Source organism: Vibrio zhugei (assembly GCF_003716875.1).
In the GTDB taxonomy this organism is placed as follows: domain Bacteria; phylum Pseudomonadota; class Gammaproteobacteria; order Enterobacterales; family Vibrionaceae; genus Vibrio; species Vibrio zhugei.
Genome location: NZ_CP033078.1, coordinates 2,249,188 through 2,306,858, shown reverse-complemented (window position 1 = coordinate 2,306,858; position 57,671 = coordinate 2,249,188). Strand labels below are relative to the sequence as shown.

Sequence of the window (57,671 nt, the reverse complement as noted above, 5' to 3'; positions counted from 1 at the left end):
TTTGAACTATTTAGAAAAGCTACTGGATGGGGAAATCGTAGAGTGGATTGCACTTGGCGACGTGACGTTAATCAAAACAGGGCAAGCAGTAAGCAAACAAGCCATATCAACTAATCCAGGCCAATATCCTGTGATAAATAGTGGCAAGGAGCCTTTAGGATTTATCGATAAATGGAATACTGACAATGACCCTATTGGAATAACTACCCGAGGGGCCGGTGTTGGTTCAATTACATGGCAAGAAGGAAAGTATTTTAGAGGGAATCTAAATTATTCTGTAACTATCAAAGATAGTGCGAACCTTGAAGTAAGATATCTTTATCACCTCTTACATCAAATGCAGTCTGCTATTCAATCGCTGTGTACATTTGATGGCATACCTGCGCTTAATGCTGGTAGTTTAAAAGGGCTGGAAATACCCATCCCATGCCCAGATAACCCAGAAAAATCGCTGGCAATACAAGCTGAAATTGTACGCATTCTGGACGCATTTACCGCCATGACCGCCGAGCTGACCGCCGAGCTGACCGCCGAGCTTAACCTACGCAAAAAACAATACAACTACTACCGCGACCAGTTGTTAAGTTTTGAAGAGGGTGACGTTGAGTGGAAGACGTTAGGTGAGCTTGCAGAAAATCTGGACTCAAAGCGTAAACCTATAACCAGTGGTCTGAGAGAAGCTGGCGATATTCCATATTACGGCGCATCTGGTGTTGTGGATTATGTCAAGGATTACATATTTGACGGTGATTACTTATTAGTCTCTGAGGATGGCGCAAATTTATTAGCTCGTAATACGCCTATAGCATTTAGTATTAGTGGTAAAACATGGGTAAATAATCATGCTCACGTGCTTAAATTTGAAACTTACGCTGAGAGAAAGTACGTTGAATACTATCTGAATAGTATCGACTTAACTCCTTACATTTCTGGAGCCGCCCAACCTAAGTTGAATAAGAAGAACTTGGAAAGTATAAATATTCCAAATCCAGCTCCTAAAGAAAAAGAACGCATTGTGGCTATCTTAGATAAATTTGATTCTTTGACCTGTTCAATTAAAGAAGGTCTGCCCCGCGAAATCGAGCTACGCCAAAAGCAATACGAGTATTATCGTGACCTATTGTTGAGCTTCCCTGCCTGTCCGGCAGGCGGGCCTAAATCAGATGAGGTAGCTTAATGGCCTATCAACCACCGTTTACGATTACGACCGAGATTCTTAACTTGGTGGCGCAAATCAGCCAGCAGGTGGGTGAATTAAACGCCAGTCAGCTCAATGCCTCGCCGCAACTGCGCAAGCAAAACCGCATAAAAACCATTACCGGCACGTTGGCTATTGAAGGCAATACGTTAACCGAAGAACAGATCACAGCCATTGTTGAGGGGAAGCCCGTGTTAGGCAGCGTGCGCGAGTTAGCCGAGGTAAAAGGTGCCATTGCCGCTTATGACGCACTGCCCACCTTTATAGCTAGCGAGATTTCCGATTTACTCACGGCCCACGGTTTAATGCTGTCAGATATTCTTGTAAATGCGGGTGAGTTTCGTAGTAAAGGCGTGGGTATCCATAAGGGTGGTGTGGTGCACCATGTTGCGCCGCCAGCTCATCAGGTTTCTGGTTTAATGGCTGATTTAATTCAATGGCTCAAGCAAACAAACGATCACCCATTGATTGCCAGTTGTGTATTTCATTACGAATTCGAGTTTATTCACCCCTTTGCCGATGGTAACGGTCGTATGGGGCGGTTATGGCAAACGCTGATTTTGTCCAAGTGGCATCCGTTATTTTTATCTTTACCGCTTGAAAGTGTGATTAAAGACCATCAGCAAGCCTATTATCACGCCCTTGAGCAGGCCGATAACCAAGCAGACAGTACGCCGTTTATTCATTTTATGTTGTCGGTTATTCAGCAAACGCTGGCGCAAAACGCCTCTGTAAATGCCCTTCTAAAGGAAGGTAAAAACGCCCCTGTAAATACCCTTATCAATGTAACGGGCCTTAAAACACCGGAGGCTATTTTAGCATTGCTCAGTAATACGCCCGAGCTGACCCGGCAACAACTCGCCGATACCTTGAATAAAGACGTGAGAACCATTGGCCGTGCCATTAGCAAGCTGCAAAAAGAAGGTAAATTAACCCGAGTAGGCTCAGATAAAACCGGCCACTGGCAAGTTACTTCATAATGCGATGCTGTGGCTATTTCCATTTTGGAAAACACCACTGCTAACCAAAAGAAAAGGATGTAAACGAATGACGACGTATAAAGCGGTGGCAGAATCGAACAACTTTATTGTGTTAGATAAATACACTAAAGACTGGCAAGTTAATGAAAGTTTTCAAAGCGAAGCCGATTTAGAACGTGAGCTGATCCAAGACTTAGCAAATCAGGGTTATGAGTATTTACCTGCGCTAACAACACCTGACGCCATGCTGGCGAATGTACGCAAGCAGCTACAAGCCCTTAATAAGGTCGAGTTTACCGATGCCGAGTGGGCTCGCTTTTGCGAGCAATACTTAAACACCCCAAGCGACAATATTCTCGACAAAACCCGCAAGGTGCACAGCGACTATATCTTCGATTTTGTCTTTGATGATGGCCATATAGAAAACATCTACCTGTTCGACAAGAAAACCATTGCTCGTAACAAAGTGCAGGTGATTAAGCAGTTTGAGCAAACTGGAAGCCATGCCAACCGTTACGATGTGACGATTTTGGTCAATGGTTTGCCTTTGGTGCAAATTGAACTGAAAAAGCGTGGTGTGGCGATCCGTGAGGCGTTTAATCAAATACATCGCTACAGCAAAGAAAGCTTTAATAGCGAGAACTCGTTGTACAAGTTCTTGCAGCTATTTGTGATCTCTAATGGCACCGACACGCGCTATTTTGCCAATACCACTAAGCGCGACAAAAACAGCTTCGACTTTACGATGAATTGGGCAAAATCTGACAATACGCTGATTAAGGATTTAAAAGACTTTACCGCCACTTTTTTCCAGAAAGAGACCTTGCTTGAAGTGATCTTGCGTTACTCGGTGTTTGACGTCAGCAATACCTTGCTAGTGATGCGCCCCTACCAGATTGCGGCCACTGAGCGCATTTTATGGAAAATAAAGAGCGCGTTTAATGCTAAGAACTGGAGCAACACCGAGAGCGGTGGGTACATTTGGCACACCACAGGTTCAGGAAAAACACTCACCAGCTTTAAGGCGGCACGTTTGGCCACCGATTTAGACTGTATCGATAAAGTCTTTTTTGTGGTGGACCGCAAAGACCTCGACTATCAGACCATGAAAGAGTATCAGCGCTTCTCACCTGATAGTGTGAACGGTTCAGACAGTACCGCAGGGCTTAAGAGTAATCTGGATAAAGACGATAACAAGATTGTTGTTACCACTATCCAAAAGCTCAACAACTTAATCAAAAGCGAAAGCGATTTAGCTATATACAACAAGCAAGTTGTCTTTATTTTTGATGAGTGTCATCGAAGCCAGTTCGGTGAAGCGCAGAAAAACCTGAAGAAGAAATTCAAAAAGTACTACCAGTTTGGCTTTACCGGTACGCCAATTTTCCCTGAAAATGCCTTGGGTGCTGAAACCACGGGCAGCGTGTTTGGCCAGCAGTTGCACACTTATGTGATCACTGATGCCATTCGTGATGAAAAAGTACTCAAGTTCAAAGTGGACTATAACGATGTTCGTCCGCAATTTAAGAGCATTGAGACTGAGCAGGATGATAAGAAGCTTAGTGCGGCGGAGAACAAGAAAGCATTCTTACATCCAATGCGCATTCGTGAAATCTCGCAGTATATTCTGAACCATTTTAACCAGAAAACGCATCGAGCCTATTCTGGTGCCAAAGGGTTTAACGCCATGTTTGCGGTCAGTAGTGTTGATGCAGCGAAAGCCTACTATGAAACCTTTAAAACATTGCAGGCCGAGGCCGAAAATGGACCTACAAGTAAACCTCTGCGAATTGCGACTATCTTCTCATTTGCAGCCAATGAAGAGCAGGACGCCATTGGTGATATTTTAGATGAGAGTTTTGAAGTCAGTGCCATGAACAGCAGCGCGAAAGAGTTTTTGAGCGCCGCGATTAACGATTACAACGCCATGTTTAAATCTAACTATGGCGTGGATAGTAATGGCTTTCAGAACTACTACCGTGACCTTGCCCAGCGCGTGAAGAATCAAGAAATAGATCTGCTCATAGTGGTCGGTATGTTTTTAACGGGTTTTGATGCGCCTACGCTCAATACCTTGTTTGTTGACAAGAATTTGCGCTATCACGGCTTGATGCAGGCGTTTTCTCGCACTAATCGCATTTATGATGCAACGAAGACCTTTGGCAATATTGTTACCTTCCGGGACTTAGAGCAGGCAACCATCGATGCCATCACTTTGTTTGGTGACAAAAACACCAAAAACGTGGTGTTAGAGAAGAGCTACAAAGAATATATGGAAGGCTTTAACGATATTGCTACTGGCCAAGCTCGTCGAGGTTTTGTTGATATCGTAAAAGAGCTGCAAGAACGTTTTCCAAACCCAGAAAATATTGAAAAAGAACAAGATAAAAAAGAATTTGCCAAGCTGTTTGGTGAATACCTAAAAGCAGAAAATATTTTACAAAACTACGATGAGTTTGCTGGATTAAAAGCACTGCAAAGCTTAGATACCAGTGATGAACAAGCTGTTGAAGAGTTCAAGTCAAAGTACTATCTGGATGATGCTGACATCGAGGCAATGCAAACCATCGATATGCCAAGCGAGCGTGCTATTCAAGATTATCGTTCTACCTACAACGATACCCGCGACTGGTTGCGACGCGATAAAGAAGGTCAGGACAAAGATAAGTCAACGGTAGATTGGGACGACGTGGTCTTTGAAATTGATTTGCTTAAATCTCAGGAAATAAACCTCGATTATATTCTTGAGCTTATTTTTGATCACAATAAGAAGAACAAGAGCAAAGAAGGCTTGATTGAAGAAGTTCGTCGTATGATTCGCGGCAGCCTTGGCAATAGAGCGAAAGAAAGCTTGGTGGTTGATTTTATTAACCAGACAAACCTAGATGAGATCAATGACAAAGCCAGCATTATCGACGCTTTCTTCAAATTCGCCCAGGCGGAGCAGAAGCGCGAAGCCGATGCCATTATAGCCTCTGAAAAGCTCAATATCGATGCTGCCAAACGCTATATTGCGTCATCACTCAAACGTGAGTACGCCTCTGAAAATGGCACTGCACTTAATGAGGCGCTGCCCAAACTTAGCCCATTGAACCCACAGTACCGAACCCAGAAGCAAACGGTGTTTCAGAAAATTGCCGCTTTTGTTGAAAAATTCAAAGGTGTGGGTGGGCAGATATAAAAAATGACGATCTATTTAAGCGCCGCTCGCTTGCTCGATGATATAGATTTTACAGAATCTATTCTTTTGGTGAGTAGCGTTTATTTAGGTTTAAGGGTGGTTTTATGACAGGAAATAATGAAGGTTTGTCGCTAGCTAGGCTACTAATGGTCTTGAGCAGTATGTCCCCACTATTCATTCTTTGGGCAATTAAGGGGTGGGGAATAAAAGGTATTTCGGAAGTATATTTTCTTTCTTTCTGCCTTTTTTTTATTACGGTGCCAAATTTATTCTTGTGGTTCCGCGTAAGATTAGTCAAAAAAAGAAAAGATCGGCGAGAAGTGACCGCAGGCGATTGTGAGGATCACAGAGATCATCTACTTGTTTACCTTTTTGCTATGTTACTTCCTTTCTATAGTGTCAATATCGATAGTATTAGAGACTTAGCGGGTCATGTGGCGGCAATAACGTTCATTGTGTTTCTGTTTTGGCATCTGAATATGCATTATATGAACATTTTTTGGGCCATGAAGGGGTTCAGGGTATATACGTTGAAACCTGATGCAGCAAATAACTCTATTAGTGGCAGAATTCCTGTCGTATTAATCACAAAGCGCTCTCATATTGTCAAAGGAGAGAAAATTTCAGCTTACAGGCTTAGCCAAACGGTATTTTTAGAGGATGAATAATGCCTATTAACTTTGATTTTGAAAATGTAAATATAACTGAGTTTGGTCTTGGTCTGGATAGTCCCAATCGAGGTTTTGTGTTTGTTCCTGTTGATGAAGTCGTACAGAAGTCATTAGTTGAAATGGTTAGTTTTACAAAGACACAGATGCAGGATAAGGCGAGCAGTATGGCTACGTATCAGCCATCAGAAAAATATTCTTCTATTGAATATCTTACCTTTTCAATCAATGACCCATTGGTACAAGAGCTTAAAACTCTTCATGAGTCCGAAAATGTACCAGAAGATTGCAGTGCTTTTGACAATATCAATCAATGTTTCGCGTACTTTGTAAAGCTCACTGATAACAACCAACAGAGAATAACAGCTGTACGTCGTTCAACTCAGTTTAAAACTTTAATAAAGAAAAGGCATAGGCTGGTTCAGTATGTTGATAATACTTTAAAGTCGTTAGAGGAAACTGTTTTCAAATTGGATAATGACTTCGATTTTATTATTCAGAATGATTTAATTCATATTCTCCGCCCTAGTGGCCTAGAGTTTACAGCTCAACTTCAGAAGGCAATTATGGATGCAGTTCCAGCCAACATTGCGAGTATTGCGAGTGAAATTGATTTCGTTAACTTTGATAGTATATCTCAGTACGCTCAAAACCACTCGAGAGCTGCAAGATATATTGCTTCCATTAAATCTCAATCAGAAGCAATAAAAATTAGTCAAGATAAGCTAGAACGTTACTGCGAAAAAACTAATGTTGTCACAAATATAGTTGATGGGAAGATTAATTTAGACAGCTCGCAGATTATGGGATTTTTGGAAGTCCTAGACAGGCGTCGATACGAAATAGATCTAAAAGACGATGGAGAGTCGGAAGTTTATAGAGCGCCGAGCAGAAGCCGAGTAACTAGTTAGTTTACAAAGTCTGCGGCATTTGTAATCAATTAGCAATGCTATTCAAAATATCTGTGTGTCAATAGATCTGGATTTCTTTTATCTAATTCACCGCCGGTGATTTTATGAACCTTCACACTATCGTGTCGGAGGTTCACTATGTTCAAAAACCTATTTTTTCAAACCAAAGCACTACCAGAACTGTCATCTCAACTCGATGCAGAAATCCCACGCTACCCGCCATTCCTGAAGGGGTTGCCAGCTGCGTCCCCCGAGGATTTGCAGTCCACACAAGACGAGCTAATTGCCAAACTGCGCCAGGTACTTGGCTTTAACCAGCGTGATTTTCAACGTCTGATTCAGCCCTGCATTGACCATCTGGCTGCTTATGTTCATTTGTTGCCAGCTTCTGAGCATCATCATCACAGTGGTGCTGGTGGTTTATTACGTCATTCGTTGGAAGTTGCTTTCTGGGCGGCACAAGCAGCTGAAGGGATCATCTTTGTTGCCAGTGGCACACCGGTTGAGAAAAAAGAGCTGGAACCAAGGTGGCGTGTTGCGGCGGCTCTTGGCGGTTTGTTCCATGATATTGGTAAGCCTGTTTCAGACTTGTCCATTACAGACGAAGATGGACGCTATCAGTGGAACCCTTTTTTAGAAACCTTATCTCAGTGGACCGCTAATAATAGCATTGAACGCTATTTCATTCGCTGGCGCGACGGACGGTGCAAGCGGCACGAGCAATTCTCAATTCTGGTGTTAAACCGGGTGATGACACCTGAGTTGCTCGCCTGGTTAACCCAACCGGGCCCTGAAATTTTGCAAGCCATGCTGGAGGCAATTGGCAATACCGATCCAGAGCATGTCCTGTCTAAACTGGTCATTGAAGCCGACCAAACCAGTGTACAGCGAGACCTCAAATCTCAACGAATTTCCGTTGACGACAATGCCCTTGGTGTTCCAGTTGAACGCTATCTACTTGATGCCATGAGGCGATTGCTTGCCAGTTCCCAGTGGTTAGTCAATCAGCGAGACGCCAGAGTCTGGGTACGAAAATCGAATCAATCAACCAATCTTTACCTGGTTTGGAAAAGCGCGGCTAAGGACATCATTGAGCTGTTGGCCAAAGACAAGATACCTGGCATCCCAAGAGATCCTGATACCCTTGCGGACATCCTCATTGAGCGAGGATTGGCCACTAAATCCGTCTCAAATGAGCGATATGAAAGCCTTGCCCCTGAAGTGCTGATCAAAGACGACAAGCCAATCTGGTTACCCATGCTTCATATATCTGAGGCCGATTTATTGTTCAGCTCGAATGTACAGAAGTGGCCCCTAATTTTCGGACATGACTTTAAGTGATTGATCTGTTTGTATAGTACCTAAAAATACTGGAACAGATTATGACTAGAAAACGTAGAAACCACTCACCCGAATTTAAAGCTAAGGTGGCGCTTGATGCTGCTAGAGGTGATAAAACTGTCGCTGAGTTAGCTCAGAAATACAACCTGCACGCGAACCAAATCTCTACATGGAAAAAAGAACTGCTCGAAAATGCAGCCATGATTTTTGCCTCTGAAAACCAGTCAGGCAAGGACAGCTCTGAAGAAGTGGACAAACTGCACGCCAAGATTGGTCAATTGACCATGGAAAATGATTTTTTGGCCAAAGTGCTCGGTCGTTAGACCGAGCCCAGCGAAAGAGCTCGCTGGTTAAATCCACCCTATTGTCAATAAAGCGCCAGTGTGAGCTTCTCTGTATTGCTCGCTCTACTGCTTACTATCAACCCATAGGGCTCTCTGCTGAAGAGATTGAACTACGCCGCATGATTGACGAAATTCACCTTCAGTATCCGTTCATGGGGAGCAGACGCATTCGAAATGAGTTGGCTAAAAAAGGCCATAACGTTAATCGTAAACGTGTCGTTCGGCTCATGCGAGACATGGGTGTTGGGGCTATTTACCCCAAGCCTAGAACGACCCTGGCGAACAAAGCACACAAGGTTTATCCCTACCTTTTGCGTGATATCGAAGTCACTTACCCGAACCAAGCTTGGGCGATTGACATCACGTATATCCCGATGGCTAAGGGATTCCTGTATCTAGTCGCTATTATCGACTGGTATAGCCGAAAGGTGCTGTCTTGGCGGCTATCCAACACGATGGACACGAGCTTTTGTATCGAAGCCCTTGAAGACGCGCTTAAACATTATGGGCCGCCAGATATCTTCAACTCAGATCAAGGAAGTCAGTTTACCAGCACCGAATTCACACAGAAGCTAATCGAGCATGGAGTCAGGATAAGTATGGATGGGAAAGGACGCTGGGTCGACAATGTTTTCATCGAGCGATTATGGAGAAGCCTGAAATATGAGGAGGTTTACTTAAAAGCTTACATCACGCCCCGAGAAGCAGAGCTTGAAATCGGCGACTACATGGTGTTTTATAATGAGGAGCGGAACCATCAGGGACTCAATGACCTCACCCCTGATGAAGCCTACTTTAGTAGGCAGAGATACGCTGCATGAGCTGGATCAACCACTTAAGAAGTTAGCTTATGTGTCCAACCATTGGGGTCCACTTCTAGCTGCAATAGTGAGCAGAGCTAAAAACTTTGTTTTATTTCACAATGGATAATTAACCGAGGATTGCCCCGTGTTGTTCGAAATCCTTATTTCGTTGGTATTTGCAGCAGTAATTCTTTATCTATTTCATACCTTTAATACATGGGGAACTGACCGACAGTTCTACGAGAATTTGAAATCTCAATCATACAAGTTTTTGAGTGAAGAGGCGTTAGCCCAAGCTCTGCGTGAAGCGGACAAGGTAGAATTGGGTAAGAGTTTTCGGGATTACATAGTCGGTATACTTGAGCATACCGGTGAGGAAAAAATAAGAGTTGGTCATCTACTTTGGATTTTTGATCAATTAGAGGCAGGGATTGTGTTTGCTGATTGTGGCGTGATTCCGAAATTTACCGTGCATGATAACGTTTCATTTAAATGAAGTGTGCCATCAGGCTAGCGACTTATGTCAGACGCATTAGACGGACCTCTCTACACAATATTATTTCACACTCACTTTTCGACATATTCAAGCGTTTCCAGTATGATTAATCTCTGAATTTGTTATTTTTTTTAACCTTAACATCAAAATTATAGACAGGATTTATTAGCACATGGAATGGAAGGAACAACCTAAAGCATTCAAAATTTATTTGTATTCGATGCTAGCTATTGTTTTCTTGTTAGGTACGAGTATCGTTGTACTTGTTTTTGAACAATTACGTTATCAGAGTGCTGTTGATACGAGAGAGAAGTCTATTAAGTTGGCTGCGGAGCTTCGCCAGTCATCTAACGATTTAGCAAGGTTAGTAAGAACTTATATCATTACTGGTAACCCTCTTTATAAACATCAGTTTCAGGCTGCCGTTGAAATACGTGACGGGTTGAGAACGCGACCGAAGAATTATTCTCTTTCTTATTGGAATGTTAATGGAGCAGCCCCCGATATTTCAGAGTCGAAGCATGACGCCAGCGGTGACGGAATTTCGATTATTGAACTAATGCAAAGAGCTGGCTTTACTGAAATTGAATTACAAAATTTAAAGCTTTCTAAGGAAAAGTCAGACTTATTAGTGGCGGTAGAAAATAAAGCAATTGACCTTTTTGAAGAAAACGTACCGACAGATCCTAAAAAACGCGAAAAAGCTTTAGAAATGCTAGCAGATGATTTCTTTATCTCAACAAAGGCAGAAATCATGCGACCGATTATTGAAACTGAACAGATGGTTTTTGACAGGACACAATCCACTGTAAATATAGCAAAAAATAGGCTGATGCTAGTTATAGGAAGTCTATGTTTACTTTCGATACTTCTGGTTATTTTTATTTTTAAAATTGGCGTGCAGCTTCGTAAGATAATCGGCTGTTCTATTCCTGAATTAGAAGGCCATTTGCATGAGTTAGGGAAAGGGAATTTTTTAACGCCAATTATAGTTAAAGGAAATTCACGGGAAAGTGTTATCAGTTCGATAGCAAGAACTCAAAGGAAACTTGCAGAACTAAACCTTGCGCATTTCAAAGCCATAGTTGAATCTTCTGACGATGCGATTATCAGTAAGAATAGTCATGGAATTATTGCAAGTTGGAATAGAGGGGCTGAAAAGATTTTTGGCTACTCAGAGGAGGAGATAATCGGTCAATCAATGACATTGATAATTCCAAGTGAGAGGTCACACGAAGAGGCTGAAATTCTAAATAAAATTTCAAGTGGACAGAAAGTAGATCATTTTGTCACGCAACGCAAACACAAAAATGGTCAACTAATAGATATATCAGTGAGTATTTCGCCGATATATAATTCTGAGGGGCAGGTAATAGGTGCTTCCAAGATAGCGAGAGATATTAGTGCCGCTGTAGCGGCAGAGGCAGAAATTAAGCGCCTTGCATTCTACGATTCGTTAACAGGTCTTGCTAATAGAAGATTGTTGCAAGAACGATTAGGGCAACTACTACTATCAGCTAAAAGAGATAAATTTCCTATTGCATTGATGTATATAGATCTCGACGATTTCAAGTTACTAAATGATACTCAAGGTCATGAGGCAGGAGATCATTTACTTAAAGCCGTATCAAATCGATTAATAGAATCTGTTCGTGATAGCGATACGGTTTGCCGGTTTGGAGGTGACGAGTTTTTAATTATGCTCTCTGGACGCAACCAAATTTTCTCTTCTGATGCTTGGGTTAAAAAAATAGGCAAAAAAATAAGAGAACGACTAAGTTATCCTTACGATCTAGGGGCCGAACCTTATATTTGTACTTCAAGTATTGGAGCCTACATTCATAAAGGCGAAAAACTTAGTTCAGATGAGATTATTAATAAAGCTGACCAGGCTATGTATATCGCAAAAAAGAAAAAGAACGCTTTCTATTTAGTCTCTGGTAATTATGCGGATGGTTAGGGGCTTTGTTGCGTAAAAGAATAATCCACTTCACCAGTCATTCCTCAAGAGAGGATAAGCCCACTAAAACCTTATGACTTGGTAGATAGATGAAGTGACCTAAGAATTTTATTCTAAATGTAGGTAACAATTCTGCGTGAAATCACTATTACGCAACAAAGCCATGGTTAGGTTAAAAATTTTTATTTAAACGCATTGTTTTTTAATTGTTAGCTTTTTGTTTTGATGTGAGCTGTCCATTTTTCATTCATCGTTAATAGCGCTATCTGATGAAGAAGTAAAACACCTTCCAACAAATCAGGAGCGCTCTGGTAACAAATCCAATAAATAAAGGATTTGTTGGTATAAAAATTAGGGTTTCAATGCTTCAACCATTGACACGAGTTCACTGATACTCACATTCACACTCTCGATAGCTTTTTCGACATGCTCGATAGATTCATGACCTTTTTTCGCGATCACATTTATCTCTTTTAAACCGGTGTCAATTTTATCAATGAGCCCCGCGTTCTCCTTTACGACCTCCGCAATGTCGGAGGTTGCGGAAGCCGATCTGGCGGCAAGCTTTCTTACTTCGTCTGCAACAACTGCGAACCCTCTGCCGGAATCTCCAGCTCTTGCAGCTTCAATCGCCGCATTAAGTGCCAATAAGTTTGTCTGATCTGCAATAGAACGTATGGTGGTTACTATTTCCTGAATATTCTTTGATTTCAGATTTAGCTCTTGTCCTACTTGTGCAGTATTTTCAACCTGTGATGCGATTTGAACACTGGTATTCACGCTGTTATCCAGCTCTCGCATTGCCGTTGTTGTTAACGCTGATGTCTTTTCGGATGTTTGCGCCGCGAGGTTCATTGTATTAATGGCATTATTGACGCGCTCAGAAATATCTGACGCAAATTTTATCACTTTATAGACTTTACCTTGCCCATCAAGAATGGGGTTGTAAGTTGCTTCAAGCCAGACGCTCCTGCCAGACAGACTTCTTCTTAGAAATCGACCTGTCTGATAGTTACCGTTGGCCAAGTTGCGCCAGAAGTTTGGGTTATCACGATAAAAGTTTTCATCACAGAAAATTTTGTGGTGTTTACCCTTTATCTGTTCCAGTTTGCAATCCATAGCATTAAGAAAATTCTGGTTAGCATTGGTGATTGTGCCATCCGGGGTGAATTCAATTACAGCCTGTGAGCGGTTAAGTGCCGTAAAAACAGCATTCTGCGACGCAGATTCGTTATACTGCGCGGTGACATCAAAAGCCAATTTAACAACACGATACACCTTACCTTGTTCATCCTTAATTGGCACATAACGTGCGCCGACAAAGATAGTTTCTCTATTCTTCTTCATATATTTAAAGGTATCTCGCTGCGGTTTGTCCTCAAGGAGATTTCGCCAGAAGGTTGTATACTCGGGCCTCGATGTATAGGCAGTCTCAAACAAAATGCGGTGATGCTGGCCCAGAAGTTCCTGTTTACTGTACCCCATAAAGTCAGCAAACTTCTGACTCACTTCAAGTATTTCGCCTGAATGATTAAAAATCACCATCGCGGTAGCGTTTAACATGGCATTAAAGAGGAGTTTTTCATTAGAAACTTTTAGTGGTTCTGTTAAAGTGGGTGTTTTCTTTAGAAAGTCGAACATAATCAGTATTCTCTTTTATAGCTCAAAAGTAATTTTTCAAACTGCTCAACAGAGAGAGGTTTATCAAAGTAGTAACCCTGCCCCCAATCACAACCCAAGTCAGCCAGTAGCGTCGCAATTTCTTGAGTTTCAATTCCCTCAGCAAGAGTTTTCAAGCCAAAAATCTTTGCTGTTGAAATAATGGTTTTAACAATGGCGAGGTTTTTTTCATCATCAAGTATTGACTTGATAAAGTGCATATCAATTTTCAGCACATCCGCATTGATGTTTTTTAGATAACTTAATGAAGAATGCCCCATACCAAAGTCATCAATGGCAATCGCAAAACCTTTACTTCGTATCATATTTAAAGTTGATATTGCTTTATCGGGATCACGCATAATCCCAGTTTCGGTAAGCTCAAGCTCAAAATCATTTGGCTCTAACCCCGCTTGCTCTATCAAAAATAAAAAACCATTAATTACAGACTCATCATCAAAGCTTTTCGCTGAAATATTAACCGCAAGTTTGAAGCGCAAATTTTCTTGCGAGAACACTTCTTTTTTCTGCCAACTGCGTTTCAGTTCAATAACACGTTCTAATACGAGATGCGTCAACTTATTGATTAACCCTCGCTCTTCAGCAATTGGAATAAAAGATCCTGGCGAAACTTCGCCAAGCTCTTCGTCTCTCCAGCGCACCAGAACCTCAGCACCGACTAACTTATGTGTTTTTAAACAAACTTGAGGTTGAATGACGATTCGCAGATTATCAGGATAGGAGAGTAAGGTTCTCTCAAGTTGCTTTGAGATAATTGATTTTTTCTGAATCCTTTCACCCACTTCAATATTAAAATAGCAACTGGGTAAACCGGACTCTTTGGCCATATTAAGTGCTATATTGGCACCTCGTGTTATTGCATCAAAGGTATCCGCATCCTGAGGATATAAAGCAATTCCAGCTCTTGCATTGATACTGACTTCACCCTCTAGGGTTTCGAGCGGCTCAGCGAGAGCTTGTTGTAACCTGTTGACCATTATTGATGCCGCATCAGGATTAGATAAAACGGCTGCAAGCGCAAAAACATCAGAATTTAAACGGGCTAAGGAGTCAAACTCTCGATCTATGTCATTGACGATAGGTAAAGTCTGGCAGTCCTCGTTATCAAAGATACAACGCACTAAAGTATCTGCACCGCGGATGTTTTTTGCTAATCTGGGGCCGACCGCTTGGATGACTGCATCACCCGCTTCGTATCCCATTGTTTCGTTAATATCTTCAAGATTAACCAGGTCGATATATACAATCGCGATGGTATATTGATATCTCTCTGCAATTTTAAGAAGGTATTTAACTCGGTCAGAGAATAAATTTTTATTAGCCAGTCCTGTTAGCTCATCAAAAAATGCCAATTGCTTGATGCGGTGCTCTTTGGCTTTAATGTCACTTAAATCGCGCCAAATTACCTGGATAGCGTTTTGTCCAAGGTAGATGACTGGAGTGAGCGTTACCTCTATCGGTATATGCTGACCTTTTTTCGTGATATGAAGCCATTCAAAACGCTGGTAACCCTCTGTTGAGGCTTTATTTAAAAGAACTTTGGCGAGCTCTTTGCTGTTGTTTTTACCTTGGTTCAGTGGTGAAAATTGAATAGGCGACAAACCAATCAGCGCTTTGCGGTCAGACAAGCCAAAAAGTTTTGCGGCTGCATCATTACAATCAGTAATCACAAAATCTGGGCTGATTATGCCCATCGCATCCTCTGATTTATGCAGCAAATTCACCAAGCGCTTTTCGTTTTCACTTTTGAGTCTTTCATAATCAAGCTGCGCTGAGATGTCACGAATTATATTGACGACGACTTTTTGGTTAAACGCGGTTTGTACAATCTGCATACTAATTTCTGCAGGATAGATGTTGCCATCCCCTTTGTGATGTTGGGTAACAAAATGCAGCAGCTCCACCTCACCCATTTTGAGTGGCTTCAAAAGCCGATCGAACGATTGTGCATCGTAGCTCGGCTTAAATTCGTAGGGCTTCATAATTTGTAGCATCGCCCAACTCCGCCCAAGTTGACGCTGTGCAGCAAGGTTGGCATATAAAATGTCCAACGTTTCGGCATCAAAAAATAGGACGGCATCAGCGATTTGATCCACAACGCTTTTAAAGCTGGTCAGTTCGTCCTTCCTCAAGCGCTCTTGAGTTATATCCAGTTCAACCGAAATATATCCCGAGTGCTCTCCAAGTTCATTAAACGTAGGGTTGCAACTGATGCGACTCCAAAAGGTCTCTCCACTCTTTCGATATTTAAGTAATTCAATTTCAATGGACTTTTTCTTTGCGACTGCTTTTTGTAACTTCAAAAGGTCAAAGCTGTTAGTCTGCGGCCCGGTTAATGTTGCCCACGGCGATTGACCCGCTAGCTCCTCCAAAGAATAACCAGAGATTCGTTCGAAGCCGGCATTACACCAAGTGATGTTGTAATCACAATCTAAGATCATTACCCCGTTCACAGTCTGTGTAGCAACTAATGCAAGGCGGGCGTTCTCTTCCAGTGTCAGAGCAAGTTTATTTTTAATCTCTCTTGCTTCAGATAGCGATCCCAAGGTTTCTAGGATGGGGTTCAGTTTCTCAACGTCAGATTGTTCATAGCCGTTGGCTGCGTTAGCCAGACCGACCATTCCAATCAACTTACCATTATGTTTAATAGGCAATCCAAGGAAGGAGGAGAGCTTGGGATGACCATGTGGTGTGCCACCAGCACGAGAATCATCCTGAGGATTGTTTGAGATAACAGCTTGGCCGGTTGTTAATACTTCACCCAGTAAATTGTGATGATTATGGAACTCTAAGCCATCCGCCTTACTTCTTTCATATAGCTCACGGGTTTGATGGTCCCAGCTGATATTTGTCAAGACGCGGACTTTCAGATATGGTCGTAGTTGCGAGTCTTCCAGCACCTCACCAATCAAACCGAACTGACTATCTGTCAGAGCGATGAGCTCATTAAGTAAAAGGCTAAGTGCACTGCCATACGACTCATTAAGTATAAAAGCGCGCTGAATCTTAGCGATGGCATTGCTGGTACGAATTTGAAAATCGTATTTGTCAGAAATCTGCTGCCTTGACTGCTCAAGTGTCTGGTGGCTAGCGTACATGTAGGCGTCAAAGGCTAGGGTGATATCCAGCAGCGCGACTTTGTAGAGCGCAGTTAACGTTGGCTCGATACGCTCCTTATCGCTATTCAATATCACACTGACGAATTTACAAACGAGATCTAAGTAAACACCGTAAGCGCCAATATACCATTGCGGCGTCAAACCAACCCTTTGGTGCGCAATGCCCACTCTAATACGATCTTGGGCGTAGTCGAATCCATAATCGCCGGCAGTTAATTTCCTAAAGTACAGTTTTTGTGTTTCTTGAAGTTTGCTCATCAGGTTAACGTCATGCAGCATCTTCGATGCATGGTCAAACTTTAAAAGATGCTGATAAAAAGCATGAATAAGCTCATTCTCATAGGCATAAAGTGGTTTATGAATGGCTTCGAGCAATTTAATTTCGGTAGTTGAAAGATTAATAAGAGCTTTACGCTCATCAAAAGAGACGGGGTTGATGTTTAATCGCTTTAGTACTTCTTCCACTCTCATAGCGCACCTGTCTTTACTTCGTTAACAACCAGTGATTGATTGCTTGTAATAATTCATCGGGATGAAACTTAGCGATAAATTGGTCTGCGCCGACTTTCTTAACCATTGACTCGTTGAACACACCGCTTAGTGATGAGTGCAAAACGACGTGAATATCTTTTAAAAGTGGTTCAGATTTAATCGCGGATGTCAGTGTGTAGCCATCCATTATTGGCATCTCAATATCAGAAATGACCAAAGGTATTCTCTCTGCAATTACTGCTTTATGTTTTGCCGCAAAGTCTTGTAAATATTGAAGTGCAGATTGGCCATCATTAACCAGTTTAGACGGGATATTTACACTGTCTAACACGCGTTTAATCTGATTTCTGGCCACTGCTGAATCATCCACAACCAATACTTCAATCTCAGAGGTGTTGAACCCTTTAAGCTGTTGCGCCGTTTCAGCTTCAATTTCATAGTCGTTGGGCATGATCTCCGAGAACACTTTTTCAACATCTATGACTTGAATGAGCTTGCCTTCAATCTCTGTCACTGCGGTTAGGTAATGACTTTGCCCTGCTCCTTGAGGTGGAGGTTGAATTTGACTCCAGTTCAGATTAACGATGCGATCAACTGCCGAAACCAGAAAGCCTTGGATATGGCGGTTGTATTCCGTCACAATCACAAAAGCCTGTTCGGGATAACGTATCGGCTTACCTGTCGTAGCTTCACTCAGGTCGATAACGATAACTGGATTGCCACGAAGCTGCGCAATGCCCTTTATAAAAGGGTGGGCTCCTGGCATTTCAATGAGCTCAGGTACACGAATTACTTCCCGAACCTTAAAGACGTTGATGCCAAAACGCTGATGACCATTAAGGCTAAAGAGGAGTATTTCAAAGCGATTTTGACCTGCCAGATTTGTCCTTTGGTCAATAGACTTCATTAACATATTCATTTAAAACGCACCACCAGCTCGTGTAGCTCTTCAGATATTTTCTTAAGGTGCTCTAGAGAGCTTGCTGTTTTATCAGCAGAATTGGCGCTTTCATCGGCCAATGTTGAAATACTTACAACCTGGCGATTGATATCTTCAGCCACATGAGCTTGCTCCTCTACAGCTGCTGCCATCTGTGTCGTCATATCGGATATATGCCCGACTGAGGCAACGATTCCTTGCAGCATATCTCCACTCTCAATGACTTTTGACAGCCCCTCGTCAGCGTCAGAAGCACCTGATTCAGCTACTTTAACGGCCTCGCTGGATTTTAGTGAGAGAGCTCTGACAATCTCGTATATTTCTTTCGTAGAATCTTGGGTACGTTTTGCAAGATTACGCACCTCTTCAGCAACCACGGCAAAACCTCGACCTTGCTCGCCGGCACGCGCTGCCTCGATAGCAGCATTTAGCGCAAGTAAGTTGGTCTGTTCAGCAATCTGTTCAATTATTTGAGCTGCTTGGGCAATTTTCGTCGTTTGTAGCTCTACATCAACAACGGATTTCGAAATGGTCTGGACAGTTGCTCTAAGTTTTTCAATAGAGGCGCTTGTTGTTTTGGAGAGTCCTCCACCGGTTTCGGCCAGATTAAATGCTTTATCAGCTTGTGAAGCGGTATTGGAAACATGATGCGATACCTCTGAAATAGTTGTCGTCATCTCATTCATCGCTGTAGCAACCTGAATCGTTTCAGATTGCTGGTGATCAATAACCTGCTTAGATTGTTTAACCAAGTCAAATGAGGAAAGTGTTTCGCGCGCTACTCTTTTCGCGGCATCATCAATGCGGTTGATAATAGTTGTCAGATGAGCTTGCTGGCTCAATACAGAGACTTCTAATGCGCCAGTAAATCCGGACTTATTGGTGTAGGTGAGAACTGCGAGTTCATGCGAGAAAGAACGGCTTAGTAATTTCTTTAAGTCAGACGCTCTGGCGTGGTCTTTCACATTGACCCAAATTGCATAGATCGCAATGACGGCTAACAACAAACTCCCTGATAACTCTTTGTAACCAAAAAAGAATGTCGCAAGCGCGATAGCGACAGACACCATTAAAAAAATGTTAGGCAGCGATATAGGTAACGGTTTAGGTAAATTACTTCCCGCACTCAAGCGGCGGTATAATCTGTCTGCTCTTTGTACATCTTCTGCTCTTGGGCTTGAACGAACAGATTCGTACCCAATAACTTGTCCATTAGCTGTCACGGGTGTTACATAAGCGTCTACCCAGTAAAAGTCACCATTCTTACAACGGTTCTTAACCAACCCCATCCATGCTTTACCCTCTTTTAGATGTGACCACATCACTTTGAAAGCCATCGCTGGCATATCGGGGTGTCGAACAATATTATGTGGCTGGCCAATTAACTCCGATCTGGAAAATCCGCTGACCTCAACGAAAGCGTCATTACAATCAACAATATTGCCGTTTTTATCCGTAACTGAAATCAGCTTCACAGACGATGGGAAAGTTTTTTCGTTAGATGTAACAGGGAGGTTTTTACGCATAGATAGCATCTGCGTGCATATTAGCTTACTAAAAAGAATGCGCATTTTACATCATGTAGGTGGATTAACCTAGATCTATTAGTAAATATTTATGTGCACCGAATTTGTGCAAACTGATTGCGCTATCCTTATTTACTGTGCTTGGTGGGGTGTATTTAAAAGTTTACATTACCGATTGAGCTTCTGATTTATCAACTTGGCATTTGCTACGAGTTCATTGATGTCAAATGTTGTATGACCTAACCCCATCAGTGGTATGAGCCCAACGACCATCGATGACAGCAAGATAATGTGATTGATTTTGTCTGTTTGAGTTTGAGCTACACCAGCATCATCAATTTGCTTAAATATTATCGTTCTGTAGTATTTAGCCAGTCTTTGCGCAATTTCTGGGGAGTTAATTGCCTGTTTCCAGATAAACACCATTGTGTTAGCAACCTCTCGCTGAGATGTCCATCGCATAAAATGCTCTAGTGCATCATCCGAAACCAAGGTGTTTTTAGCATCAAAGTTTTTGTAAAACGATTCAGGAAGCAGTATGGTGTGTCTTTCGAGAAGTCTATCAATAATTGGTAACCGTTCACCAGTAGGTACTTGATTTGCTCGCTATAGGTTGAACACGTTGGGATAGGGTTGGCGTGCGGTGACCGCTTGTACTATCTCAGAGAGTACTGCATACGTTGATAGTCCGCGTTTTTTACACGTCTCAACAAGCGAGTGGATGCGACCTCTAAATTTATCACCCGCATCGGATGTCGTTCCATAGCTGATTTTTCTCTGAATGACGCAACCACGTATGCGCCTCTCCGCTTCATTATTTGTCAGCGGTATTGAGGTATCGTTCAGGAACAACCATAAGCTTTGCCTATGCTGCTGCAATTTTTCGCATCGTCCTTTATATCTTTGGACTATCAGTGTACTGCCTTTTTCAAGCCAGTCATCGAGGGATTTTTGCAGTCGTTGCATTCGCCGAAGATATTGACCGTGCGTGATTTCCTTTCTTTCAAGACGATGACGAATACGGAAAATCATATTGGCAATCAGAGTTAAACGACGGCCGACGTAAGCGGTATATCCTCCGCCACTATAGTCCGCTATTTGTTGAAGGTTACGTGTGACATGCGACCAGCAGAGTTGATGTTTTTCTGGGTTTATCCAGTTGTAGCTTGGGCATTGGTCACTCACAACGAAGCCTGAGTAATGTTCACCAAGCACCGTTTTCGCAGAATGCATGGAACGAGAGAATAAGATTTTCTCATAAACAAGGTTTTCACTGGCCACAAGCCAGCACCATCGAAGCCCTTCTTCGTCATTACGAGGATGAGAGGTTTCATCAACATGTACCAGTGGTGCGGTTTGGATACTATCTCGAATGGCTTGGTGGAGTGGCGTTAACATCGAAGCGACTTTCGTTTGCGCTTCGCTAATGGCTCCAATAGAGAATGTGGTTCCAAATTGCTCTTTCAGAAGTGAGCGGGTTTTACGGATACTTAAATGGTACTGACCGGCTAATACCGCAATATAGCTGAGAAGATTCGGCCCCATGATCCCTTGAGAAACATGGTCAGGTTTCTTTGCTCTGAGCAGTTCATTGCAGTGCTGGCATTGTCCTGAATACAGTCGGTACTCAGTAATATCTATCGTTGGTTTAGGAATTTCATGGACCTGGTGACGATAAAAAGGCGTGTCATGAACCGTGACGTCAGTGTTACCGCAACATGGACAAGTTGAGTCAGGAAAGCAATCAACCACGACATCACTGTCTTTTAGTTCTGAGAGTTGTCGTTGATGCCCTGAGTGACCCGGTTTAGCTCCGCGCGAATGGCGACCACCAGAGCTTTGAGCTTTTTTCTTTCAGCTCGCTCTTTTGGCCCATCGGTTGAAGGAGGTTTTGAAGAGTTGGAGCAATTGGTCTTGAGTTTATCTTCATAAAAACGCAGTTGTTCCCACAGCTCTTGAATGAGTGCGTTAGCTTCTTTGATATCAGAAGCCACAGGTGGCGCTTCTGTGAATTTGGATTTTTTCATTTTCATGCAAACAGGATGACGCTTAGAAATGATCACTCAACAGTAAAATGTGGATCCAGTGCTGTTGATCACATTTGATATGTCAATGGGGGGCTGGTGAACGGTTACACCGAAAGGCTGCCTTACCTTGGTTTGGGTTTTCGATTGGGTTGTGCTTCAGAAAGCTTCGAATCAAAGTCCAACCAGATTCCTCGCAACGAATCAGGAACTGATCTTGTTCTAACTCATTTAACGCCTTGGCAACCTGTTGCTCATCCCAGTTCAAGTCAGAAGCAACGTAACCAATCGGCAGTCGAAAGCAGCCAAGCAAATTACAATGCGGGCATGTAAGCAAATACAGTCCTAGCAACTTCGCTGAGTCACTCCAGGACAAAACATTTTGCTTTAGCCAAAAGCGGGTATAGACCTTGCCATAATCACGCATGGAGGAACTCGCTTTTGTGTTTACGTAAAATGCTGACCATTATTTGCCCTTAATCCTACTGGTTACTGGCTTTCAGCTCGCTTGGGCATTCGGGATAGATGTCCGGTCTTAACTGGGATCGGGTTACCTGTCCTTGCGTAGCTTGTTCGATGGGTAAAACGAATTCAGCGGGAACACGCCCTGATTTATTCAACCAAAACCAGACGTTTTGCTGTTTTGAGTTGATGGCTCGTGCTAATGCTGATTGCCCGCCGACCAAGTCAATGGCACGGCGGAGATGTTTTTGTGTCGTGTTGAACACTTCCATACCGTCTCCTGTTACAATAATAACTGTTACAAGATTGAATGTTACAGTTTAAACTGTAGGTAAGTCAACAGTTAAAATTGTTGAAAGGCTACAGTTTTATTTGTAGAATGCGAGCTTATGAAAACTTTATCCGAACGACTAAACCATGCCTTGCAGCTTACTGGGGTGACTCAGTCTGAGTTGGCTCGTCGCATTGGTATCAAACAACAGTCGATCAGCCAGATTTGCTCTGGTAAATCGGCTAGGTCTCGTTACACCATGCAGATCGCGGAGGCGCTTCGCGTGAATGCTCATTGGCTCGCCACAGGTGATGGCGAGATAGGCTTGGGGGTCGGTAATGTAGAAGTTGGGCCTGACATTAAGGGAAGAATTCCTCTCATTAACTGGGTTCAGGCCGGTGATTGGACTGAAATAGCGGAGGGATTTGCCCATGAAGATGCTGAAGAGTGGCGTGAAGTCACTGGGAAAGCACATGAGGGTTGTTTCGCACTTCGCGTAAAAGGCGACAGTATGGAAAATCCAAGCGGGAAAAAATCCATACCTGAGGGGGCAGTGATCGTTGTTGATCCTGAGTTACCGTACTCTTCAGGTTCATTGGTTGTTGCGCGTTTGGATGATTCGAAAGAAGCAACCTTTAAGCAGTTGGTCATTGATGGTGAACAGAAGTACCTAAAACCTTTGAACCCGCAATACCCTGCAATACCGATCAACGGCAACTGCACCATCATCGGTGTAGTACGACAAGCTATCATCGATTTCTGGTAGCGAAGGAATTTGTGGTTTAGCCACAGTTGTTCATGAGCTGAAGAAGCAACGATTGCAAACAGCTACAACTGAGCATTGGCGCACGCTGAGAGTAAATGGTAACCGATTAGATAACCATTGATTGTTTATAAAGTCAAGATCAGCGAAAATAGCGGCCAATTACGATTAACACGACGGATTTGACAAGCGAAGAACTGAAAAGAGAGTACTTCCAAAAGTGTGTACAAATCCGTGTACAAACTAAAAGAATTTATACATGGCAAACCAAGATTTTCTTAATGAAATCAATAAGCGAAGGACCTTTGCTATCATCTCTCACCCGGATGCGGGTAAAACAACGATTACTGAAAAAGTGCTCTTATTCGGACACGCGATTCAAACGGCGGGGTCAGTGAAGGGGCGTGGCTCGAGTAACCATGCCAAATCCGACTGGATGGATATGGAAAAAGAACGTGGGATTTCGGTAACCACGTCAGTGATGCAATTTCCTTATCACAATTGTTTGGTTAACTTACTGGATACTCCGGGACACGAGGATTTTTCGGAAGATACTTATCGTACATTAACGGCAGTCGACTCGTGTTTGATGGTCATTGATGCCGCAAAGGGTGTCGAAGATCGAACTCGTAAACTGATGGAAGTCACTCGCTTACGTGATACGCCAATTATCACCTTCATGAACAAATTGGACCGTGACATTCGTGATCCCATGGAGCTGTTGGACGAAGTTGAAACAGAACTGGGCATGATGTGCGCGCCAGTCTCTTGGCCGATTGGTTGTGGTAAGGAGTTTAAAGGGGTTTATCACATTCATCGTGATGAGGCAATTTTATACTCGACCGGGCAAGGACATACCATTCAAGAAGAAAGAATCATTAAAGGCTTGGATAATCCAGAGCTGGATAATGCGGTGGGTGAAGAATTAGCGACACAGTTACGTGAAGAACTCGAATTAGTGATGGGTGCGTCGAATGAGTTTGATCGAGAGCTGTTTTTATCCGGTGAATTGACGCCCGTCTTCTTTGGTACTGCGTTAGGTAACTTTGGCGTTGATCATATGCTTGATGGACTGACCGAATGGGCGCCAGCGCCACAACCACGTGCGACGAATGAGCGTAAGGTGGAAGCTACCGAAGAAAAATTCAGCGGTTTTGTCTTTAAAATTCAAGCCAATATGGATCCAAAACATCGAGACCGTATCGCGTTTATGCGCATTGTGTCTGGTACCTATACGCAGGGGATGAAAATGACCCACGTGCGTACTGGAAAACAAGTGAGTATTTCTGACGCCGTGACCTTTATGGCGGGTGATCGTTCTCGCGCAGAAGAGGCGATTGCTGGCGATATTATCGGCTTACATAACCACGGTACTATTCAGATCGGTGATACTTTTACACAAGGTGAAAATCATAAGTTTGCTGGTATCCCGAACTTCGCGCCAGAATTGTTCCGCCGAATTCGCTTGCGCGATCCTTTGAAACAGAAACAATTGTTGAAAGGATTAGTGCAATTGTCCGAAGAAGGGGCGGTACAGGTATTTCGTCCTTTACAAAACAACGACTTGATCGTCGGTGCTGTCGGTGTGTTGCAGTTTGATGTGGTGGTTGCTCGTTTAAAATCTGAATACAATGTGGATGCGATGTATGAAGGCATTAATGTCGCAACTGCACGCTGGGTTGAGTGCGATGATGAGAAGAAATTCGATGAATTCCAACGGAAAAATCAAAGCAACTTAGCATTGGATGGCAGTAATAACCTAAGCTATATTGCGCCAACAATGGTTAACCTCAACTTAGCGAAAGAGCGTTTTCCGGAGGTTAACTTCCGCGCCACACGCGAACACTAATGGTTAATATAAATAAAAAAACCGCTGATTCTTCAGCGGTTTTTTTATTATTAAGCGATGGTCGTAGACTTATTTCTTTTTAGCCGGTTTCTTTTTCGGCTTAGATTTTGTCTTAGCTTTGGTTGTGTCTTTTTTCTTTTTCTTCTTAAACACCGCTTTTTTATGTGTTGGGCGCAGGTCTTTAATAAAGCGTTCTTTAATCTCTTCTTGGATATAGCGAGCAACTCGGTCAACCATTGGTTGATCATGCGCCTCGATTAAGGAAATGGCATTCCCTTTTTTGCCTGCTCGTGCTGTACGGCCAATACGGTGTAAGTAAATGTCTGCGGTACGCGGCATATCAAAGTTAATCACATGGCTGATATCTGGCACATCAATACCGCGAGCAGCAACATCGGTTGCCAGGAGTACGTTCACTTCACCACTGCTAAAGCGTGAGATGGCATTATTACGACGGTCTTGTGGCATTTCACCTTGGATCCAAGCACACGCGATCTCGGCTTTATCTAATTCTGCACGCAATTCGGCTAAGCGCTCACGTGTCTTGAGAAAGATAATCGAACGTTCCGCTTGGTGGGTGAGAATATGTTTAAGTAATGCCAACTTATGCGGCATGTTATCGGCACGATGGTACCACTGCGAGATCTTCTTACGCTCACGGCGAGAGGGATCGGCGTCGATGGTTGCCGGATCGGTTAAGAGATCTTCTGTGAACCCTTCAACACCTTTGCCTTCTAGCGTTGCAGAAAACAACAGGGTCTGTTTACGCCAGCGACATTCTGTTGATAAACGATCCACGGCAGGGGCAAAGCCCATATCCAGCATACGATCAGCTTCATCCAAAACGAGCCATTCGATCGCACGACAGTCAAAGCGTTCAGCTTTAATGTATTCTAGCAAACGCCCCGGTGTGGCCACGACAATGTCTTGTGTATGGGCGAGGAGATCCGCATGTTCTTGGTATTGCACGCCACCTGTGATGGTGAAAATTTTAAAGTCAGTATTTTTCGCGAGAGCTTTGGCTTGCTCTGTGATTTGGATGGCGAGTTCACGAGTGGGCGTTAAGATCAGCACTCGTGCTGGCCCAGGCTTACGGCGTGGAAAATCCTGTAAGTATTGCAGTGCAGGAATGACGAATGCCGCCGTTTTTCCTGTCCCTGTTGGCGCCGATGCTAAAACATCTTTACCATCCAAGGCTTGGGGGATTGCTTCAGCTTGAATTTGAGTTGGGCGAGAAAAGCCCATTTCTTCGATCGCTTCAACAATATTTGAGTCCAGTTCTAGGTCAGCAAAGGTTTTGATCACAGTGTCGTCTCCGCAGGGTATGGAATGCCCAGTAAAAATAAGTCGCACATTATAGGGGGATTCTGCCTCAGATCACATCTTAATTTCTACATCTTCAGATAAAAATCTCGAGTCAACGACGTAAATGCTTGAGTGTATTGGCCATTATGACGTATCACCAAGGTTTCGTGCGCGGTTGTGGTCGGCTGTAAAGTCAGTTCGATCAGGATTCTTGAGGCGGATTTTTTTTCTGTCGTTGCTACATAACAGCATCGTTGTATGAACCATCCATTCGCTTGTGCTTTTTGTATAAATTGCTCGCCTTCGGTGGTAGGGAGAATAAATGCCGCCGTACCACTTGGCATTAACAGTTGGCGACAGTGCGCCAGTAACCTGCCATGAGGAAGGCTGGTGGTATGACGAGCTTGAGCTCGCGATGTCTGCTGTGAGCTTTGCCCAGTCGTGAAGTAGGGGGGATTACAGATGATCCCTGAATAGTGATGAGTGGTTTGACAATCCAATACATTGCCATGGTGTGCTTTTAATCGTTCCGGCCAAGGGGAATGTGAAAAGTTAAGTGACGCTGCCTGATAAGCATTCCACGCAAGATCAATGGCGTCAATATGAGCGTGGCTATGTCGTTGCGCGCACATTACGGCCAATAAACCACTCCCTGTACCAATATCTAAAATCCGCGACTGAGGGGACGACAACCCCCAAGCTCCAAGCAAGACTCCATCGGTGCTGAGAGGCATACCTAAGTCGTGAGGGATTGCGAGTGTAAACTTTTTAAATCTAAAGATTTTTTCATTCATACAGGGTAAATGTTTATATTGGTTTTGGGTGATTTAAAAGAGATATTATCTAACTGAGCACGGTAGAGTAGATAATTATTTTTATTTATTTTGATTGTGACGCTGATTTACTTTGGTTTTTTATTCTGTTTTATTGGTTTTAATGCAGTGTTTAACACTGTCATACACCTAAATTCATGGAGTAATGTAGCGTTTATCGCTTAGGTATTGCTAATTGTGCATGAATTCTTCATTATTCGCGCCAGATTGGGGAAATGTATCGACCCAACGCTTCAAACACAATATCAAATCAATAAATAACTAAGGATTATCTGTGAATCAGCGTTTAAAATTAACAGATATTATTGCTATAGGCTTTATGCTTTTTGCGTTCTTCTTGGGCGCGGGTAATATTATTTTTCCACCGCAAGCAGGACAACTCGCCGGGCATCACCTGTTACCTGCCATGAGTGGGTTTCTGGCAACCGCCGTTGGTTTGCCATTAGCGGGTATTATTGCTGTTGCGATTTCTGGCGGCAGTTGGGGGCATCTTACTAAAGATCTGCCGATTCGCATATCGACGATCATTGCGAGCTTAATGTTTATCATCATTGGTCCAGCTTTTGCTGCTCCAAGAACCGGGCTGGTGGCTTATGAGATGGGAGTCAAGCCGTTGCTTGATAATCCAAGTAACACCACGTTAGCCATTTATTCCATGGTGTTTTTTGCGATAGCGATGTTCTTTGCATGGTCTCAAGGAAAGCTGATCGACATGATCGGTAAGCTGCTAACACCAGTGCTATTTGTTTGTTTGGCTATTTTAGCCGTGGCCGTGTTTATTGATCCTCAAGGGAATCTGATGGCTGCGCAAAGACAATATGCGGCCGCACCGTTTACCACTGGGTTCTTTGAAGGTTACAACACCATGGACACGTTTGCTTCTTTGATGTTTGGGATCTTAGTGGTCGAAGGGTTGCGCAGTAAAGGCATTACCGATAAAAAAGCCACGACTAAATATCTTATCAGTGCCGCATTCATTGCCGCTGGAGGGTTAGCGTTTGTCTACGTTTCTTTGTTTTATCTTGGCGCAACCAGTTCGACGATTGCTAGCGGAGCGGCCAATGGAGGCGATATTTTAAGCCTCTACACTCAAGCACTGTTTGGTGGTTATGGCCAGATTGTGTTGTCTATTATTGTGACGTTAGCGTGTTTAACTACCGCCATTGGTTTGTTATCCGCTGTCTCTGAATATTTCAGTGGCATCAGCCGTTTGTCTTATCACCAATGGGTCATGATTACTGGTGTGGTATGTGCTGTGGTTGCCAATGTCGGGTTGAATCAGTTAATTTCCATTTCTATTCCAGTGTTGTTCGCGCTCTATCCTGTAGCGATCGCGTTAGTGGCGTTGGCCTTTATTCGTCGTTATTTGCCAAACCCTGTTTTGGCTTATCGCTTGGTATTATTGGTTGCCTTCATTTTTGCCTTGTTTGATGCCGCAAAAGTATCAGGATTAGATGTCTCTTGGTTAAGCTTCCTCCCATTATTTAACAAAGGGTTAGGCTGGCTAACACCGTCTTGCATTGTGCTCATTGGGATGTTTTTCGTCTCTGAATCTCGTCCTAATCGTCAATTGGATTGAGTATCACGCGAGAAAAGCAAAAGGCAGTGAGCATTCACTGCCTTTTTTGCATCTACAGTCAGAGTAAACAAGCCATCCTGTTTCCATAGTTTGATGAGAACGAGCAATAATGAGTACGATAGCTTTCATAAGCAGGCGATCGGCGAATTACTATGATTTTTTCCTGTATTCTGTAACGGTTTTTCAGTAGAATTCCTCGGTTAAATTCTATTCATAAATACTAAGTTAATATGTTTGAAATCAATCCAATTAAATCCCGTCTTCAGGATGTGTCAGAGCGCACAAATATCCTGAGGGGGTACCTTTGACTATGATGCGAAGAAAGAGCGTCTAGAAGAGGTTAATGCAGAATTAGAGCAACCGGATGTTTGGAACGACCCTAAGCGAGCACAAGCGTTAGGTAAAGAGCGTTCCGCATTGGAAGCGATCGTTGATACGATTGTTCAACTCGATCAAGGGGTTGATGATATCGAAGGGTTATTAGAGCTGGCGGTGGAAGCCGAAGATCAAGAAACCTTTGATGAAATTGAGCCTGAGTTAGCCGATTTAGAAACCCAATTAGAAAAGTTAGAGTTTCGTCGAATGTTCTCTGGTGAACAGGATGAAGCGGATTGTTATATCGATCTGCAGTCTGGTTCCGGCGGTACAGAAGCGCAAGATTGGACGTCCATGTTGCTACGGATGTATTTACGTTGGGCCGAGGCAAAAGGTTTCAAAACGGAAGTGATCGAAGTCTCTGAAGGCGAAGTTGCCGGGTTAAAATCGGCCACCGTACGTGTGTCCGGTGAATATGCTTATGGTTGGCTACGCACTGAGACCGGTGTACACCGTCTGGTTCGTAAATCCCCATTTGATTCGGGCGGCCGTCGTCATACCTCGTTTGCCTCTGCATTTATTTATCCTGAGATTGATGACAATATTGAGATCGATATTAACCCAGCGGATTTACGTATTGATGTGTACCGTGCCTCTGGCGCTGGTGGTCAGCACGTCAACACAACCGAGTCAGCGGTGCGTATTACCCACTTGCCAACGAACCTTGTGGTACAGTGTCAAAATGATCGCTCTCAGCATAAGAACAAAGACCAAGCAATGAAACAGTTGCGTGCGAAGTTGTTCGAATACGAAATGCAAAAACAGAATGCTGAAAAGCAAGCGAATGAAGATGCGAAATCGGATATCGGCTGGGGTAGCCAAATCCGTTCTTACGTACTCGATGACTCACGTATTAAAGATTTACGCACAGGTATTGAAAACCGCAATACACAAGCGGTTCTCGATGGGGATTTAGATAAATTTATTGAAGCTAGCCTAAAATCTGGCCTTTAAACTTTTTACCGATAAAAAACAGGGTACATGCAAAATGACTGATGCTGTTCATAACGAAAAGAGCGAAGCTCAACTCGCGCAAGAAGAAAATAAACTGATTGCAGAACGTCGCAGCAAGCTGGAGCACATCCGTAAGGATTCTAAGGCGAACGGCCACCCAAATGACTTTCGTCGCGACAATTTAGCCGGTGATCTTCAAAATGAATTCGGTGAAAAGACCAAAGAAGAGCTAGAAGAGCTGAACCATGTGGTAGCCGTTGCGGGACGCGTCATGGCAAAACGTGGTCCCTTCATTGTATTACAAGAAACCACGGGTCGAATCCAAGCGTACGCATCTAAAGATGTACAAAAAGAGCTGAAAGAGAAATATCAAGGCTTGGATATTGGCGACATCATTGGGGTCAAAGGCGCGTTGCATAAATCTGGTCGTGGTGACCTCTACGTCAATATGGCGGACTATGAGTTGTTGACCAAAGCCCTGCGTCCACTACCAGAAAAATTCCATGGCCTGACCGATCAGGAAATGCGTTATCGTCAACGTTATGTGGATTTGATTGTGAATGAGGATTCACGCCAAGCGTTTATTATTCGTTCTAAGCTAGTCAGCGCGATCCGTCAGTTCATGTCATCTCGGGGATATCTAGAAGTGGAAACGCCGATGATGCATTCTATTCCTGGCGGTGCAACGGCACGTCCTTTTATTACTCACCATAATGCGCTAGATATTGAAATGTATTTGCGTGTGGCTCCTGAGTTATATTTAAAACGTTTGGTTGTCGGTGGCTTTGATCGTGTGTTCGAAATCAACCGCAACTTCCGTAACGAAGGGCTATCCGTTCGTCATAACCCAGAATTTACCATGATGGAGTTCTACCAAGCGTACGCTGATTATAAAGATCTGATGAACTTAACCGAAGAAATGTTAAGTCACGTCGCGCAAAGTGTGCTCGGTTCGACTTCCGTACAATATGGTGACGAAGTGGTTGAGTTCGGTGGCACATATGCACGTTTAAGCATGCTAGAGGCTATCAAGCAATACAACCCTGAACACGCTGATATTCAGGCGCTCGATACCGATGGAGTGCAAGATCGAGACACTATGGTGCGTATCGCCAAGTCTGTCGGTCTAGAGGTTGAGCCGTTTTGGACATGCGGTCAGTTATTAGAAGAGATCTTCGGTGAAACGGCTGAGCCTAATCTCATTCAACCGACCTTCATTACTGGCTACCCAGCTGACATTTCACCGTTAGCACGTCGTAGTGATGATAATCCGTTCTTTACTGATCGTTTTGAGTTTTTCATTGGTGGCCGAGAAGTGGCGAATGGTTTCTCGGAATTGAATGATGCGGAAGACCAAGATGCTCGCTTCAAAGCACAGGTCGCTGCAAAAGATGCCGGTGATGATGAGGCGATGTTCTATGATGCGGATTATATTACGGCACTAGAGCATGGCTTACCGCCAACAGCAGGACAAGGGATCGGTATTGATCGTTTAGCGATGTTATTTACTAATACACATACGATTCGTGATGTAATTTTATTCCCAGCAATGCGTCCACAGCAATAATTATATCTAGCTGATATATTGATAAAAAACCGCCGAATAGGCGGTTTTTTTATTTACCGTACTCAATTCTAATAATTTTATAACATACCGTTGGCTGAATATTTGACAATAGCTAAAAAGAAATTACCTACTAGTCTTAAAAATGAGACAGACTAAATATAAAAGTCTGGGTATTGTAGCGAGTCTCATATGATGCCAAAAGTAACGTAGCAATTTGAGGTTAGATAAGGAAACGGGTACATGGAAACACAATTTCGTATGGATTCAAAGTCCGGTTCATTGATTCTCGTTGGAGGAACCTATGAACCATGGCTATCAGTATTAGAGCAAGCTGGCTGGAACGGGCAACTGTGCTCTGATCTTCGTAAGGCGGATGTCTTATTTAGTGAGACAGGACCATGTATTGGTATTATCGATTTTAGTAACGATGAGTTTAGTCTTAATGGTATCGCTAATTTAGTGAGTAACCATAAACACGTTCGCTGGTTAGCTTTCATTCGTGAATCTCAATTAGCTTCCGATACTATTTGCCAATTCATTGTGAACTTTTGCATTGATTTTTTTACGGCTCCAATTCCTGATGCTCAACTATTAAGTACGATTGGTCACCAACTTGGCATGCTTAAGCTAGAGAAAAGAGTATGGCCTCATTTTGGTAAAAACAATGACCTTGGCTTAATTGGCGAGTCTGATGTTTTGAAGAAACTGCGTGAACAAGTAAAACGTATTGGACCAACCGATGTCACCATCTTGATATGTGGCGAATCAGGTGTGGGAAAAGAACGAGTGGCACGCGCCATTCATCAAACGTCTTCTCGCTCACAAAAGCCTTTTGTCTCAGTTAACTGTCGTGCCATGTCAGAAAAACGCTTAGAAAGTGCGTTATTTGGTATTGATAGTGAGTCTGATGAGAAAATACTGTCTTTACAAGCGGATGGCGGTACCTTGTTATTGAATGATATTGTGACTTTGCCTAAGCGCCAGCAATTGAATTTACTCAAATTTTTGCAAGAAGGCTGCATCGAGACACAGCAAGGTATGCGAGAGCTTGATATTCGTATTTTAGCGTCCAATTCTTCTGATATCGAAAAAGCACTTTTAGCCGGGGATTTCTCGGAAGAGCTCTATCATTACATCAATGTCTTGCGTATTAATGTCCCAAGCTTGAAAGAGCGTTCAAGTGATATTCCTACGCTCGCTCAGTATTTTCTGCAATTGTATTCGAAAGAATATAATGCCCGGGCGCGAAGCTTTTCTGAGGATGCGCTTAAAGCCTTGTCCAGTTATACATGGCCGGGAAATATTCGTGAATTAATGAATTTAGTTAAGCGCAGTGTTTTATTATCAGAGACTGTCATGCTTAATGAAGCGGATCTCGGTTTACCAAAACGTGTTGCGAAAAAACAAAGCTTGAAAAAAATTCGCGAAAATTCTGAACGCGAAGCTTTGCTTATGGTGTTAGATGCGAATGGTGGACAAGTCTCTCATGCTGCGAAAGAGTTAGGAATATCTCGAGCAACCATGTACCGTTTATTGAATAAGCATAAATTAATTTCCGATACGCACTATACATTATAACGACGAATAACAACGGTAGATCCTCCTGTTGTGAAGATAAATATGAGTAATGATCTATTTCATTGAGGAAATATAAGGATTTAATACAGAGTCTTTGTCTGTTTTATGTATTTATACAAAGATATTCTTGATTAAAATAAATAATGAGTTAATCTATGTATATCAGATAACATTCTGATATACATATCTAATTGGACTAATTTTTTGCTAGGAGGCACACAATGCTAATGAATATTGCAAACGCATCTGCTGTGTCGATGTCGGTTAACCCCGATGCCTGTTGCGCTGTTATGGATTTCCATTAAAGCCAGCGTAACTGCAAGCAAAACCCACTGAATTAGTCCGTAACCTCAAACAGGCTGCGGAAAGGCAGCGTGTATAGAGGATCTACTCTCACCTATTTATTGTTATATTGAATAACGATAACGAAATGTATATTGCTGCCTATTTTTCAGCATTACTGAATGATAGGAAATACTCATGTCTCAATCTTTATATTTAAAAGTCGCCGTACTCTTAATTCGTGCTGATCTGCGTTTAGAAGAACGTCGTTGGCAGAGTCAAATACGTAAACAAGCGTATCATCTGCCATTGATGAGTGTGTATATGCTACGAGATATTGGCTTTACTCCCTCTTCGCATATCGCAACGATGAATACGCTTGCTGATACAGTGAAAGTGCAGCGCCGTTTGTATCATATTCGCCGAATGTTATCGTCGCGAATAACGACGTAATATAATCGGGCCAGTGAGGCTCACTGGCCCGATAACCTGTTAAGGACAAGGATTGGAATAGAGGGTTGCGATGCCTTCTATTTTTTGTAGCAATTCATCGCTCAAGTTGACATCTAAACTATCGATATTGGTTTTGAGTTGTTCCAAAGACGTCGCTCCAATGATATTACTGCCGACAAAGGGCCTTTGGTTGACGAATGCTAATGCCATTTGCGCTGGATCCAAGCCGTAAGCCTGTGCCAGTTCTACATAGGCTTCGGTCGCTTGAATACCTTGTGGAGTAAAGTAACGTTTAAACCGTTCGTATAAAGAACATCGCGCGCCTTTAGGTTTGGCGCCATTCAGGTATTTACCACTTAAGATCCCAAACGCCATCGGCGAGTAGGCGAGCAGTTTGATGTCTTCTTGATGAGTAATTTCAGACAGGCCGATTTCAAATGAACGATTGAGCAAATTATACGGATTTTGAATAGAGACCATCTTCGGAAGATCATGCTTGTCCGCTAGGTGTAAATAGCTCATTAAGCCCCACGGCGTTTCATTCGATACACCAATTGAGCGAACCTTACCGGCTTTCACCAAGTCATTCATCGCTTCTAGTGTTTCGAGTAAACTGACCGTACTTTTTTCATCTGGATAGGGATAGCTAAGCGTACCGAAAGTATTGGTTACCCGTTGTGGCCAATGCAGTTGATAAAGGTCTATATAGTCGGTTTTTAACCGGCGCAGACTATCATCAATCGCTTGATGGATATTACGATGATCCAGTGCCATGTTATCGCGAATATGTGGAACATTACGCGGACCAGCCACTTTGGTCGCTAAAATGATTTTTTCACGCTTCCCTGAGCGTTCGATCCAGTTTCCAATGAAGGCCTCAGTGGCACCTTGTGTCTCTGGTTTCGGAGGGACAGGGTACATTTCTGCAGTATCAATGAAATTGATCCCTCTTTCGAGCGCGTAATCGAGCTGTTCAAAGGCATCAGCTTGGCTATTTTGTTCACCAAAAGTCATCGTGCCGAGGGCAATTTTACTGACCTCTAAATTGGAATTGGCTAACTTGGTATATTGCATATTACTTCCTTGTCAGTGCGAAAAAGCAAATGGAATGAAGCTGTCGCGCACATCTAATCTATCTTATTGAAGTCCTTAACGGTTTATAAGAACTTTATGAGCCTTTCTTGTACCACTATAAGCGAAGCGCAGTAGTGAAAGGAATACAAACATGATGTGAATTGGATCTTTGGCACACTTAGCGGGTCATCCGTTTAACCATCATTATTGTCAACCTGCGTAGTAGCGTTGCAATATTTGCGCGGTAAATTGAGTACGTAGATAAAAGCCCCGAGGCTGCGTCTTGATAGGCTTACCTTGCTGTCCATAAGCTTCAGTTAACACTTTCCCGTTTGCCGCTTTCGGCCTCAGTTGCATGACTTCGCCATGGCGCGCACTGATTTGTGAAAATTGGCCTAGGACAATGAACTCCATAAGTTCTTCCCAATCGGCTTTTAGTTGTGCTTCTTCATCCGGAGAAGGGCTCCAGAGCAGTGGTGAGCCAACTCGACGTTCAGCCAGTGGTATTTCTCGTTCGCCTTGTACAGGGACCCATAAAACGCGTGAGAGTTTATTTCTCACATGGCTGGTTTCCCAAGTAATACCATGCACACCGGTCAATGGGGCCACACACACAAAGGTGGTTTCTAGTGGTCGTCCTTGATGGCTGATCGGGATGCTCTTAAGCTCTATGCCTAATGATTCAAAATCTTGTTGTGGTTTACTGCCCGCCGTGGCTCCAAGGTGCCATTCTAATAGTTGGCCCACCCATCCTTTATCTTTACGAAGATCTGGCGGAACATTGATGCCTGCTTCTTGTGCGAGCTCGGAAAAGGTGCAGCCTGCAATGTTGCGCGCACGCTCTAATAGCTCTTGTTCAGTTTGCGGTTCTGATTTCATGTCTGACGATATCGTTGAACAATAGGGAACGTAGAATCGGATCCTACACCAAACGGTTGATCGCTGCAGAAGATCTTCATTCACAATTTATCCACAGGATGAAGGAGGTGAGAGTTTGTTGTGCAAATTGCTGGATGGATAAACAGGGGGTTAATCGTGATAAAAACAAGAGGTTGCAGGTATTCTATGCGAAGTTTGCTTGGGTTTTGTGGATAACCCCAGATTTGGTGGATCTTTAATCAGTTTTTAAAACGGTTTGATCTTTTTTTATTCACAAAAAAATATAAGCGCATTTTTGTTTTTAACTGCATGTTTTTGTTATAATTTAAAGCTTGATTAAAAATGATTCAAAAGGATCTTTTTTGTTCGCTTCGCTGTTTTTTTAAACGATGTTTTGGCTTCTTCACACACTTATTCACAGAAAACGTGAATAAATGTGCGCTACTTCGCAAATAAATGTTGATAAGTTATTTTTGATGATATTTTTGAAGAAATATCGTCTGTTGAGCATAAATATCGCCTGAATCACACTCGCGCATTTGCTCCGACTGGGGATATGTGGAAAAATCAGGTTAATTGAGAATATTTTAGAGGTTTGCCAGTGATAGATGGCGATGGTTATCGACTGAATGTCGGTATCGTAATATGTAACAACCATGGTCAAGTATTCTGGGCGAAACGATACGGACAGCACTCATGGCAGTTTCCTCAGGGGGGCATCGATGATGGTGAGACGCCCGAACAAGCCATGTACAGAGAACTTTATGAGGAAGTCGGTTTAACGAAAAAAGATGTGAAAGTCATCTCGACCAGTCGTCATTGGCTAAGATACAAGTTACCAAAGCGATTGGTTCGATGGGATTCACAACCTGTCTGTATCGGGCAGAAACAGAAATGGTTTTTACTGCGTCTTGAATGCGATGAAGCGAAAATCAATATGCAGCGCGGCATTTCACCAGAATTCGATGGTTGGCGTTGGGTCAGTTATTGGTACCCAGTCAGGCAAGTTGTTTCGTTTAAACGTGATGTTTATCGACGAACCATGAAGGAGTTTGCAGCAATCGCGATGCCGTTCAAGGAACGTCGTTCCAAAGCTCGGCGTAAACAACGAAGAGGGTAACAATTGATATGCTTGCTCAGCTAAGAGAGATAGTGGAACAAGTTTCAAAAGTGGATGATGTCTATGAGGCATTGTCTACTTTTGTAAAGCAAACGTGCTCAGCGATGGGAACGGATTGCTGTACTGTCTATCTAGCCAATGAGGAGCATCAGCGCCTAGAATTGATGGCGACTCAGGGCTTGCAGTTTAAAGGCGATAAAATTCATATCGGGTTTGATGAAGGCTTGGTCGGGTTTGTCAAACGAACTGCTGAGCCATTGAATCTGGCTAAAGCCTATGAGCATCCGCAGTTTAAATACTTTAAACAGCTTGGTGAGGAAGTTTATAACGCATTTCTTGCCACCCCCATCATCCACCGAAAGCAAGTGCTAGGGATCCTTGTGGTCCAGCAGAAAACGCCCCGTTTATTTAGTGAGATGGAAGTGTCGTTTTTAGTCACCTTAGCTGCTCAGTTGGCGGTGATTGTGACTCACGCTCAGACTCAAGGACAGTGGCTGTTATCCAAGCAGCGCACCGTCAACGGGATCCCGGCCTCATCCGGTGTGGCGATCGGTGAATTTTGGTTTGATAACACGCAGCCAAGACTGTCCGATGTGTATCCAGCCTCATCCATTAATATTGAGCGTGAACAGGAGTGGCTTTCCTTAGCGATAGAGAGAGCACTCGCTGATTTTCGAAAAATGCGTAAGAAGCTCGATAGCGAAATTCATAAAGATGCGTTAGCTATTTTCGACTTATTCACTCACTTATTAAATGATCCTATCCTCAGGAAAGACTTCAAAGATCATATCCAGCAAGGAGATCGTGCGGATTGGGCATTACGCCAAGTCATTGAAGCGTACTCAAATCGTTTTGCTCGCATGTCCGATGGCTACTTAAAAGAACGCGCGCAGGATGTTCGAGAACTCGGCCAGCGGTTATTGTATTTTCTCTATAACACAGAAAAACAGCAGCAGCATTTAGATAAGCCCATTATTTTAGTTGTGAGAGAGCTAAGTGCTTCGTTGCTCGCCACCTTACCCAAAGAGAAATTATTGGCGGTGGTCTCTTTGGAAGGGGCCGCCAATTCCCATGCCGCCATTTTATCACGCGCACTAGGCGTGCCAGCCATTGTTGGCGTGAAGATCAATCTTAACGATATCAATGGTCGTCGTGGCATTGTTGATGGCTACAGCGGCACACTGTTTATTTCTCCCAATCGCCAATTATTGCGCGAATATAAAACGTTAGCCAATGAAGAACGTGCCCTGACCAAGGTGGTGAATGATCGCATTTTGGAACCGGCGATCACACTGGATGGTCAGCGAATTGAATTGATGTTGAATTCTGGGTTGAGTGGCGAGAGTCATTTGGTCCCGAATCAAGCGGTGGATGGCATTGGGTTATATCGCACCGAAATCTCTTTTCTTATGCAGCATCGCTTTCCGTCTGAAGAAGAGCAGGTTGCGTTGTATCGCTCGGTGTTGACCGCTTATGATAACAAGCCCGTAGTTATGCGAACCTTGGATGTGGGGGGCGATAAACCGCTGCCATACCTTCCGATCGAAGAAGATAACCCCTTTCTTGGTTGGCGAGGTATCCGTTTTACTTTGGATCATCCGGATATTTTTCTGATTCAACTGCGCTCGATGTTGAAGGCGAGTGCACAGACGCAAAACTTATCGATTATGCTGCCGATGATCTCGAGTATTACGGAGCTCGATGATGCGTTATTTTTGTTAAAACAGGCGTACAACGATGTGCGAGTGAGTTTTCCGAGTATCACTTGGCCACGTGTTGGCATCATGTTGGAAGTCCCGTCTATGTTGTACCTGTTGCCTGATATCGCTGATAAGATTGATTTTGTGTCAGTGGGCACCAACGATTTAACCCAATATTTATTAGCCGTCGATAGGAACAATACACGGGTTGCCGATGTCTACGATTCCATGCATCCGGCGGTGATTCGAGCGCTTAATCATATCCAACTCTTTTGTCAGCAGTATCACATGCCTGTTTGTATTTGCGGTGAATTGGCTGGGGATCCCATGGGCGCGTTATTACTGACCGGATTAGGGTTTACTTCGCTAAGTATGAACCCATCAAACATTGCACGTGTGAAGTACCTGTTACGCAACTCCTCGTTTGCGGATCTAAAAAAACTGGCACAATCGAGTCTACTTCAATCATACGGTAATGATATTTATATTATGATGCGCACATATTTTGAAGATAACGGCTTTGCGGGATTCATTCGAGCCGGTAACAAATAGGATTGATTGTGAGTATTGAATTATTGCTCGTGCTGCTTCTTGTGGGAGTGTTTGTTGGGATTCTTGCGGGGCTTCTCGGTATTGGTGGCGGATTATTAGTGGTGCCCTCCTTAATGTTTATTCTGCCTTATGCGGGAATTTCAGAAAAAATTGTCATACAGCTAGCATTGGCTACCTCACTTGCGACTATTATCGTGACCTCGGCTTCATCGGCATTCAATCACTTTAAATTAGGGAATGTCGACTTTTACGCGGTGAAATGGCTGATGCCTGGAGTGGTGGTTGGCGGGTTTCTTGGTGCCACTCTTGCAGAGTGGATACCGAATCAGTATTTACCAAAAGTATTTGGTGTTATTGTCTTTTTTCTCGCCATTAAAATGTATTTGTCGATCCATTCTCAGGCAAAAAGAGCGATGCCTGGTGCTGTGATGACCACGTTGTGGGGCAGTGGTATTGGTATTGTATCGAGTTTGGCGGGAATCGGCGGGGGATCGCTGTCCGTTCCCTTTCTTAACCGGCATGGCGTAGAAATGCGTCAGGCGGTCGGATCGTCCTCCGTTTGTGGATTAGTGATTGCGCTATCGGGCATGATTGGGTTTATCTTGCACGGTTTTTCTGTGGCAGGATTGCCCAAATACAGCATCGGTTATGTATACTTACCCGCGTTATTCGCTATCGCCTCAACGTCAATGCTGACCACGCGCATCGGTGCAAAGTTAGCCGTTCGTTTATCGACATCGACACTAAAAAAAGTGTTTTCCATTTTTCTCATGCTTGTATCAACGAGCATGTTATTGCACTAACAAACTATAAAAACATAAGAGAAGCTCATTATGTCCCAAGGCTACTTTCATTTTCCTGATTTTGATCCCATCTTAGTGTCCATTGGACCTGTTGCCATTCGTTGGTACGGGTTGATGTACCTTATCGGCTTTCTCTTTGCGATGTGGTTAGCCAACCGCAGAGCGGATAAACCTGGCAGCGGCTGGAATCGCGATCAAGTGTCTGATTTGTTATTTGCCGGATTTCTTGGTGTTGTGATTGGTGGGCGTATTGGTTACGTCTTATTTTATAACTTAGATTTGTTCTTAGCGAACCCGCTGTACTTATTTGAAGTATGGACTGGTGGTATGTCGTTCCACGGTGGGTTACTTGGTGTCATTACCGCGATGTATTGGTATGGTCGTAAACACCATCGCTCTTTTTTCAGCATTGCCGATTTTGTCGCTCCCCTCGTCCCCTTTGGGTTAGGAGCGGGACGTCTTGGCAACTTCATCAATGGAGAATTGTGGGGCCGCGTTACCGATGTCCCATGGGCCATGATTTTCCCTGGCGGTGGGCCGCTTCCACGTCACCCGTCTCAGCTTTATGAGTTTTTACTAGAAGGAGTCGTCCTCCTGATTGTGCTGAATGTGTTTGTCCGTAAACCTCGTCCTTTGGGGTCGGTCTCTGGTCTCTTTCTTGTGCTCTATGGTATATTTCGCTCCTTTGTTGAGTTCTTCCGTCAACCGGATCCGCAGCTTGGATTATTTGATGGTGTGATCTCAATGGGTCAAATCTTATCAATTCCTATGATTATTATTGGTTTACTATTGATGATTTGGTCCTATAAACGAGGTGTCTACAAAGACAGTGTTCCCGAGAAGTCAGGTGAAATGTGAAACAGTATTTAGATCTTTGCCAGAGAATTGTTGACCAAGGTCAGTGGATTGAAAATGAACGCACTGGCAAACGTTGCCTTACGGTGATTAATGCGGATTTAACTTACGATGTCGGCATGAATCAGTTTCCGTTGGTCACTACGCGAAAAAGCTTTTGGAAGTCGGCCGTTGCTGAACTGCTTGGTTATATCCGTGGTTACGATAATGCGGCAGACTTTCGTAAGCTTGGTACCAAAACATGGGATGCCAACTCCAACCTCAATGATGCTTGGTTAAACAATCCCTATCGTAAAGGCGAAGATGACATGGGACGGGTCTATGGTGTGCAAGGTCGCGCTTGGGCCAAACCCGATGGCGGTCATGTCGATCAATTACGAAAAATTGTCGATGATTTAAGCCGTGGTGTTGATGACCGTGGTGAGATTCTCAACTTTTATAACCCCGGTGAATTTCATATGGGATGTTTACGTCCCTGTATGTACAGTCATCATTTTTCATTGTTGGGCGATACACTGTATCTCAATAGTACGCAACGCTCTTGTGACGTGCCGTTAGGCTTGAATTTCAATATGGTGCAAGTGTATGTCTTCCTCGCGGTAATGGCGCAAATCACAGGCCATAAACCGGGCAAGGCATTTCATAAGATTGTTAACGCTCATATCTATGAAGATCAGTTACCGATGATGCGGGATGTACAATTAAAGCGCGAACCATTAGGTATGCCTGAATTTCATATTAATCCCGAGATTAAATCGCTTGAAGACTTGGAAACCTGGGTCACTTTAGACGACTTTGATGTCACGGGGTATGAACATCATGAGCCGATACGGTATCCATTTTCTGTTTAAAAAAAAAAGCGCCATTTTGGCGCTTTTTTATTAGGTCAATGAATGCGATAGTTAAGCGTGCATGTATTATGGTGGATTCGTTTGCAGACTGTGCTCTGTATTTGAAGACAATAAAGCAGGGACTTATCGAATGTCACATCTCAATTATAACCATCTGTACTATTTTTGGATGGTGTGTAAACAAGGATCGATCACCAAAGCTGCGGAGGCACTTTGTTTAACCCCACAAACCGTCACCGGACAAATCAAATCGTTTGAAGAGCGTATGCAGGGTAAGTTGACCAAGCGTAATGGTCGCAGTGTTGAGCCGACAGAATTAGGTCAGTTGATCTACCAATACGCTGATCGCATGTTTGGTTTGAGTTACGAGATGATGGATATTGTCAATTATAGTCAGCAGGCGAATTTATTGTTCGATGTGGGGGTGGCCGATTCACTATCAAAACGATTAGTGAGTAAAATTTTAGGGACCACCTTACCCGACGATCAACGCATTCACTTACGTTGTTTTGAATCAACCCACGATATGCTATTAGAGCAGTTGTCCCAGCATAAGTTAGACATGATTTTATCGGACTGTCCGGTGGATTCAGGACAAAGTCCGGGCTTGTTTAGTAAGAAACTGGGGGAGTGTAGTATGAGTTTATTTTCGATCACTGAGGTGCACGCACAAACGCTCAGTCAAGTCGTTGAGAACTATAAGATGCTGATTCCGGGAAGTCGCACAGCAATGGGCAGAAAGGTGCATCAATGGTTTGAAAGCAAAGGCCTGCAACCGAATATTCTCGGAGAGTTTGACGATGCAGCCTTGATGAATGCTTTTGCCCGCTATCATCCCAACACCCTATTTTTGGCTCCAAATTTTTATTCTCATGAATGGGATAGCCATATTCCTTTGCACAAAATAGAGCAGATAGAGGAACTAAAAGAGGAATATTATGTCATATTTGCTGAGCGTATGATTCAACATCCTGCAGTAAAAAATGTGTGTCAGGCTAAATTTGAAAATTTATTTGATTAATATATTTATTCATATAAGTAAATATATTAATATCAATAGCCATTATGAATAATGGGATTGAACACTATTCAACGGTGGTATGAATGACGTTCTGGAGTGTGTATTTGCTTTGTTCCTGTATGAATAATATCAATCATGGTTATTGAGTTATGAACAAGCTTCTGAAGAGTGTCTTCAGGTATAACAGCCTAATGAACTGAGGGATTGGAACCGTTGTCCTAAGAGGCTTATTACGAATGAACCTACAAGAAATAGAAAAAAAGTCCGCCGAAGCCGTCATTTTACTCAAAGCAATGGCCAATGAACGTCGTTTACAGATTTTATGTTCATTGCATAAGCAAGAGCTCTCTGTCGGTCAGCTTTGTGACAAATTAGCCTTGAGTCAATCGGCTCTTTCCCAGCATTTAGCTTGGTTAAGACGAGATGGCTTAGTGGGCACTCGTAAAGAGGCTCAAACCGTCTACTACACACTAACGTGCCCCAAAGCGCACTCAGTGATGACGGTATTGCATAGCTTATACTGTGATGAGTAACGAGAAGGAATAGCGCATTAGAGTAATGCGCTATTTTTTTTTGACTGTGCTTTTCTGATAAGCAAAAAAAAACCGGCATACATGCCGGTTTTTATCGCTGTAGAATCAAATTTCTATTAAAGAGCTTTGATTGCTGCAGAGAAACGAGACTTATGACGAGCAGCTTTATTCTTGTGAATAAGGCCTTTAGTTGCCATACGGTCAAGGATAGGTGTTACTGCAGTGAATGCAGCAGTTGCAGCTTCTTTATCGCCTGCAGCGATAGCAGCAACAGTTTTTTTCATGTAAGTGCGCATCATTGAACGACGGCTAGCGTTGTGCTGACGACGTTTTTCAGATTGGATAGCGCGCTTCTTAGCAGATTTGCTATTTGCCAAGGGTCTAACTCCCAAAACTCTAGTTCGGTGACAATTTAAGGGACAAGAATATCCCTTATTTGCACTCAAATGTCAAATGATTTGTGCAAAAACCCATCTGAACCAAACAAGTTTGGATTCAAAAGAGCTTCGCGGTTAAGATGGCGTGGATTCTAACAGTATTTTTTTTCCAATGCTAATACTTATCTGTACATGAGCTGACATTCTGACGCTTCTTGGCTAGATAATACGATTTTAACGGACAATTTCGAGGTTGCTGTGAGTAGACGCTTGCTCAAGTCAGGCATGATAGTAAGTGCTATGACTCTGATTTCACGGGTTTTAGGGCTGGTTAGGGATGTGGTCGTTGCTAACCTTATGGGAGCAGGGGCGAGCGCAGACGTTTTTTTCTTTGCGAATAAAATCCCCAATTTTTTACGTCGTTTGTTTGCCGAAGGGGCATTTTCACAAGCCTTTGTACCGGTGTTAACGGAATATCACGCGAGTGATGATCTCAACAAAACCCGAGAATTGATCGCGAAAGCTTCGGGGACATTAGGGGTGATTGTCTCTGTTGTGACCTTATTGGGGGTCTTAGGCTCAAGTGTTGTTACCGCGATATTTGGGGCCGGTTGGTTCGTGGATTGGCTACATGGTGGACCTGGCGCTTATAAATTTGAATTGGCGAGTTTGGTGTTAAAAATCACCTTCCCTTATTTATGGTTTATTACGTTTGTCGCTTTATCTGGGGCAATACTGAATACCATGGGCAAGTTCGCCGTCTCGTCTTTCACTCCTGTTTTTCTCAATGTGATGATCATTGGCTCAGCGTTATTGGTTGCCCCGCATATGGCGCAGCCTGAGATCGGTCTGGCGCTCGGGGTGTTATCAGGGGGATTGGTTCAGTTTCTCTTTCAATTGCCATTTTTATTGAAAGCTGGGGTGCTAGTACGGCCGCAGTGGGGATGGAATGACCCAGGCGTCAAAAAAATCCGCACGTTAATGATTCCGGCTTTGTTTGGTGTGTCAGTCAGCCAAATTAATTTATTGTTTGATACGTTTATTGCCAGTTTCTTACAAACGGGATCAATCAGTTGGCTTTACTATTCCGATCGTTTGCTTGAGTTTCCTTTAGGATTATTTGGCATTGCTATCGCAACGGTTATCTTACCTGCGCTTTCGCGCAAACATGTTGACTCTGAACCCCTTGGTTTCTCTCAAACCATGGATTGGGGGGTGCGTATGGTGACCTTGCTGGGAGTCCCGGCAATGCTTGGGCTAATGGTGCTCGCCAGACCCATGATTATGGTGTTATTTATGCGAGGCTCTTTTGCACCAGAAGATGTGCATCAAGCCTCTTTATCCCTACTGGCGTATGCAGGGGGCTTGCTCAACTTTATGCTGATCAAAATATTGGCTCCCGGGTATTACTCCAGACAGGATACCAAAACGCCAGTGCGTTATGGGATCATTGCCATGTTAAGTAACATGGTATTAAACGCTATTTTTGCTTATTTTTATGGTTATATTGGCCTCGCCATCGCGACGGCAACGTCGGCCTTCATTAATATGGCTTTGTTATATCAAGGACTGCATAAGCAAGGGGTGTATAAAATCACACGTAAAACGATTGTTTTTATGGGGCGGTTATTCATCGCGGGGGGGGCCATGGTGGCAGCAATACTGTGGGCGTTAGACGATACGTCGGTATGGTTAACATGGTCTTTTACTCATCGTGTTGGTATGCTGCTGAGTCTTATTGCTGGTGGCGCATTGGTTTACATCGTGGCTAGCTTGGTATTAGGCGTACGCTTAAAAGATCTAAAAACGGCGACAGATTAATGCAATTTAAGGTATAATCGGCCAGTTTTATGCATAAGCAATCAGAAAGTGGGTGTTAAACATATTCCAATGGAATTCGTTCGCGGTATACACAATATTCAACCACATCATCATGGATGTGTTGTCACGATAGGCAATTTTGATGGTGTTCACTTAGGACACCAACAAGTGCTACGTCAGGTTTCTCAACAAGCGAAACAGTTGAATTTGGCGTCGGTGGCGATGATTTTTGAGCCTCAGCCTCTGGAGCTTTTTGCCAAAGAGCGTGCACCGGCTCGTTTAACACGCTTAAGAGATAAGTATACCCAGCTTGATAAATTGGGCATTGATCGCCTGCTATGCGTCAACTTTAATCATCATTTTGCTTCCTTATCGGCGGAGAGTTTTATCCGCGACTTGTTGGTTAAACGGCTCGGTGTTAAATTCCTTGTCGTGGGTGATGATTTTTGTTTTGGCCGCAATCGCACGGGGAATTTTGCGATGCTGCAAGCGGCAGGTCAGCAATTTGGCTTTGATGTCGTCAGTACACAAAGTTTTTGTCTGAACGATTCTCGTGTCAGTAGTACGGCGATACGAAAGGCGTTAGCCAACGATGATTTAACCTCTGCTCAGCGGATGCTCGGCAGACCATTTAGCATTAGCGGTAAAGTCTCCCATGGTCGAAAGTTAGGGCGAACCATCGGGTTTCCTACCGCGAATGTGCCACTGAAACGATGGGTGTCACCTGTCAAAGGTGTATACGTCGTTGAAGTTCAAGGGCTTGGAACCTCGCTGATTGGTGGTGTGGCCAATGTAGGCCAACGACCAACCGTCAGCGGTGTGCGTAAACAGCTCGAAGTGCATTTATTCGATTATCATGGCAATCTATACGGCAAACAGCTTGAGGTGATTTTAAGACACAAGCTGCGCGATGAAGTGAAATTTGAATCTTTCGATGCATTAAAACAACAAATTGAATTGGATGCTGATGCTGCAAGGGTGTGGCTGCGTCAGCTAAAGGGTTGATCGGATCATGAATGCGATCAACATAATGTCTAACTTCGCCCAACACAACGGAATTAAGAATCGATGAGTGAGTATAAAGATACCCTGAATTTACCTGAAACAGGGTTTCCGATGCGCGGTAATCTGGCTAAACGTGAGCCAGAGATGCTTGAGCGTTGGTATCAAGAAGACCTTTACGGTGCGATCCGTAAAGCGAAAAAAGGCAAAAAATCTTTTGTGTTACACGATGGCCCTCCATATGCCAACGGTGATATTCACATGGGTCATGCCCTGAACAAGATTCTTAAAGACATTATTATTAAATCCAAAACACTTTCTGGCTTCGACGCACCTTATGTTCCCGGTTGGGACTGTCATGGACTTCCTATCGAGCTCATGGTGGAAAAGAAATTTGGTAAACCCGGTAACAAACTGACGGCGGCGGAGTTTCGTGAAAAATGTCGTGAATATGCCGCAGGGCAAGTAGAAGGCCAAAAAGCCAGCTTTAAGCGTCTTGGCATTCTTGGTGATTGGGAAAAACCATACCGCACCATGGATTTCGCAACCGAAGCCAATATCATTCGCGCTTTAGGTAAAATTGCTGACAACGGCCATCTACATAAAGGCTTCAAACCTGTGCATTGGTGTACGGATTGTGGTTCAGCACTCGCGGAAGCGGAAGTGGAGTACAAGAACAAAGTATCACCGTCTATTGATGTGCGTTTTAAGGCGGCTGACGCCGCAGCATTACTCGGTAAATTTACGTTTGACGGTGCACAAGGTGAAGGTGATATCTCAGTTGTTATTTGGACAACAACACCTTGGACCATGCCTGCCAACCGTGCGGTTTGTATGCGTGATGATCTTGAATACGTGTTACTGCAAATCGAGGGTGATAACCCAGAGCGTATCATTGTCGCGACAGAGCTTGCTGATGATGTCATGAAACGTGCTGGTATCACTGAGTATCACGCACTGGGCTACGCGAAAGGCGCGGATCTGGAACTACAACAATTCCGTCATCCATACTTAGACATGAGCGTGCCCGTTGTACTTGGTGACCATGTGACGACCGAATCAGGTACTGGTGTGGTGCACACAGCCCCTGGTCATGGTCAAGAAGACTTTATGGTTGGCATGCAATATGGCCTTGAAGTCGCGAACCCTGTCGGTTCAAACGGTGTTTACCTACCAGATACAGAGCACTTTGCCGGTCAGCACGTATTTAAAGCGAACCCGAATGTGGTAGCTCTGCTTAAAGAGCGTGGTGCACTGCTGCATTACGAAGAGTTTGAACACAGCTATCCGCATTGTTGGCGCCATAAAACCCCGATCATCTTCCGTGCGACACCACAATGGTTTGTGTCTATGGATAAGAACGGTTTGCGTAATAAAGCTCTTGAAGCCATCAAAGGCGTTAAATGGATGCCGGATTGGGGACAAAGCCGTATCGAAGGGATGATTGAAGGTCGTCCTGAGTGGTGTATTTCGCGTCAACGTACGTGGGGTGTGCCAATTGCACTTTTCGTCCATAAAGAAACCGCTGAGCTACACCCTAATTCACTGGAAGTGATTGAAAAAGTCGCGCAACTGGTTGAAGAAAAAGGCATTCAAGCATGGTGGGATGTAGACGCTGAAACATTAATTGGTGATGACGCTGCCCATTACGACAAAGTGCTTGATACTTTAGATGTGTGGTTTGACTCGGGTGTGACCCACTATGCGGTGGTTGATAACCGTGAAGAATTTGCTGGCAATGAACCGGATCTGTACTTAGAAGGCTCGGATCAGCATCGTGGTTGGTTCCAATCGTCATTGATCACCTCTGTTGCGACAAAAGCAAAAGCGCCTTACAAAGAAGTCTTAACACACGGTTTTGTTGTGGATGGCGACGGTCGTAAGATGTCGAAATCGGTGGGTAATGTGGTTGCCCCTAAAGATGTCACCAATAAATTGGGAGCGGATATCCTACGTCTGTGGGTTTCTTCAACGGATTACACGGGTGAAGTGGCGGTTTCTGATGAAATTCTTAAGCGTAGCGCTGATGCGTATCGTCGTATTCGTAATACCGCTCGTTTCTTCTTGGCGAACTTAAGTGGTTTTAATCCTGCGACAGATATTGTTCCTGCTGAAGAGATGGTGGCACTTGATCGCTGGGCAGTGGGACGAGCCTTGGCTGCGCAAGAAGAGATCACCAAAGCCTATAACGATTACAACATGCATAATGTTGTGCAACGTTTGATGCATTTCTGCTCTATTGAAATGGGATCTTTCTATTTAGATGTGACCAAAGACCGTCAATACACTGCGAAGCAAGGCAGCCATGCGCAACGTAGCTGTCAAACCGCGTTGTACTACATTGTAGAAGCCTTGGTTCGTTGGATGGCGCCAATTATGTCGTTTACTGCCGATGAAATTTGGAACGCAATGCCAGTGAAACAAGCGAACGGTGAAGATCGTGCGCGCTATGTGTTCACGGAAGAATGGTTCGATGGATTGTTTGGGCTTAGCGAAGGCGAAGAGCTGAATGATGAGTTCTGGAATGACATTCAACACATTCGTGGTTCAGTGAATAAATTGCTGGAAAATGCTCGTAACGAAAAAGTCATTGGTGGCTCTCTGCAGGCACAGGTTGTGCTCTTTGCTGACGATGCTATCGCAACGGCGCTGAACAAATTAGGTGACGAACTGCGTTTTGTTTTGCTTACCTCTTCGGCTGTGGTCAAACCGCTGACAGAGAAAAGTGACACCGCTCAAGCGACCGATCTTGACGGTCTGTTTGTGGATGTTATCAAGATGGATGCAGAGAAGTGTGACCGTTGTTGGCACCATACGACAGATGTCGGTACTATCGAAGGTTACGAGACCATTTGTGGCCGTTGTGTGTCTAACATTGAAGGTGATGGCGAAGTCCGTCATTACGCATAAAAAGATACTGACATGACAAAACAAGCGTTAACGCTAAAACAATCAGGGATACGCTGGCTCGCGCTGGCGTTACTGGTTTTCATTGCGGATATTGGTATCAAATACGTTGTAATGAATACCATGAGTTATGGATGGGAAAATCGAATTGAGATTCTGCCGTTTTTCAATTTGGTTTATGTACATAACTTTGGTGCGGCCTTCAGCTTTTTGAGTGATCAAACAGGTTGGCAGCGATGGTTATTCAGTGCTATTGCGTTCGCAGTGGTGGCCTTTTTGGTCTTCTCTATGCGCCGCGCAAGTGCCAGCGATAAGTGGAGTAATATCGCTTACGCATTGATCATTGGTGGCGCGGTCGGTAATGTGTTTGACCGAATCGTGCATGGCTTTGTTATCGATTATCTTGATGTTCACTGGGCCAATCATCATTGGCCAGCCTTCAACTTGGCTGATAGCGCGATTTGTATTGGCGCCGTGATGATTGTTTTTGAAGGCTTTTTTGCCAAAAAAGACCAGTAAGCTTCCTGATTGAAAAAGCCTACCTTTAAGCGCTATTCGTTGAATCGGATAGCGCTTTTTGTTAGAACCTTAGTGGCGTGAGTTCGCTCACTATGGCGGCATCATTTCCCATTATTAGTAAGGACACCATCTTGTGAAAGAAATTACAGAACGTTCCGTTGTCACTCTGCATTTTGCCATTAAACTGAGTGATGGCTCGGTCGCGGATAGTACTCATAATTTAGGTAAACCCGCCCAATTTGTTATCGGTGATGGCAACATCAGCGAAAATTTTGAAAAACATCTTATCGGTCTTAAGGCTGGCGACAGTCAGGCCATCGCGTTAGCAGCAAAAGATGCCTTTGGTGAGCCTAATCCCGATAATATTCAACATATGGATAGAACCAAATTTATTGGTGACGCCGCCGTTGAAGTGGGCACCATTATGGCTTTTTCTGGGCCCGATGGTCAGGAGTATCCGGGCATCATCAAAGACATCTCTGGTGAATCGGTGACGGTAGACTTTAATCATCCGCTGGCCGGGCAGGATGTGACCTTCGAAGTTGATATTTTATCTGTTGACTAACTTCGCGTAGAATATTGAACGATTAACTTATCCATGAGCGAAAAAATGAAAATATTGTTAGCTAACCCACGTGGCTTTTGCGCCGGTGTTGATCGAGCCATTAGCATTGTTGAGCGCGCCCTTGAACTGTATCAGCCACCGATTTATGTTCGTCATGAAGTTGTTCATAATCGCTTTGTGGTTGAAGGTTTAAAACAGCGAGGTGCTGTATTTGTTGAAGAACTCGATGAGGTCCCAGATAACAATATTGTTATTTTTTCTGCTCACGGTGTATCACAAGCCGTGCGCAAGAAAGCGAAAGAGCGCGATCTCACGGTCTTCGATGCCACCTGCCCATTGGTAACAAAAGTGCATATGGAAGTGGCGCGAGCGAGCCGAAAACATATGGAAGTGGTACTGATCGGTCATGCTGGCCATCCAGAAGTCGAAGGTACCATGGGGCAATACATGAGCACCGAAGGTGGCATGTACTTAGTCGAAACCCCAGCGGATGTCGATAAACTGGTGAATGTGGTCAAAAATCCTCAAAATTTACATTACGTGAGCCAAACGACGTTGTCGGTTGATGAAACGGCGGATGTGATTGATCGTTTACGCGAGGTTTTCCCAGCCATTCAAGGTCCGCGTAAAGACGATATTTGCTATGCCACCCAGAATCGCCAAGACGCCGTGAGAATCATGGCAAGCCAAGTGGATCTGATGATTGTGGTTGGTTCAAAAAACTCCTCCAACTCGACACGTTTGAAAGAGTTAGCTGAGAAGCTCGGTACGCCAGGGTATCTGACCGATTGCAGCGAAGACATCCAAGAAGAATGGTTCAACGGTACGCAGTTAGTTGGCGTGACGGCTGGTGCATCGGCACCCGAAGAATTGGTCGATCAGATTCTACAGCGCATTAAAGACTGTGGTGCTGAGCATGTAGAAGAAGTGTTGGGACGTGAAGAAAATATGGTTTTTGAGGTCCCTAAAGAACTACAAATTAAACAAGTAGACTAACCTTAATAAGATTAGAGAACGGAAAGGCTCCTTAAGAGGAGCCTTTTTATTTCGGGATTAGTGGTCTTAGGCAGTGCTGTCACATCGTGGTATTTGTATAAATTATGTTAATCATGTTGTTTTTTGTGAGTCACAATTAACAATTGACGTGCTTTTTAACGATATTGGTTATTTTTTTTGCAGTTTGATTTTTGAGAAAGCGATACACTAACGAGCAATGAGTTCTTTTTATTCAAGTTTTTAATAAAAATAATTAGGTCGCCCACATTTATAGAGGCAAGTTTGTCGATGAAAATATTTATCGCTGTATTGGTCTTAGTATTAGCCGGATGCTCGAGCAGTCCTGCTAAGCTTCAAGGTAAGAGCAATTGGTATCAAGTAGGGTATAAAGATGCGATTCGCGGAAATGACGAGCGTTCATTTACGACACTTTCCAGTCTAAATGCGACACAGGAGTCGTCTTATGAGGCAGGTTATGCCGATGGGCTTGAGCAATATTGTAATCCGGACCGTGCCTATCAAATCGGATTGAACGGGCAAGGGTATCAAGGCACCTGTGATCATACGAAATCTGGACAAAAATTTCGTTTAGAATGGCAGCGCGGCTGGCGCGACTATAATCAATAACTATTAAAAAATTCAAGGAGTGATGATGCACGGAGAATTGATTGCATTGTCGGTAGCCGGTATAGGTATCGTTGGTTTAATTTGCCAGTGGCTAGCATGGAAACTGCGTTTGCCCGCCATTTTATTTTTATTGATTGCAGGGATCGTTGTGGGACCTGTTGCTGGGGTTTTGCACCCGCAAGAATTGATGGGTGATCTGTTATTTCCTCTGATTTCGTTAGCGGTCGCTGTGATCTTATTTGAAGGTAGCTTAACGCTTAACTTTAAGGAAATACGGGGAGTAAGCCATACTGTTTGGAGTATTGTGACCTTCGGTGCCTTAATCTCTTGGGGACTCACCAGTACTGCCGCCCATTATTTGGTAGGACTGGAGTGGGCGATGGCCCTCCTGTTTGGTAGCTTAACCGTAGTGACCGGGCCTACCGTCATTGTGCCGCTTTTGAGAACCGTGCGTCCCATGACTCGCTTAGCGAACTTTCTGCGTTGGGAAGGCATTCTCATCGATCCTTTAGGCGCGCTCTTTGTGGTGATGATCTACGAGTTTTTAGTCTCGAGTAGTGAAGCGCATAGTTTGCACGTGCTTGCGATGATCTTGATGATCGGTTTAATTATCGGGGCGGTCTCTGGGGCATTTGTCGCCTTTGTCTTACGTCGTCGTATGCTTCCCACTTACTTACAACCGTTTGCAGTATTAAGCATTGTTTTGGGCGTCTTTTCATTATCGAATGCGTTAGAGTCGGAATCGGGACTTCTCACTGTGACCGTGATGGGAATGTGGCTAGCGAACGCTAAAGGCGTCAACATCCGTCATATTTTGCACTTTAAAGAACACCTCACTGTGTTATTGATTTCAGGGTTGTTCATTTTACTGGCTGCGCGCATTGATCCAGAAGATTTCTTAATTTTCAGTTGGGGCGCTTTAGGGCTGTTTTTGTTCATGCAGCTCATCTCACGGCCTGTCTCGATATTTGTTACCACTATTGGCAGCAAGCTGACGTTTAAAGATAAGTTGTTTCTTTCTTGGGTGGCGCCAAGAGGCATTGTCGCCGCATCGATATCGGCGCTTTTTTCCATTAAATTAACCAATATGGACATCGCTGGAGCGAACTTACTTGTCCCGTTGACCTTTATGGTGATTATCGGGACCGTCGTATTACAAAGCGCAACTGCGCGGCCGATCGCCGTATGGTTGAAAGTGGCTGAGCCTGCGCCGAAAGGGTTTCTTATTATTGGCGCCAATGATATTGCGCGGCAATTAGGCCAAGCCATTCGTAAGTACGATTGTCGTGTGGTGGTCACCGATTCAAACTGGGACTATATTCGCCAAGCTCGGATGATGGGGTTAGAGTATTATTACGGTAACCCTAACTCCAGCCATGCTGACAATTACCTTAACCTAATTGGTATTGGGCACGTAGTTGCTCTCACGGCAGATAAACATTTCAATGCGATGTCTTGCATGCAGTTTTTATCCGATTTTGGTGAAACTCGCGTGTTCTGCTTACATGATAAAGTCAAAGCCGATCCCACCGATAAACATAATGTGGCGCAGGAGTACCATGGTCTCCCGTTCTTGGGCGGAGAAGTCAGCTATAAAAAACTGGCGAGCCTAATGAACCAAGGAGGGGAAATTAAGCACACCCGCTTAAGCGAAGCCTTTACCTATCAAGACTATTTGTTACAGCACAAAGACCGTTATTTCTTACCGCTGTTTCTGGTCAATGCGAAAGGTCGCATCAAAATGTGCCATGACATATCGTCGTTTGATCCGCAAACAGGCGACATTGTTGTCTCGTTGATGACCGGTGGCAAATCCGCGAATGGTCAAAGCACAACCGAAAAAGACAGTGAGTAACGCGTCTTCATTCCTCTGCAATTGCGCGGCGCAAGAATCCATCGGCGTCGCGCAACTTCTTGTCAGCTTCTTGATAGCTGATCCCGGTCAAATGCATCAATATGGCCGCTTTGGCATTATTATGACTGTGTTCGAGTAGGGTTTTGGCTTCCTCTTCCCCACAGTCGGTCGCTTGCATGACGATGCGAGTTGCCCGCGCTTCGAGTTTTTGATTGGTGGCTTTCACGTCGACCATCAAGTTTTGATAGCTTTTCCCTAAGCGAATCATACTGGCGGTTGTCAGCATATTGAGCACCAGTTTTTGTGCTGTGCCTGATTTTAAACGGGTCGAACCTGTTAAGGCTTCCGGACCGACAATTGGCGAAATAGCGATGTGTGCGATATCGGCAATGGGGGAATTGGGGTTACAAGACAGTGCCACGGTTTTGGCGCCAATACGGTTGGCATAATCAATAGCGCCAATCACATAGGGGGTGCGACCACTGGCAGCAATGCCAACCAGAACATCCTTGGACGAAAACGCTATTCGTTTGAGCTCTTCTGCTCCGAGTGTGCGTGAGTCCTCGGCCCCTTCTTGGGCCTTAAACATCGCATCCTTACCGCCTGCAATTAAGCCGACGACCATGTCATCACTCACGCTAAAGGTAGGGGGACACTCTACCGCATCCAGCACACCTAAGCGCCCGCTGGTTCCTGCGCCAAGATAAATGAGTCGGCCGCCATGCTTAAAAGCATGAGTAATCACATCCACCGCTTCTGCGATACGTGGGAGCTCTTGCTCTATGGCTAAGGGCACTAATTTATCTTGCTGATTGAGACGCGATACCACGTCTAATGAACTGAGTGTATCAATGTCCATGGTATCTGGATTACGCGTTTCTGATACCAAATGAGATAAAGCAGAAAGGAGGGCATCGTTGGTCATAAAGATCGGTTTCCTATGGTTAATCTGCGGTATAAATTACGCCTAATGATGTTAGGCGACAAGCCCCCGTGACCTTGGGTAAATTACTCGGCAAGTTATGCATTCGTCGTTGAGCTAGCCAAGCAAATGCCATGGCTTCCATGAAGTCACTGTCCACGTTGTGCTGTGAAGTGGTGGTGACTGACCATTCTGGCAGAGTGGCGCGGAGCCTGTCCATTAATAGGGGGTTATTGGCACCACCACCACACAAGTACAAACGGGGGGTTGAACCCCATTGGTATTGTTGGACTGCATCCGCTAACGTTTGTGCCGTCAATTCGCATAATGTTCGCTGCACATCTTGCGGGGCATACTGTGGTGATAGAAACGGTTGCAGCCAATCCAAATGAAAATATTCACGTCCGGTACTTTTGGGGGCGGGTAATGCGAAGTAGCGATCGTGCATGAGTTGCTCTAAGAGTGCCGGGATCACGGTGCCGGTTTTTGCCCAATGTGCGTCAGCATCATAGTGTTGGCCTAGGTGACGCAGACACCAAGCATCCATCAGCATATTGCCAGGGCCCGTGTCATAGCCCAACGTCGTGTGTGCATGTAAAACGGAAATATTGGCAATGCCCCCAATATTGGCGATGACGGTCGTCGAGTCTCGCTGGCCGAAGAGAAACTGATGAAACGCAGGAACCAGTGGAGCGCCTTGCCCACCGAGGGCGAGATCTTTTCTGCGAAAATCTGCGACGGTTGTAATCCCCGTTTTGATTGCCAGTAAATTAGCATCGCCCAGTTGATAAGTGAATGGGGCCGCGTGATTGGGCCGGTGAAATACCGTCTGTCCATGGCAGCCAATGGCTTCGATTTGCGTCGCTTTCAGTCCGGTTTCGGCGAGCAGTTGATTAACGGCCGAGGCATACAAAGACGCCAATTGATGGTCTGCGTCTCCAATGTGTTCAATGGTCGTCGGGTGATTACTGGCGATCGATAACAGCGTACGACGCAGCGCGTCGGGGATCGGGTACTCAAGCGAACTCAGCAGCTTTACGTTATCGGCTTGCACATCCACCAATGCGACATCAATGCCATCGAGGCTGGTGCCAGACATAATACCGATATACAGAGTACCTTGGGAAACCATAGTCAATCCTTCGTTATATTTACCTAATTATTGCCTGCCATTGTATACTCGTCACACACCAATCGGCACAATAGTGACCGTGTATTTGTGACAGGCTATCGCGCTGTCGATGGCTAATAAGCATCGTTACAAACCGAATAGTATCATTCAGTGAGATTTTTCAGTGAGTGTAGCGTAATTTTAATCGACAAGGAGAGAGCATGGGGCCGCTTTGGTTAGACGTGTCAGGACACGAACTGGATGCTGAAGAGAAAGAAATGCTGGCGCACCCGACGGTGGGGGGCGTTATTTTATTTTCTCGTAATTATTATGATAACGAACAACTGTGTGCATTAACGGCAAGCATGCGTCGTGCTGCAGGTCGTCCTATTTTAATTGGTGTGGATCAAGAAGGCGGTCGGGTACAACGCTTCAAAGAAGGCTTTTCTCGCATTCCAGCCGCGCAGCAGTACCAGTATGCACAGCATGGTGAGTATATTGCAGAACAAGCGGGATGGTTAATGGCGATGGAGCTGATTGCTCATGATATTGACCTAAGCTTTGCTCCTGTACTGGATAAAGGCTATGACTGCAAAGCGATTGGCAACCGCGCGTTTGGTGAGACACTTTCATCGGTGATTACCTATAGCTCCGCCTTTATGCATGGCATGAAATCGGCGGGAATGGCGACAACCGGAAAACACTTCCCGGGTCACGGTGCCGTCATCGCGGATTCTCACTTAGAAACCCCCTACGATGAACGTTCCTCCATTGAGGATGACCTCGCGATCTTTCGTCATCAAATTGATTCCGGGCTGCTGGATGCGATGATGCCTGCTCACGTCGTTTACTCTTCCTATGATGCGTCGCCAGCCAGTGGCTCTGAGTATTGGCTCAAACACGTGCTACGCCAAGAAATGAAGTTTTCTGGGATTGTTTTTTCTGACGACCTGAGTATGAAAGGGGCTGAAGTGATGGGTAAGCCTCTGGCGCGCGCACAACATGCGTTACAGTCCGGGTGTGACATGGTGTTGATGTGTAATGACCGAGAGGCCGCAGTGAATGTCCTCGATGGTCTCGCGATTCAAGAGGTGGAACACGCTTCCCGCTTAAGAAAAACGCAACAGGTATCACGCCAAGAGCTCATGCGCTCACGGTTATGGACTGATGCGGTGTGTTCGATGGAAGCTCTGCTCTCGTAGTCTCATCAATGATATGGCGTAAACGGGCGGTTCGTCGCGATGAAATTAAATGTAAACTTTTATTTACGATTAATGTTTTTATTAATGTACACTTGAATTGTTTTTAGAGCCTGTTAAGTTATAGCTAAAGATTGAGAGTACACATCATGATGGTTTGTGTGTAAAAAAATAATTACAGGTATGCGGGCATGAAAAAAAGTGAGCTAAGTGATATCCATATTGTTGAAGAAGATATTCTGATTACGCCGGATGTATTGAAAGAGAAGATCCCACTGAGTGATAAAGCGCGTCGTTTTATTCGTCAATCACGCCAAACGGTGGCGGATATCATTCATAAGCGTGATCATCGTTTACTCGTGGTTTGTGGGCCTTGTTCCATTCATGACACTCAAGCGGCGAAAGATTACGCTCGTCGTTTAAAAGCGCTTTCAGAAACGATCGGTGA

General features: G+C 44.1%; 47 protein-coding genes and 2 pseudogenes (2 of these 49 only partly in view). 33 read left to right on the top strand and 16 right to left on the bottom strand.

The genetic code is table 11. From position 1 onward, the window contains the following. The 9 genes and pseudogenes from EAE30_RS15830 to EAE30_RS15790 all read left to right on the top strand — a co-directional run. Positions 1 to 1,177: the 3' portion of a restriction endonuclease subunit S gene (locus tag EAE30_RS15830; protein ID WP_123016779.1), read on the top strand. Its footprint begins 8 nt before the window's first position; only the last 1,177 of its 1,185 coding nucleotides appear in the window; its start codon lies off the left edge, out of view; the stop codon is at positions 1,175 to 1,177. Then, positions 1,177 to 2,178 carry a Fic family protein gene (locus EAE30_RS15825; RefSeq protein WP_123016778.1) on the top strand — a complete coding sequence of 334 codons (1,002 nt, stop codon included), beginning with the start codon at positions 1,177 to 1,179 and terminating at the stop codon, positions 2,176 to 2,178. The genes EAE30_RS15830 and EAE30_RS15825 overlap by 1 nt, the downstream gene beginning before the upstream one ends. 67 nt (positions 2,179 to 2,245) lie before the next feature. Continuing rightward, complete coding sequence (locus tag EAE30_RS15820; RefSeq protein ID WP_123016777.1) at positions 2,246 to 5,359, top strand: HsdR family type I site-specific deoxyribonuclease; 3,114 nt, start codon at positions 2,246 to 2,248, stop codon at positions 5,357 to 5,359. Between the two features lie 104 nt (positions 5,360 to 5,463). Next, positions 5,464 to 6,027 (top strand): hypothetical protein, encoded by a 564-nt coding sequence (locus tag EAE30_RS15815; RefSeq protein ID WP_054104207.1) that lies wholly within the window; start codon positions 5,464 to 5,466, stop codon positions 6,025 to 6,027. Continuing rightward, positions 6,027 to 6,938 (top strand): Kiwa anti-phage protein KwaB-like domain-containing protein, encoded by a 912-nt coding sequence (locus tag EAE30_RS15810; RefSeq protein ID WP_054104208.1) that lies wholly within the window; start codon positions 6,027 to 6,029, stop codon positions 6,936 to 6,938. Before EAE30_RS15815 ends, EAE30_RS15810 begins: the two co-directional genes overlap by 1 nt. A gap of 138 nt (positions 6,939 to 7,076) precedes the next feature. Beyond that, positions 7,077 to 8,261 (top strand): annotated as a pseudogene (gene mobH, locus EAE30_RS15805) (MobH family relaxase); the annotation flags it as partial. A gap of 59 nt (positions 8,262 to 8,320) precedes the next feature. Then, positions 8,321 to 9,444 (top strand): IS3 family transposase gene (locus EAE30_RS15800; RefSeq protein WP_123016776.1). Its coding sequence is split into 2 segments (ribosomal slippage): positions 8,321 to 8,573 and positions 8,573 to 9,444, totalling 1,125 coding nucleotides; the frame shifts between segments, so codons are not numbered across the junction. A 127-nt stretch (positions 9,445 to 9,571) separates the two neighbouring features. Then, positions 9,572 to 9,922, top strand: a complete 351-nt coding sequence (locus EAE30_RS15795) for a hypothetical protein (protein ID WP_123016775.1) — start codon at positions 9,572 to 9,574, stop codon at positions 9,920 to 9,922. 172 nt (positions 9,923 to 10,094) lie between these two features. Then, positions 10,095 to 11,882, top strand: a complete 1,788-nt coding sequence (locus tag EAE30_RS15790; RefSeq protein ID WP_123016774.1) for a diguanylate cyclase domain-containing protein — start codon at positions 10,095 to 10,097, stop codon at positions 11,880 to 11,882. A 351-nt stretch (positions 11,883 to 12,233) separates the two neighbouring features. Here EAE30_RS15790 and EAE30_RS19155 read toward each other — a convergent pair whose 3' ends face one another. The 9 genes and pseudogenes from EAE30_RS19155 to EAE30_RS15750 all read right to left on the bottom strand — a co-directional run bounded on the left by EAE30_RS19155 (position 12,234) and on the right by EAE30_RS15750 (position 22,397). Next, positions 12,234 to 13,523 carry a methyl-accepting chemotaxis protein gene (locus EAE30_RS19155; protein WP_123016773.1) on the bottom strand — a complete coding sequence of 430 codons (1,290 nt, stop codon included), beginning with the start codon at positions 13,521 to 13,523 and terminating at the stop codon, positions 12,234 to 12,236. A gap of 2 nt (positions 13,524 to 13,525) precedes the next feature. Continuing rightward, the gene (locus EAE30_RS15780) at positions 13,526 to 17,152 is read right to left on the bottom strand and encodes an EAL domain-containing protein (protein ID WP_123016772.1); all 3,627 of its coding nucleotides are present in this window, start codon (positions 17,150 to 17,152) and stop codon (positions 13,526 to 13,528) included. Positions 17,153 to 17,165: 13 nt separating this feature from the next. Further along, positions 17,166 to 18,092, bottom strand: coding sequence for a chemotaxis protein (locus EAE30_RS15775; protein WP_123016771.1), 927 nt, complete (start codon positions 18,090 to 18,092; stop codon positions 17,166 to 17,168). After that, positions 18,089 to 19,639, bottom strand: coding sequence for a methyl-accepting chemotaxis protein (locus EAE30_RS15770; RefSeq protein ID WP_123016770.1), 1,551 nt, complete (start codon positions 19,637 to 19,639; stop codon positions 18,089 to 18,091). The genes EAE30_RS15775 and EAE30_RS15770 overlap by 4 nt, the downstream gene beginning before the upstream one ends. Positions 19,640 to 19,807: 168 nt before the next feature. After that, positions 19,808 to 20,101 carry a hypothetical protein gene (locus tag EAE30_RS15765; RefSeq protein WP_123016769.1) on the bottom strand — a complete coding sequence of 98 codons (294 nt, stop codon included), beginning with the start codon at positions 20,099 to 20,101 and terminating at the stop codon, positions 19,808 to 19,810. Between the two features lie 144 nt (positions 20,102 to 20,245). Beyond that, positions 20,246 to 21,391, bottom strand: coding sequence for an IS66 family transposase (gene tnpC, locus EAE30_RS15760; protein WP_315972111.1), 1,146 nt, complete (start codon positions 21,389 to 21,391; stop codon positions 20,246 to 20,248). Positions 21,392 to 21,405: 14 nt separating this feature from the next. After that, a complete protein-coding gene (locus tag EAE30_RS19205) occupies positions 21,406 to 21,666 on the bottom strand; it encodes a DUF6444 domain-containing protein (RefSeq protein WP_315972110.1) in 261 nt (86 codons plus the stop codon). 109 nt (positions 21,667 to 21,775) lie between these two features. Next, positions 21,776 to 22,090 (bottom strand): annotated as a pseudogene (locus EAE30_RS15755) (hypothetical protein); the annotation flags it as partial. Between the two features lie 55 nt (positions 22,091 to 22,145). Further along, on the bottom strand, positions 22,146 to 22,397 hold the full coding sequence (locus tag EAE30_RS15750) for a helix-turn-helix domain-containing protein (RefSeq protein WP_000451746.1): 252 nt from the start codon (positions 22,395 to 22,397) through the stop codon (positions 22,146 to 22,148). 117 nt (positions 22,398 to 22,514) lie between these two features. Here EAE30_RS15750 and EAE30_RS15745 point away from each other — a divergent pair, with 117 nt between their 5' ends. Beyond that, positions 22,515 to 23,162 (top strand): LexA family protein, encoded by a 648-nt coding sequence (locus tag EAE30_RS15745; RefSeq protein WP_000854920.1) that lies wholly within the window; start codon positions 22,515 to 22,517, stop codon positions 23,160 to 23,162. A 256-nt stretch (positions 23,163 to 23,418) separates the two neighbouring features. Further along, entirely contained in the window at positions 23,419 to 25,008 is a 1,590-nt protein-coding gene (gene prfC / locus EAE30_RS15740; RefSeq protein WP_123016768.1) for a peptide chain release factor 3, read from the top strand. A 69-nt stretch (positions 25,009 to 25,077) separates the two neighbouring features. On the opposite strand, the gene srmB is transcribed toward prfC, so the two are convergent. After that, a complete protein-coding gene (srmB, locus tag EAE30_RS15735) occupies positions 25,078 to 26,313 on the bottom strand; it encodes an ATP-dependent RNA helicase SrmB (protein WP_123016767.1) in 1,236 nt (411 codons plus the stop codon). An 86-nt stretch (positions 26,314 to 26,399) separates the two neighbouring features. Beyond that, positions 26,400 to 27,107, bottom strand: a complete 708-nt coding sequence (locus tag EAE30_RS15730; RefSeq protein ID WP_123016766.1) for a tRNA1(Val) (adenine(37)-N6)-methyltransferase — start codon at positions 27,105 to 27,107, stop codon at positions 26,400 to 26,402. 313 nt (positions 27,108 to 27,420) lie between these two features. Between EAE30_RS15730 and brnQ the strand changes: the two genes are divergently transcribed. The 5 genes from brnQ to EAE30_RS15705 all read left to right on the top strand — a co-directional run bounded on the left by brnQ (position 27,421) and on the right by EAE30_RS15705 (position 33,934). Beyond that, positions 27,421 to 28,725, top strand: coding sequence for a branched-chain amino acid transport system II carrier protein (gene brnQ, locus EAE30_RS15725; protein ID WP_123016765.1), 1,305 nt, complete (start codon positions 27,421 to 27,423; stop codon positions 28,723 to 28,725). A 230-nt stretch (positions 28,726 to 28,955) separates the two neighbouring features. Beyond that, positions 28,956 to 30,054, top strand: a protein-coding gene (prfB, locus tag EAE30_RS15720) for a peptide chain release factor 2 (RefSeq protein WP_123016764.1) whose coding sequence is annotated in 2 segments (ribosomal slippage) — positions 28,956 to 29,030 and positions 29,032 to 30,054 — 1,098 coding nt in all. Because the reading frame shifts where the segments join, the coding sequence is not laid out codon by codon here. 34 nt (positions 30,055 to 30,088) lie between these two features. Next, positions 30,089 to 31,621, top strand: coding sequence for a lysine--tRNA ligase (gene lysS, locus EAE30_RS15715; RefSeq protein ID WP_123016763.1), 1,533 nt, complete (start codon positions 30,089 to 30,091; stop codon positions 31,619 to 31,621). Positions 31,622 to 31,861: 240 nt separating this feature from the next. Further along, a complete protein-coding gene (locus EAE30_RS15710) occupies positions 31,862 to 33,199 on the top strand; it encodes a sigma-54 dependent transcriptional regulator (RefSeq protein ID WP_123016762.1) in 1,338 nt (445 codons plus the stop codon). 480 nt (positions 33,200 to 33,679) lie between these two features. After that, positions 33,680 to 33,934 carry a DUF1127 domain-containing protein gene (locus EAE30_RS15705; protein WP_123016761.1) on the top strand — a complete coding sequence of 85 codons (255 nt, stop codon included), beginning with the start codon at positions 33,680 to 33,682 and terminating at the stop codon, positions 33,932 to 33,934. A gap of 39 nt (positions 33,935 to 33,973) precedes the next feature. Here EAE30_RS15705 and EAE30_RS15700 read toward each other — a convergent pair whose 3' ends face one another. Both EAE30_RS15700 and mutH read right to left on the bottom strand, forming a co-directional pair. Continuing rightward, entirely contained in the window at positions 33,974 to 35,008 is a 1,035-nt protein-coding gene (locus tag EAE30_RS15700; protein WP_123016760.1) for an NADP(H)-dependent aldo-keto reductase, read from the bottom strand. A 210-nt stretch (positions 35,009 to 35,218) separates the two neighbouring features. Beyond that, positions 35,219 to 35,887 carry a DNA mismatch repair endonuclease MutH gene (gene mutH, locus EAE30_RS15695; RefSeq protein WP_123016759.1) on the bottom strand — a complete coding sequence of 223 codons (669 nt, stop codon included), beginning with the start codon at positions 35,885 to 35,887 and terminating at the stop codon, positions 35,219 to 35,221. A 601-nt stretch (positions 35,888 to 36,488) separates the two neighbouring features. On the opposite strand from mutH, the gene rppH reads away from it, so the two are divergent. The 7 genes from rppH (at position 36,489) to EAE30_RS15660 (ending at position 43,322) form a co-directional block, all read left to right on the top strand. Further along, on the top strand, positions 36,489 to 37,007 hold the full coding sequence (rppH, locus tag EAE30_RS15690) for an RNA pyrophosphohydrolase (protein WP_123016758.1): 519 nt from the start codon (positions 36,489 to 36,491) through the stop codon (positions 37,005 to 37,007). 8 nt (positions 37,008 to 37,015) lie between these two features. Beyond that, entirely contained in the window at positions 37,016 to 39,259 is a 2,244-nt protein-coding gene (ptsP, locus tag EAE30_RS15685; RefSeq protein WP_123016757.1) for a phosphoenolpyruvate--protein phosphotransferase, read from the top strand. Between the two features lie 8 nt (positions 39,260 to 39,267). Further along, complete coding sequence (locus EAE30_RS15680; protein WP_123016756.1) at positions 39,268 to 40,062, top strand: sulfite exporter TauE/SafE family protein; 795 nt, start codon at positions 39,268 to 39,270, stop codon at positions 40,060 to 40,062. 30 nt (positions 40,063 to 40,092) lie between these two features. After that, positions 40,093 to 40,920 (top strand): prolipoprotein diacylglyceryl transferase, encoded by an 828-nt coding sequence (lgt, locus tag EAE30_RS15675; RefSeq protein ID WP_123016755.1) that lies wholly within the window; start codon positions 40,093 to 40,095, stop codon positions 40,918 to 40,920. Beyond that, on the top strand, positions 40,917 to 41,768 hold the full coding sequence (locus EAE30_RS15670; protein WP_123016754.1) for a thymidylate synthase: 852 nt from the start codon (positions 40,917 to 40,919) through the stop codon (positions 41,766 to 41,768). The genes lgt and EAE30_RS15670 overlap by 4 nt, the downstream gene beginning before the upstream one ends. Before the next feature lie 130 nt (positions 41,769 to 41,898). After that, complete coding sequence (gene nhaR, locus EAE30_RS15665; protein ID WP_123016753.1) at positions 41,899 to 42,789, top strand: transcriptional activator NhaR; 891 nt, start codon at positions 41,899 to 41,901, stop codon at positions 42,787 to 42,789. A gap of 236 nt (positions 42,790 to 43,025) precedes the next feature. Further along, positions 43,026 to 43,322 carry an ArsR/SmtB family transcription factor gene (locus tag EAE30_RS15660; protein WP_123016752.1) on the top strand — a complete coding sequence of 99 codons (297 nt, stop codon included), beginning with the start codon at positions 43,026 to 43,028 and terminating at the stop codon, positions 43,320 to 43,322. A 116-nt stretch (positions 43,323 to 43,438) separates the two neighbouring features. Here EAE30_RS15660 and rpsT read toward each other — a convergent pair whose 3' ends face one another. Beyond that, a complete protein-coding gene (gene rpsT, locus EAE30_RS15655; RefSeq protein WP_123016751.1) occupies positions 43,439 to 43,699 on the bottom strand; it encodes a 30S ribosomal protein S20 in 261 nt (86 codons plus the stop codon). 258 nt (positions 43,700 to 43,957) lie between these two features. On the opposite strand from rpsT, the gene murJ reads away from it, so the two are divergent. The 8 genes from murJ to EAE30_RS15615 all read left to right on the top strand — a co-directional run bounded on the left by murJ (position 43,958) and on the right by EAE30_RS15615 (position 53,991). Further along, positions 43,958 to 45,520 (top strand): murein biosynthesis integral membrane protein MurJ, encoded by a 1,563-nt coding sequence (gene murJ / locus EAE30_RS15650; protein ID WP_123016750.1) that lies wholly within the window; start codon positions 43,958 to 43,960, stop codon positions 45,518 to 45,520. A 69-nt stretch (positions 45,521 to 45,589) separates the two neighbouring features. Then, positions 45,590 to 46,525, top strand: a complete 936-nt coding sequence (gene ribF / locus EAE30_RS15645) for a bifunctional riboflavin kinase/FAD synthetase (RefSeq protein ID WP_123017400.1) — start codon at positions 45,590 to 45,592, stop codon at positions 46,523 to 46,525. Positions 46,526 to 46,588: 63 nt separating this feature from the next. Next, positions 46,589 to 49,432, top strand: a complete 2,844-nt coding sequence (gene ileS, locus EAE30_RS15640; protein ID WP_123016749.1) for an isoleucine--tRNA ligase — start codon at positions 46,589 to 46,591, stop codon at positions 49,430 to 49,432. A gap of 12 nt (positions 49,433 to 49,444) precedes the next feature. Then, on the top strand, positions 49,445 to 49,948 hold the full coding sequence (lspA, locus tag EAE30_RS15635) for a signal peptidase II (RefSeq protein ID WP_123016748.1): 504 nt from the start codon (positions 49,445 to 49,447) through the stop codon (positions 49,946 to 49,948). Between the two features lie 133 nt (positions 49,949 to 50,081). Beyond that, a complete protein-coding gene (gene fkpB / locus EAE30_RS15630) occupies positions 50,082 to 50,513 on the top strand; it encodes an FKBP-type peptidyl-prolyl cis-trans isomerase (RefSeq protein ID WP_123016747.1) in 432 nt (143 codons plus the stop codon). A 33-nt stretch (positions 50,514 to 50,546) separates the two neighbouring features. Further along, the gene (gene ispH / locus EAE30_RS15625; protein WP_164711879.1) at positions 50,547 to 51,509 is read left to right on the top strand and encodes a 4-hydroxy-3-methylbut-2-enyl diphosphate reductase; all 963 of its coding nucleotides are present in this window, start codon (positions 50,547 to 50,549) and stop codon (positions 51,507 to 51,509) included. A 288-nt stretch (positions 51,510 to 51,797) separates the two neighbouring features. After that, positions 51,798 to 52,136 carry a DUF2799 domain-containing protein gene (locus EAE30_RS15620; RefSeq protein ID WP_123016745.1) on the top strand — a complete coding sequence of 113 codons (339 nt, stop codon included), beginning with the start codon at positions 51,798 to 51,800 and terminating at the stop codon, positions 52,134 to 52,136. Between the two features lie 25 nt (positions 52,137 to 52,161). Beyond that, the gene (locus EAE30_RS15615; RefSeq protein ID WP_164711903.1) at positions 52,162 to 53,991 is read left to right on the top strand and encodes a cation:proton antiporter; all 1,830 of its coding nucleotides are present in this window, start codon (positions 52,162 to 52,164) and stop codon (positions 53,989 to 53,991) included. 7 nt (positions 53,992 to 53,998) lie between these two features. Here EAE30_RS15615 and murQ read toward each other — a convergent pair whose 3' ends face one another. Continuing rightward, positions 53,999 to 54,916 carry an N-acetylmuramic acid 6-phosphate etherase gene (gene murQ, locus EAE30_RS15610; protein ID WP_123016743.1) on the bottom strand — a complete coding sequence of 306 codons (918 nt, stop codon included), beginning with the start codon at positions 54,914 to 54,916 and terminating at the stop codon, positions 53,999 to 54,001. A 19-nt stretch (positions 54,917 to 54,935) separates the two neighbouring features. Then, positions 54,936 to 56,045 (bottom strand): anhydro-N-acetylmuramic acid kinase, encoded by a 1,110-nt coding sequence (locus EAE30_RS15605; protein WP_123016742.1) that lies wholly within the window; start codon positions 56,043 to 56,045, stop codon positions 54,936 to 54,938. Between the two features lie 200 nt (positions 56,046 to 56,245). Between EAE30_RS15605 and nagZ the strand changes: the two genes are divergently transcribed. Both nagZ and EAE30_RS15595 read left to right on the top strand, forming a co-directional pair. Then, positions 56,246 to 57,226 carry a beta-N-acetylhexosaminidase gene (gene nagZ / locus EAE30_RS15600; RefSeq protein ID WP_123016741.1) on the top strand — a complete coding sequence of 327 codons (981 nt, stop codon included), beginning with the start codon at positions 56,246 to 56,248 and terminating at the stop codon, positions 57,224 to 57,226. Positions 57,227 to 57,414: 188 nt separating this feature from the next. Continuing rightward, on the top strand, positions 57,415 to 57,671 hold the 5' end (the start) of the coding sequence (locus EAE30_RS15595) for a 3-deoxy-7-phosphoheptulonate synthase (protein WP_123016740.1). 820 nt of this gene lie beyond the right edge of the window; the window shows 257 of its 1,077 coding nt (coding positions 1–257); the start codon lies at positions 57,415 to 57,417; its stop codon lies beyond the right edge, outside the window.

Excerpts from the sequence above, each read along its gene's own strand:
- EAE30_RS15775 (WP_123016771.1), bottom strand. The coding sequence starts at position 18,092 with ATGAATATGTTAATGAAGTCTATTGACCAAAGGACAAATCTGGCAGGT.
- ribF (WP_123017400.1), top strand. The coding sequence starts at position 45,590 with ATGGAATTCGTTCGCGGTATACACAATATTCAACCACATCATCATGGA.
- EAE30_RS15705 (WP_123016761.1), top strand. The coding sequence starts at position 33,680 with ATGTCTCAATCTTTATATTTAAAAGTCGCCGTACTCTTAATTCGTGCT.
- lysS (WP_123016763.1), top strand. The coding sequence starts at position 30,089 with ATGACTGATGCTGTTCATAACGAAAAGAGCGAAGCTCAACTCGCGCAA.
- EAE30_RS15660 (WP_123016752.1), top strand. The coding sequence starts at position 43,026 with ATGAACCTACAAGAAATAGAAAAAAAGTCCGCCGAAGCCGTCATTTTA.
- EAE30_RS15780 (WP_123016772.1), bottom strand. The coding sequence starts at position 17,152 with ATGAGAGTGGAAGAAGTACTAAAGCGATTAAACATCAACCCCGTCTCT.
- EAE30_RS15730 (WP_123016766.1), bottom strand. The coding sequence starts at position 27,107 with ATGAATGAAAAAATCTTTAGATTTAAAAAGTTTACACTCGCAATCCCT.
- EAE30_RS15770 (WP_123016770.1), bottom strand. The coding sequence starts at position 19,639 with ATGCGTAAAAACCTCCCTGTTACATCTAACGAAAAAACTTTCCCATCG.
- lspA (WP_123016748.1), top strand. The coding sequence starts at position 49,445 with ATGACAAAACAAGCGTTAACGCTAAAACAATCAGGGATACGCTGGCTC.
- EAE30_RS15745 (WP_000854920.1), top strand. The coding sequence starts at position 22,515 with ATGAAAACTTTATCCGAACGACTAAACCATGCCTTGCAGCTTACTGGG.
- EAE30_RS15620 (WP_123016745.1), top strand. The coding sequence starts at position 51,798 with ATGAAAATATTTATCGCTGTATTGGTCTTAGTATTAGCCGGATGCTCG.
- ptsP (WP_123016757.1), top strand. The coding sequence starts at position 37,016 with ATGCTTGCTCAGCTAAGAGAGATAGTGGAACAAGTTTCAAAAGTGGAT.
- prfC (WP_123016768.1), top strand. The coding sequence starts at position 23,419 with ATGGCAAACCAAGATTTTCTTAATGAAATCAATAAGCGAAGGACCTTT.
- EAE30_RS19155 (WP_123016773.1), bottom strand. The coding sequence starts at position 13,523 with ATGTTCGACTTTCTAAAGAAAACACCCACTTTAACAGAACCACTAAAA.
- EAE30_RS15815 (WP_054104207.1), top strand. The coding sequence starts at position 5,464 with ATGACAGGAAATAATGAAGGTTTGTCGCTAGCTAGGCTACTAATGGTC.
- mutH (WP_123016759.1), bottom strand. The coding sequence starts at position 35,887 with ATGAAATCAGAACCGCAAACTGAACAAGAGCTATTAGAGCGTGCGCGC.
- EAE30_RS15615 (WP_164711903.1), top strand. The coding sequence starts at position 52,162 with ATGCACGGAGAATTGATTGCATTGTCGGTAGCCGGTATAGGTATCGTT.
- EAE30_RS15710 (WP_123016762.1), top strand. The coding sequence starts at position 31,862 with ATGGAAACACAATTTCGTATGGATTCAAAGTCCGGTTCATTGATTCTC.
- nagZ (WP_123016741.1), top strand. The coding sequence starts at position 56,246 with ATGGGGCCGCTTTGGTTAGACGTGTCAGGACACGAACTGGATGCTGAA.
- nhaR (WP_123016753.1), top strand. The coding sequence starts at position 41,899 with ATGTCACATCTCAATTATAACCATCTGTACTATTTTTGGATGGTGTGT.
- EAE30_RS15820 (WP_123016777.1), top strand. The coding sequence starts at position 2,246 with ATGACGACGTATAAAGCGGTGGCAGAATCGAACAACTTTATTGTGTTA.
- EAE30_RS15810 (WP_054104208.1), top strand. The coding sequence starts at position 6,027 with ATGCCTATTAACTTTGATTTTGAAAATGTAAATATAACTGAGTTTGGT.
- ispH (WP_164711879.1), top strand. The coding sequence starts at position 50,547 with ATGAGCGAAAAAATGAAAATATTGTTAGCTAACCCACGTGGCTTTTGC.
- EAE30_RS19205 (WP_315972110.1), bottom strand. The coding sequence starts at position 21,666 with ATGAAAAAATCCAAATTCACAGAAGCGCCACCTGTGGCTTCTGATATC.
- lgt (WP_123016755.1), top strand. The coding sequence starts at position 40,093 with ATGTCCCAAGGCTACTTTCATTTTCCTGATTTTGATCCCATCTTAGTG.
- ileS (WP_123016749.1), top strand. The coding sequence starts at position 46,589 with ATGAGTGAGTATAAAGATACCCTGAATTTACCTGAAACAGGGTTTCCG.
- EAE30_RS15765 (WP_123016769.1), bottom strand. The coding sequence starts at position 20,101 with ATGCGATGGACATCTCAGCGAGAGGTTGCTAACACAATGGTGTTTATC.
- EAE30_RS15825 (WP_123016778.1), top strand. The coding sequence starts at position 1,177 with ATGGCCTATCAACCACCGTTTACGATTACGACCGAGATTCTTAACTTG.
- EAE30_RS15605 (WP_123016742.1), bottom strand. The coding sequence starts at position 56,045 with ATGGTTTCCCAAGGTACTCTGTATATCGGTATTATGTCTGGCACCAGC.
- EAE30_RS15790 (WP_123016774.1), top strand. The coding sequence starts at position 10,095 with ATGGAATGGAAGGAACAACCTAAAGCATTCAAAATTTATTTGTATTCG.
- EAE30_RS15700 (WP_123016760.1), bottom strand. The coding sequence starts at position 35,008 with ATGCAATATACCAAGTTAGCCAATTCCAATTTAGAGGTCAGTAAAATT.
- murQ (WP_123016743.1), bottom strand. The coding sequence starts at position 54,916 with ATGACCAACGATGCCCTCCTTTCTGCTTTATCTCATTTGGTATCAGAA.
- EAE30_RS15750 (WP_000451746.1), bottom strand. The coding sequence starts at position 22,397 with ATGGAAGTGTTCAACACGACACAAAAACATCTCCGCCGTGCCATTGAC.